Raw genomic sequence first — 44481 nt, forward strand, 5'->3', positions numbered from 1 at the left:
TTATAAAAAATGTCATTTTTTAACATTGCCAATTCCTTGCAAAGTTTCCATTATATAGCTCAGTTTTGACACATAGCTTCCGCATTGATTCAAACAGTTCATAATAAGAATGTGGAAATATATGCCATAATACGCAAACTTTGCTGACATCTTGCAAGGTAAAATTGCAAACTTATAATTGGAGCAAGCTGAATGAGCTCGACCATTTTGGTTATTCATGGACCGAATTTAAATTTGTTAGGAAAGCGAGAACCTGAAGTTTACGGATATCTCACCCTAGAAGACATTAACAAGAAGCTCATCGCTCAAGCTCAAAATTCATCTCTTTCGTTAGACACTTTCCAAAGTAACTGGGAAGGTGCAATTGTAGATCGAATTCATCAAGCCCAGCAAGACGGCGTACAGTTCATCATTATTAATCCTGCAGCATTGACACATACTTCTGTTGCAGTACGCGATGCCCTTCTTGGTGTCGCAATCCCTTTTATTGAGGTTCATTTATCGAATGTGCATGCTCGTGAAGCATTTAGACATCATTCATATCTGTCCGATAAAGCCGTTGGCGTAATTTGCGGTTTAGGTGCTCAAGGCTATACCGCAGCACTGGATTATGCCATCGAAAAAATTCAACTTTCTACGCAATCATAATTAGGAATACTGTCTCATGGATATCCGTAAAATCAAGAAACTCATCGACCTGATGATTGAATCTGACTTACAAGCGATAGAAGTTAAAGAGGGTGATCAATCCATCGCCTTAACTCGTCGCAATCCTGTGGTTGCGGCAGGCGTTCCAACCATGACTACTGCTCCAGCAGCGGCACCTGTTGCAAAAACTCCACGTGGTGCTGTAGAAACTTCACCAATGGTTGGTGTGTTCTATGCTGCACAAAGCCCTGGCGAACCACCATTTGTTAAAGTGGGTCAAACCATCTCTGCGGGCGACACTTTAGGCATCATTGAAGCCATGAAAATCATGAACCCGATTGAAGCAACTCAAAGCGGTGTGGTTGAAGAAATTCTGGTTAAAAATGGTGAAGTCATTCAATTTGGTCAACCACTTTTCCGCTATCGCGCGTAAAACCACGGGGATTTATAAATGTTGCAAAAGGTGTTAATTGCAAACCGTGGTGAAATTGCTTTACGCATTACCCGCGCTTGCAAAACTTTAGGAATTAAAACGGTTGGTATTTATTCCGATGCCGATAAAGACCTCATGCACCTTCGCTTTGTGGATGAAGCAGTGTGTATTGGTCCGGGTGCAAGTAGTGAAAGCTATTTGAATATTCCAGCAATTATTACTGCTGCTGAAATCACTGGTGCAGATGCCATCCATCCTGGTTATGGCTTCTTGTCTGAAAATGCCGAATTTGCGGAAATTGTCGAAAATTCAGGTTTTATTTTCATTGGTCCACGTCCAGAACATATTCGCTTAATGGGGAACAAAGTTTCTGCAATTACTGCGATGCGTAAAGCTGGTGTTCCTACTGTTCCAGGTTCTGCTCATGCAGTGACCACCAACAATGCATTGGCTGAAGCGAAAGAAATTGGCTTCCCACTGATTGTCAAAGCCGCTTCAGGTGGTGGTGGTCGTGGTATGCGTATTGTGGAACGTGTAGATACTTTGCTTGAATCTGTTCAGGCAGCACAACGTGATGCAGAAATGTGGTTCGGTGATGACACCGTCTACATGGAACGTTTCTTACAAAAGCCACGTCATGTTGAAGTACAGATTTTGGCTGATGGTAATGGTCATGCCATTCACCTTTTTGATCGTGACTGTTCTTTACAACGTCGCCATCAAAAAGTGCTTGAAGAAGCACCAGCACCAAACTTACCTGAACAAGCACGCGCTGATATTTTAGAAGCCTGTGTCAATGCATGTAAACTTATGCAGTACCGTGGCGCAGGTACATTCGAGTTCTTGTTTGAAGATGATGAATTCTTCTTCATTGAAATGAATACTCGTGTTCAGGTTGAGCATCCAGTGACAGAAATGGTAACGGGTATCGACATTATTGAACAACAACTGCGTATTGCGGGTGGGCTTGGTCTAGAGATTGAACAAGCTGACGTTGAATGTCATGGACATGCGATGGAATGCCGTATTAATGCGGAAGATCCAAGCAACTTCATGCCATCTCCGGGGAAAATTGAGCATTATTATGCTCCAGGTGGTGCCGGTATTCGTTTGGATTCGCATATCTACCCAGGCTATAGCATTCCACCTTACTATGATTCAATGATTGCTAAACTCATTGCGCATGGTAAAGATCGTAAAACTTGTATTGCGCGTATGAAACAAGCATTAGAAGAAATGATCTTAACTGGAGTTAAGACCAATATTCCTTTGCATAAAGATCTGATTTTACAAGATGAAAACTTCTGCGCTCAAGCCATGGATATTCATTATCTTGAAAAGCATTTGCTTCAGAAATTAGAAGGTCAGCAAAAAGAAGCTTCTTAATACGGGCTTCTTAAATGTAAAAACCGCTCTTAATGAGCGGTTTTTTTATAGCTGAATTTTATAGCTTAGTTTTTAGCTATTAAGGTAAAACACGGCGTAATGTCGCAAAACATTGTTCTGCTTTTTCATTACTGCAAAAATTAATGGTCGATGGATTTTTCCATTGTACAAAATACTGAGAAATCTCGCCGGTTTGATCTTCCTGAAGACCCGAGCAATCTTTTTCATTATTGTCATACTTTACCTGCAAAACCAGTGCAGGCAACAAAGTACGTTCCTCTTGGGATGGCTGATAGTCATAAATGCCTGATGACCACTCTTGCCCACTTTTTATAATGACATTGTTATTACTTTTAAAATTATAATATTCAATACATTTTTTATTATTGGCAACTTGCATTCCCCATAGACCAACAATTTCGGGACGAGTCGCGACACGAATAGTATTTGAACTTTCTGTTTCAGTTGCAGCAGCTTCTGTTGCCACAACTGCTTTATTGTCATTTGCCATCGTTACAGATGAGCATAATATAAGTAAAATTGTTAGATATGCGTTTTTCATACAGAAGTTCAAGGCTAAAAATCTCTCTCTATAACTTAGCATATTTTTATGAAAAACCAGTATTTATCACCATATTACAACAATATATTCACTCATTTTCATCTAAAAAATAGCAAGATAGTGACTTGAAAGTATTCAATTATTCATTATGAAATTGAATAACAATGATCTACTTCATATGACCTCTAACAACATCATATCTTTTAACTGATGATCAAAATACTCCTATATTATTTTTAGGTATAGAAAAGTAAATTTTTAACGCTTAGGCTATATTTCTAGAGCAACAAAGACCAGATATTTCTAAACCCTAATTGAATTATCCAAATCATCTTCTATGTAGCAACAAACTAATGCTTTTCTGATTATCAAAGTTGATCAAGCACGTTATCAATCAAAAACTTCTAGGTAAATCAGGTCAGTATTGCTTCTTCATATAAAATCCATTACAACAACTACAGTTCATATCAACAATAAAACAAGGACCTTAATGAATCTTTCTGAATATCTACAATATGATGGGCTTGGATTGGCCGAATTAGTTGCAAACAAAGAAGTTTCATCTTCAGAATTACTGAATTTAGCATTAGAGCGTGCAACCCATACCAATCCCAAATTAAATGCCATTATTATTCCAATGCATGATTATGCACAGAAACGCACTCAACAAGAATTAACCGGTCCTTTTGCGGGTGTGCCTTTTTTAGTGAAAGACTTATTTCAAGAATATGCCGGCTATCCCACTTCATATGGCTGTAAAGGCTTAAAACGCATCAATCATATTTCTGAACATAATTCTGAAATTGTGAATCGTTGGGAAAATGCCGGCATTGTCACCTTTGGACGTACCAACACCCCAGAATTCGGAATTAAAGGAATTACCGAGCCTGATGCCTGGGGAACCTGTCACAATCCATGGAATTTAAAACACAATAGTGGCGGATCTTCAGGTGGTTCCGCATCTGCGGTTGCAGCAGGAATTGTTCCGATTGCTGGCGCTGGAGATGGTGGTGGTTCTATTCGTATTCCTGCATCGTACTGTGGCTTATTTGGTTTAAAACCGAGCCGTGGACGTACACCCTGGGGTCCACAAATGAGTGAAGCCATGCATGGTGCAGCCATTCAACATATCCTCGCAAAAACCGTACGCGATAGCGCAGCAATGCTGGATGCAACACACGGCGCTGAACATAGTTCATTGTTTAAAATTGAACATCCAAAAAGTAGCTATTTAGATGCTATGCAACATCCGCCTAAGAAATTAAAAATTGCTTTTAGTACCCATTCACCTATTGGCACCCATGTTTCCAAAGATGCAATTGCTGCGGTTCAACATACGGCTAAATTACTGGAATCTTTAGGTCATACTGTGGTGGAAGATACACCACCGATTGACGGCATGGCTCTAGCCAAAGATTTTATTACCACCTGGTTCAGTCAGTTTTCTTATATCCTTGACCAAATTAAACAACAATATCAGGCAAAAAATAGCGATTTTGAACTGGATTCACTCGCACTTGCTGCATTCGGCGGACAAACCACTGCACTTGAATATATTCACAACCTGAATAACTGGGGTGTCTATGCGACAAAAATGAATCATTTTTTTGATCGCTATGACTTATATTTAACCCCTGCAACTGCCACTGTCGCACCTAAAAATGGTGAAATCAAAATACCCACCTGGCAAAAACCAATTCTGAAAAGCCTATTAAAACTCCGCAAAGCCCATTTACTGGCTCAAGGAAAATTGGTCGATCAAATTGTGAAAGAAAATTTAAAATGGGTTCCCTTTACCCAGTTGGCCAATATTACCGGTCTTCCAGCGATGTCTGTTCCACTCTATTGGAATCAAGATAATTTGCCTTTAGGTTCACAGTTTATTGCACCTTTTGCCCGTGAAGACTTGTTACTGCAACTGGCGGCTCAACTTGAAGAAGCACAACCCTGGTTTAACCGATACAGTGAAATCCAACTGTAAAATAGATTCTCCATAATATTTATTGAGCTTTAGGTCTAGGCTTGTTGGATCTGTTTCGGTAGCCATCGAACAAACAGCAAGCCAACTAGAGTTGAAAGCCCTGCAATAATAAAAACCATCTCGCCAGAAATTAGTTGCCAATATCTACCTGCTAAAATACTGCCTATAGCCACACCCAAACCCCACATGGTGCTATACATCGCTTGCCCACGACCTTGCTGACCTATTGAAAAATTCTGAAAAATAATGCGCATGGCAATCATATGAAATAAGCCAAAACTAAAGGCATGAATGGTTTGTGCTAAAAACTGCGCAATAAATGAATTGGGTAATAGGCCAACAACAATCCATCTTGCTCCGGTCAGAACCAAACACAGGCTAACCAGACTACGCCAAGAAAATCGAGTTAAGAACATATTGGCAAAAGCGAACATGATAATTTCAGCAATCACACCAACCGACCATAAAAAACCGATTTCAGTGGTACTAAAACCCACTTGATGCAAGTAGTTACTGTAAAAGCTATAAAATGGTGCATGGGAAAATAACAACACAAATTCAATGGCAAAAAATGCAGCCACGACAGGTCGTTTTAATATCGGTAAGAGTGGTTCTAATTGCTGCTGTGAGCGCGGTGCAGAACTCGGTTCTTTAATACTAAAGGACCAAATAAAAGCCAGAAATGCAATACACAGCAACATGACAGGTAACATTGAAATCGGAACAATTTCCAATAAAGCGCCGATACCAAAAACACCAATAATAAAGCCGATCGAACCCCACTTTCTCACTTTGCCATACAGTTGCGTTCGTTTTTCACCTAACCAGAATAAAGTCACCCCTTCAAATTGCGCTAAAATTGCATTTTGAAAGAAACTAAAAACAAGCATGAGTAAGGCGACAGATTGGAAAGTATTTGGAATCAGGAAAATCATGAACCAAATACAAGCCTCCATCCAGGTTGCGATTCGTACCAACAGCATTCTTTTACCCGACTTATCGGCAATCCATCCCCAAATAAACGGTGCAAAAAAGCGTGTCACAATCGCAATAGAAGATAAAAGCCCAATCTCTTGATAGTTAAAACCCTGATCTTCAAGATAAAGGCTCCAAAAAGGCATGAAAGTTCCTACTATTGAATAGTAGAAAAAGTAGAATCCTGCCAGTTTATGTTGGATGGATAATGAGAGCATAGATATATAAACAGATGTATTTTCAGTAAGTTAAAAAATCACGAGTGGTATTGGGTTATAGCTAAAAGACTAAGGAGTAGTTCAACTTTATAAAAATTTTTCAAAATTCAATTATTTCAAAATTTGTATACTACCTAAAAATCTCTCTTTTTCAGCAATCTATGATACATCCTGAGCATAAATTATGCCTGTTAAGTTTCTCTTACTTGATTTAAAATTGTAGAGACAATTCGTTAGTTTGTAGGAGGATAAACTTATGCCTACAGGTAATAAATCAACTTATACAGAAAACCAGAAGCGACAGGCAAAACATATTTTCGAGAGTGAAAGAGAACGTGGTCTTTCTGAAGAAGATGCAGAACGTATTGCTTGGGCTACAGTCAATAAGCAAGATGGTGGTGGCAAGAAAAAAAGACCTCACCATTAATAAAGTAAATGAGTTTTTGCTTTATGCCAAAGCCCTTTAATTAGGGCTTTGTTGTGTTTGCCTCATATGTTATGTGGGTTATTTACCGCTTAGCAGCGTGAACTAAAATAGAATAAACACTGTAAAACATCATTTTAATTTTTTATTAAACAAATTTTACTTGCAGACCACAATTTAACACTATTCCTATTCCCCTCCTCATCTACAATCTCAGTTTTACCTTAGATGAGATGCAAAAGCTGATGGCGCTCTATTGCATAAAAAAAGATGGTAATTTTTTAACTTATCGCGATCAATTTAATGACTCGCATACTTGCGAGATATCAGAGTTGCATTTTGCTATGTTTAGCCAATGGCACTGGACGACTGAGGAAGATCGGTCAAAATTTTTTACCAGTCAAACAGAAGCTGAACTTTTTATTGCAGAGCGTCATGAAGAGTTTTTTAAGGATGCAGAGGTCACTTTATTCAAGTAATGACTACTTCACTAACGAATAAGTGACTATTACCTTGGATATAATAAAACTTACTTAGAAAGCTTCTTTTATTTTTCAAAATACTTCTTGCAGCCTTCAAAAAATTCCTCATTAAAATTCATCGCTGGATCGTCTTTATCATCATCACATTGGTCTACAGACTTGAGCGTGTCTTGTGCATAACGATAACCATTGTATTGCTCTGTACCCTCTTTAAAACCACCAAATTTTTCTGGTTTCATTGAATACTGGAAATATAAAAAAGCTGCAATGCCTATAATTGCTAAAACAGCGCTTATGATTTTGAATTGTTTTAAGTTCATTTTATTTATTTTTTACCCTTGGATGAAATGATGACAAATAAAAATAATCAAACAGTTTATCTACGAAAACTTTGAAGCAATGAAACCCTGAATACTTGGATTCAAGGCGAGTAAAGTAAGTTTTATTTCTGTTGCTTTTGTGGCTGTTCAGGTTGCTCATTGGGCTGCTTTTGCGGATTGGATTCCTGAATGTGTTGATCCGGTTGATCCGGCTGTGGCTGATTCGATTGTTTCTGTTGATCAGGCTGCTGATTATGTTGACTTTGCTGCATTGGTTGTTGATTAGCCATTTCTATTTGCATCCTATAGTTTTGAATATGTTGTACTCATGACGACTTTTTTAATCTACTCCTTAATTCTTTTTATCCAACATTACATCTGTTTCAATTTCCTTCAATGTAAGTTTCATTAATATAAATAATTGATTTACCTTAAATATATTTCTATCTAAATTCACATAATTTACCAAAAATGTTAGAAATATTATTTTCATTAACAAGCCACTTTTATGCTCAATTACCTCACAGTAGCTTTGATTCAAGCCCACTCATCTAATCCTGATACAAATTCATATCTCTCCTGATTAAGCGGTTCTTTTAGTTTCTTAAAAACTACGACTTGAATCCTGATATTTTGAAAACTCATCACCATAGAACTGCAAATCTTTTTAGCTCGTGTGTTGCATTCACAACTCTCTAGAATATGAAAATAAAAACCCCACCAATATCTAGTATTTAGCAGGGTTTATAGACTGTCGTACATTCACTAACTAGAGAAAAAACGATTTAATCAGCTTTACCACATTTTCGGCATTCGTGAGTGTATCCATGCTTATGATCCCAATTGAATTCATAAACATGAAAGCAGAATAATTTACGAAGGGAATTAAGCATACCGTTGTCTCCACGAAATTATAGGGGCCGCACCCTCTATAATGACTTTACAATTATTTGGCCAAAATATACCTCAGAATGAGGTCATATAAATTTCAACTAATTTCTGTCCCTTATTTTCCAGATATAATGAATCAAACTCATTGGCAAAAAATTCCTTATATGAATTAATCAAATCAAAGCGGTTAAATCTAAAAATCTGACTCGATGCTACAGTGCAAAATTCGTATCGCTCCATACTTCTGATTTACATAGGTGCAATGTCATTAAATCCCTTGCAATGACTGACTTTAATAGGAATGGTTCTAGATTTGTAAGATTCATTATTTTTGTTGATTATTTTTGATTTAATGAGGATGAATAAAAATAAAGAGACCGCTCATGTGTGCAAATTTTGAAGCAATCAAAAGAAATAGAGCATTCCTTCTGGATCTTCCGGAGCCACGATTTGAATTTCCTGACGATATTTTCCCTTTATACGACGCACCAATTTTAATGCATGGCGCGGATCAACCTGAATGGGATCTCGCCAAATTTGGTCTTATTCCTTTTTGGGCTAAAGAATTAAAATTCGGTCGTCATACCTATAACGCAAGAACTGAAAGCGTTGCTGAAAAGCCGAGTTTTCGACACGCATGGCATAAAAACCAATTCACCTTAGTCCCCGTGGAAACGATTTTTGAACCCAAATATATAGATGGAAAGCCCCATTGGTATGGAATTTCTCGTGAAGATGGACTGCCTTTCACCATTGCAGCGATCTATGAAGATGCGGTAATCAATAATAAACATGTCAGATCAATGAGCTTGTTAACCATCAATGCAGATCATCATCCATTTATGAAACAATTCCATAAGCCTTATGATGAAAAGCGTTCCATTATTGTGATACCTGAAGACAAAAGAATGGACTGGCTAAATTGCAACGCTAATGAAGCAAATCAATTCTTTTTTGAAATGAAAGATGAATATGTGACAAAGCCTAAACAGAGTACAGAAAAATGAAAATAGTAGAATATTTTTTGATGTACAAAATACTGAAAAGTATGTCATTTTAGTTATATAAAGCATACTGTTCATTCAATGAATTAGACTTCATTGCCATAAAATCCCTCATCTATAAAATTTCACAGTCAACCCATAACATCAGCAATTATCTTTTTAAAATAAGTATTTTATTTTCAATAAGTTAACAAATTAAAAAGATATATCTACTCATAGTTCAACGAGCTAAAATTTAAAATTTTTGGTTCAGGAAATTATACTCATCCACTAAAGTAAACTTACTTAACATTTTGTTCCCTTTTGCATACATATAGCGATAAAGATCTGAGAATGCCTTAAATTAGATAGTGCAAGATTACCGCTATTATAGGAGAGCTATGAAATGGCGACTATCAATGTAAATGACATTACCAAACATGCAGATGTAATTGCATCATGTGGGACAAAAGTGGGAACAGTTGACCATCTTGACGGTTCGGATAAAATCAAGTTAACAAGAAATGAAGAAGGTAGTCATCACCTTATTCCACTTTCCTGGGTGAGTGAGATTAAAGATAATCAAGTTCTTCTCAATGTAGACTCTGAAGAAGTAAAAAATAAGTGGGTCGCTGTTTAAATTAAAGCTAATCATTCACAGAATAAGCCCTTTATTTGAAAGGGCTTATTTTTTAGTTTTCGGTATTTTTTCAATTTTGATAAACAAAAATACCCGCCAATACTATTGATTAAAGTACTGCTTACAGCCTTGCAGAAAATCAGGATTAAAATTCATTGCTGGATCATCTTTTTCATCATCACACTGAGCTACCGACTTCAGTTGATTATCTTTGGCATAGCGATAACCATTGTATTGTTCAGTCCCTTCTTTAAAGCCACCCAGCTCTTCAGCTTGCAAAAAATACTGAAATGCGAAAAATGCAGAGATACCGAGAATGGCTAGAACAGAGCTAAGTATTCTTAATTGTTTTGCTATCATTTTACTTGTCATATTCACTTTTATAAGAAATACAAATATATATGATTACATTACAATTTTCTTTAATATTTTATAATCATTAAATTTATTTAGTAGTATTTTATCGTTTATTAACCAAAAAATTAATTCTTTTAAATTCAAACATATAGTTATATTTTTTATAAAAAATCAGTACTAATTCTTGTTATTATTCAGTTTTTATTAATTAATTTATATCGAAATTTTCCACACTCATATTGGTTGAAATTATCTAAATTAAGACAGATTAAATGTCTATTTAAAATGATCTTTACATACCCATACTTCTCCATCTATCCGAACACGATCAGGTCCAATTAATTCTAATTTCTTACCATAATAATTGGTAAGATTTATAAAATTTCCATTCTTGTCATAATTAGCCCAAACACCTCTCTGAATATCAGGACTGTCTAATTTATAAAATGTGACCAATTTCTGTGGATATGTTGTTGTCATGTTCATCTTACATAACCCTTTAATCTGTTAGATCAGGAAGATCTTCTTCTATAAAAAAAATCTCCCCGGTGGAATTTAAAATCCATTGATAAGTCCCCATAATTCTCGTTAATTTTTCTTGAGATGAGTTATATACATTCATTAAATTATACTCATCATCATATTCGCCCATATAAACAAGCTTGGGTGAAATTTTAAAATCCTCATTCATTTTATATACTTTCACGGGCTTAATATGCATACGTTACTCCTCTTATTCTGTTTAAAGGGGCCTGAACCCCTTTAAACATAACATTGGCATAATGAGCAGTTTTTTATTTTTCTTTCTGTGATGGCTTTTCAGGCGATCTTTTCTCATTATTCCTATGGTCATGCTCTGGTAGGTGGTGGGGTTGTTTTATGGGTTGATTTCGTTGATTAGACTCTGTTTGATTTTGTTGAGATTTCGATTTAGACATAATAGTATTCCTGCTGGCCATTCCACTTAATGACAATATCAGTCCAATTATTAATCACAATATCAGCATATACCGAAGTTAACTTAATAAAAATAGCAATGATGTATCAAAATATAATAACTCGAATAAAATTATACTTATAAAACCAACTATTATTATTAAACAATCCATTAGATAATAAATTAATATAAAAATTAATGAATCTTCAATTAAAAATAATTTTAACATTATTAAAAAATAAATTATTTTAAAAAATATAAAACCACACAATCAAACAAATTCTATATATTCAACATGTTATTTATAAATAAAAAATTGTTCATTAACTTAAAAAAACATGAATAAGGAAAAGAAATGTCTCCAAAATTCCAACAGTTTCAAATTTTGAATTAAATTGTTATCTCGGTACTTGGTATGAAATAGCTTGCTTGCCCATGAAGCATCAGCCAGAAGATAGCACTGACATCTCTGCTGTTTATAGCTTAAATGAAAACCAAGCATTAGATGAATCAATAAGTGAAACCACTGTTGTAGATGGTCCAAATAGTAAAGTTGAAGTAAGTTTCCTACCTGAAAATTTACACTGAATTCCTTTTAACAAAAGTGATTATTGGGTTTAAAAAATTGACATGCATTACAACACTTTATTGATCAGTAAACCTGACTTAAAAGTACTGATGGCTACTCAATAGTGAGTGTGAGCTTAGATGAAGCAACCAAACAACAATATTTAAATTATGCAGAAATCTTAAGCTATGATTTATCTGCATTAATTCACACTATTCATACGAGGCATAAAACTGCTTAAAGTGGTTTTATTAAACTAAGTTGATAAAATTCAGATCAATAAAAAAGCACCCGAAGGTGCTTTTTTATACAACATATTTCTGACTAATTAAACATTTGCCCAAAAGCATAAATCACCAGCATCAGCATCAGAGCAGATGAGGAAGTTAATAATAATTCTAGTGTGCTCATCATATACCACTCCCCTATATAAAGTGGATTACTTTTTATACCCTTATAATACTCACCAATAAATGACAAAAAGTGACAAAAAATACTCATAAACATACAAAATTGTAAAAATTGATTTCTTTAAATTTTTCTAAGAAAATATTTTTTCTCGAATAAAAAAATATGAATAGAATCCTAAATCCTTGAATCTGTAAGGCACGTCACATATTCCGTATACAAAAAAATATTTATAATCATTAAATAGTCAGTTGAAAGAGAATTTTTATTGATACAAAACAGTAACTGTAAATGGATAATCAGATAGCAAAAAACCGCCATCAAGGCGGTTTTTAATTTAGATCAGTGATTATTTATATGTTTAATTCACACGTGAGGTGAATCGGAACATCTCATTAACACCTGTATAGAAGCTACGACCATCTAGATTCAAATCGATTTCAACACCAGACTGAAGTAAAACTCTCTTTCCAACTTCAACCCATTTAAACCCATCGCGAGTACTTTGCATTTTTTTTGAAGGAACCAGCGATACAACAATTTCACTACCGTTTACAGATTTTGCTACTAAATTTTCAATTATATTCAACATTTACACCAATTTTTTTCAACACATACAGAAACGCCACCATTGGCATTTCAAAATAACAACCTTAACTTTGATAACGCAGATTAAATAAGACTTATATCAATTTTAAAAAAAGAACACTTTCATGTCATTTTTATTGTTGAATCGAGTATAACAGAAATACTGATTCAAACATTAATTATTTATCAGTCAGACCAATGGCAATTGCATCAAAATATTTCAAAGAGCCTATTGATAAATCAATTGATACATTCTTAAATTTACTGATGTTGCGCAATTAAATAGTCTGCAATCAACCGCGCTGACCATGATTGCGTGTGATTTACACCCTCATAAAAACCACAATGGCTACCCTTTTTCGTGGTCACTACCATAATATTTGACATCTGTTGAATGGCCTCTTTATAAGGGTCAAAATTCCGAATATGGCAAACCGGATCATCCTCTGCATTTAAAATCATCAGTGGAATAGTGACATTTTCAAATACCAAGATCGGGTTAGTTGCCTGATTATAGTCTTCAAAACTGCTATAGCCTGCCAGTTCAAAACAGCAATATTGAAATTCGAGCAGACTTTTTGTCGCCAGCACTTCTGACAAAGATGTAGTTTTTTCCCACGTTGTCGTATAAGGATAAATAAAAGACTTAAATAGTTTTTTGGTCATAACCTTGCTGTAAAAAGGATGAACATTTTTAAAGCCATGTTCAGTGTCATAGCCTGGGCAAAGTGCAAAAGCGGCTTTAAATGGAGTTTGCTCTCCTTCTTCTCCCAAATAACGCACCAACAATCCTGTACCTGCCGATGAACCAACGGCATATAAAGGAGAATCTGGAAATTTTGTCTGAATATGCTGAATTTGTTCACGCAAATCATCGGTTGAGCCGAATATAGAAATCTTCGGTATCGGCATGGGTAAATTGGCATGACCACGGCGCAAACACAACGCTACACGCCAGCCTGTATGTCGATGCAAGTCACGTACTAGTTCTGACATACTTTCAGGTGTGCCAGTTAGGGTATGCATTAATATAATGGTCGGGGTATCTTCAGGAAGATCAAGCCCATACCACGCTATACCCGTGACACCACCATCCGGCATCTGCAACTGTTCAATAGCATCATATTTAAGCTGAATCGTTTTCTTTTTAATCAGGTCAAAATACATCAAGTGCAAATGTGTATTTGACAACCACGGCGTCGGGCGATATTTCTGCTTCAGTTGAGGCAAAACATTGAGCATCTGCCGTGCTTCACCTTCTGGATGAAAATACAGTGTAGGGAATTCTGCACCTGTAATCTGATCAACGATTTCTTGTGCCAACAGACTGATTTTTTTGACTAAAAATTTCATATTCGCTCCACCTTAAAATGATGCAACTCAAAATACTTAGTACATGTCATTCCATTAACAGTTTATATCTTTACTATACTCCTTATGCTTTTGGCATAAAAGCAGCCATACGCTGTCCCATCTGTACTGCCAATGCTTCCAGACCACTCTTTGGACGTAGCATCACTTCAAAATCAATAATTTGACCTTGTTCATTAAACTGAATCATGTCTATGCCTTTAAGTTTTTTTTCACCGACATTGGCTGAAAACTCCAGCACCACGTTCAATCCATCTTCTGAATAAAATTCACGGTGATAAGTAAAGTTTTCAAAGATCTGAATGACATTGGTCAAAATAAAAAACACCACTTGCTTACCCGGATAAAAGTTATATGCCACCGGTGAACGAAACACCACATCTTCAGCAAGCAGGTCATTCAAGATAGACATATCACCTGTTTGTAGCATTTCATGCCAACGGGTAATAGATTTTTTTGTCGTTTCAATGGTCATTTTTAATTCCTCTATTTATATTCATTCTTGAATTTTATTTATTCCCTCACCCCAACCCTCTCCCTTGGGGAGAGGGAGTATTTATTCCCAATTTAAAACCAAAGGAAATTCCCTCTCCTTGTAGGAGATGAGAATCCTCAAAATATATTTTGAGTTCGCAAGGGAGAGGACTTAATCACTTTAAATCACTGCTGCCAAGTCCGCACCTTGACGAATTGCGCGTTTCGCATCCAGTTCACCGGCTTCTTTGGCACCACCAATCAAATGCACATTCTTACCATCTGCTTTCAGTTGATCAAACATGGCGGTAAAGGGTTCCTGACCCGCACAAATCACCACATTATCGACTTCTAGTACTGTGGGCTGACCATTCACTACAATATGCAAGCCTTGATCATCAATCTTTTCATAGCTTGCACCGGCCACCATTTTCACATTACGGTGTTTTAAACCGGTACGGTGGATCCAGCCGGTGGTTTTACCCAAGCCTGCACCCACTGATTTTGCTTTACGTTGCAATAGGTAAATTTCACGCTTTGACTGTTCTAGTACTGGTGCTTTTAAACCACCGACATTTTCATAAGTGGTATCAATGCCCCATTCATTATAGAATTTTTTAGGATTCAGGCTTGCACTATCCCCTTCATGGCTTAGATATTCAGCCGTATCGAAACCGATACCACCCGCGCCAATAATCGCAACGCGTTGACCCACTGGTTTACGTTCTTTTAATACTTCGAGATAGGTCAGTACTTTGGGATGATCAATACCTTCAATCTCTAAATGACGTGGAGTCACACCTGTTGCTACTACGATGTCATCAAAGTTTGATTCGCTCAGTTCTGCATAAGTCGCCTGATGATTTAGACGTAACTGAATATTAGGAAGTAATTCAATTCTGCGTTTGAAGTAACGTAAGGTCTCATAAAATTCTTCTTTACCCGGAATAGTTTTGGCAATATTGAACTGGCCACCAATTTGATTGGCTGCTTCAAAAATAGTGACCTGATGTCCACGTTCTGCAGCATAGGTGGCAAAGCTTAAACCTGCTGGACCGGCACCAATCACCGCAATATTTTTTGCAACGGCTGTTTCTTTAAAGATCAGTTCTGTTTCATAACAAGCTCGCGGATTGACTAGGCAAGTTGCAATTTTCATTGAGAAAATATGATCTAAACACGCCTGATTACAACCGATACAGGTATTGATTTCATCACTACGGCCTTGTTCTGCTTTTTGCACAAAGAATGCATCGGCAAGCATTGGGCGCGCCATGGAAATCATATCGGCATGACCGGAAGCTAAAACATGCTCTGCCATTTCCGGCGTATTAATACGGTTTGAAGTAATGAGCGGAACCTTGACCAAACCTTTGAGTTTTTCTGTCACCCAGGTAAATGCAGCTCGCGGCACTTTGGTGGCAATGGTCGGAATACGTGCTTCATGCCAACCGATACCGGTATTGATAATGGTAGCACCGGCTTTTTCAATTTCTTTCGCCAGTTGCACCACTTCTTCAAAGGTTGAACCGCCTTGAACTAAATCTAGCATCGATAAACGGTAAATGATGATAAAGTTTTCACCGACTTCTTTGCGGGTACGTCTTACAATTTCAATCGGGAAACGAATACGGTTTTCATAGCTACCGCCCCATTCATCATCACGATGATTAGTCCGTGCAGCAATAAACTCATTAATCAAATAACCTTCCGAACCCATGATTTCTACACCATCGTATCCTGCAAACTGTGCCCACTTGGCACAATGGGCAAAGTCATCAATGGTTTGTTGTACTTCAGCACTGGTTAATGCATGCGGTTTGGTTGGATTAATCGGTGCTTGAATGGCAGATGGCGCAACCAGATCAGCCTGATAAGAATAACGGCCGGTATGTAAAATCTGCATGGCAATTTTACCACCAGCATCATGCACTGCTTTAGTAATCACTTGATGCTTTTCAGCTTCTTCACGGCTGTCTAATTTAGCACCACCGGCAAACGTCAAGCCTGCATCATTCGGTGAAATCCCCCCAGTCACAATCAGCCCCACACCGCCTTGAGCACGTTCAGCATAAAATGCGGCCATACGATCGTAGCCACCAGGTGCTTCTTCCAGACCCACGTGCATAGATCCCATCAAGACACGGTTTTTGAGGGTGGTAAAGCCTAAATCTAAAGGTGCTAATAAATGAGGGTAATTAGACATATGATCTCCTTGGCATGCTATCTGAGCTAGCGAATACGGTGCTTAATGCAACTTGTTGCACAATTTATATTCCAGATTTGATTTTTATGCAACATGTTGCATAATGATCTGGTAAATTTTTACTGACTGAGTCGTTTATGTCTTTAGCCCATGTTTTATTGACCAGCTTAATTGAAAAACCAAGTACGGGGATTGATTTAGCACGTCGCTTTGACCGTTCCATGGGCTTCTTCTGGAACGCAACACATCAGCAGATTTACCGTGAACTGAGCGGGATGCAACAAAAAAACTGGATCTCCACCATTGAAGAGCATAATGCGACCAGTCGTAAAAAAACCTATCAAGTTGAACAATTGGGTCGTACTGAATTAGCAAACTGGATGGTCAAACAAAGTCCTCCCGCACAATTACGTGAAGAGTTGATGGTTCGGCTACGTGCAGAAGCTCAACTGGGCGGCAACACCGTACTACCTGAACTGGAACGGCATCTGATTTTACACAAAGAAAATCTAAAAACTTACCAAACAATTTTTGCAAAAGATTTTGCCAATAGGCAAGATCAAGACCGAACCCAATTTATTCATAAAATGATTCTACAACTTGGGATTGATTTGGAAATGGGCTGGATTTCGTGGCTGGAAACTATGATTCCCCAATTAAAAGCATTCGATGAACAATAATAAACCAAGGAAATAACCATGTCACATTACCGCATGCCTGATGGTGAACAGCTTTTTGTTCGCGAATTTGGACAAGGCCATCCTGTTTTAGTCCTGTCAGGTTTGGGTATGCAAAGTTGGCAATGGCTTCCTTTCTTATATCCCCAAGCCAAGAACAATAAATTCATTATTCCAGATTGGCGCGGTTTTGGCGGCTCACAGCGTTGCAGCATTCCTGAACTGGATGCCATTTCCAGTCACTGGCGTGATGTAGACAGCTTGATTGAACAATTTCAGTTAGATCAATTCTCGGTGATTGCTTATTCCATGGGTGCAACAACGGCCATGCATGGCATGCATTACAGTAATTTAAATACAAAATTAACCCGTTATCTGCATATTGATCAAACACCCAAAATTTCGGTCGATGAGACTTGGCAGTACGGTTTATTTAGCCAGCAACAACCTCAATTTAAACGACTCTTGGCAGAGATCTCGCAACTGCTTGCAGCAAAACCTCATGCACTTCAGTTGTCTGATCTAGATTCAGCATCTCGACAACATTTATTAGAACTTTGGCTGGAGTTTCTTCTACTTCAAGCGAGTAATAAGGTTACTCCTTTACTGTTCAAAACGGCATTAAAACAGCCTAAATTACAGTCCCTTGTTTTACCGATGCAGCGTCTGGATTATTTGGCTTGGTATGTGAATAATTATTTACATCATAACGAAGACTATCGTGATGCCATTGCACAGCTTGCTTGCCCCAGTACTTTTTTCATTGGTGCACAATCCAAGCTATATCCTGCAGCAGGACAAAAAATGATTGCCAATAGCGTAAAAAACTCAAAACAAATTATCTTTGAAAAGTCTGGGCATACGCCGTTAATCAGTGAACCGATCAAATTCGTTCGCGAAATTGCTCAATTTCTAAAACAAGGCAATTAAATAATAAATAGAGTCATTCAATATCGATCACTATTAAAAAATCCGACGATCATATTTGATGGCCTCCAGATCATAAACTTGATACACACTATCCAATAATGAACGGATATAGTCACTGTTATCAGCATTTCTAATAATCAAAAAGACCGGGCTGACGGCGTCATCATCCAATATAGGAATATAATTCAGATGCTTAAACTGCATGGTTTTGGCGCTCTCTGGAACAATACACAGACCTTCGCCTGCAGCCACCAAACCTAAAGCCAGTTGAATATCCTCGACCACAGTTAAATTCTTAGGCTCTAAACCATACTCTGAAAAGAGACCTTTCATCTGGGTCGAAAAACTCGGCTTGGGTTGATTGGGATACAACAACACATGTTCCTCAACAATTTCCTCGAGTTTAACCCCCTGTTTTTTTGCGGCAAGAGGATGGCTAGAATGCACAGCGACCATCAATGGTTCTTCACGCAATAAAATTCGCTTGATTGCAGGATCAGAAATTCGGACCCGACCAAAACTGGCATCAATCCGACCCTCTTTAAGCGCGTCTATTTGCTCCATCGCATTCATTTGAACCAGTTTGATTTTCAAATAAGGTTGTTGCTGGCGAAATAAATAAACCACTCGGGGCAATAATCCATACAACAATGAACCACCAAAGCCGATGGTGATGGTTTTTTTGATAATGCCTTCACGCATGGTGATCGACTTCATCTGGTCCGCACTGGATAACAGCTTGACCGCTTGCTGATAAAAAAAATGTCCCACAGCTGTGGGCTTTAATGGACGGCTTCCGCGCTCAAACAGCAAAGCACCCAGCTCAGTTTCAAGATTTTGAATTTGACGACTTAAAGGAGGCTGGGCAATAAACAGTTTTTCAGCAGCCTTGGTAAAGCTCTGCTCCTCAACCACTGCAACAAAATAGCGTAAATGTCTTAATTCCATGACATTTTTCCTTTATTCAAATCTATATATTGATAAGAAGTCATAATAAAAATGGAGAAATCCAACCTTTTTAACTCAAAGCAGCCACAGATCAAATTAAAGAAAAGCCTTCTAGATAGATATTCCACTTTAGCCTTGCTATCTCAATGAGATAGGCAATTAAAATCTGAAAAATTAAACAAATTTAAAATTGACAAACTGAAACGATAAACCTTTAATCTTGAATATTGTTGCATAAATGGAATTCTTAAATGCTATCTGATCTTGATGATTTTTATTGCTTTGCATTGGTGGTCGAACATGGCGGCTTTAGCGCAGCAGAACGGGCAACCGACATTCCCAAATCAAAATTAAGTCGTCGCGTTTATAATCTGGAAGAGCATTTGGGGGTTCGGTTAATTCAACGCAGTTCGCGCCATTTTGCAGTCACTGATATTGGCATGAACATTTATCGCCACGCACAAGTCATGATGAATGCTGCCCAAGCTGCACATGACTTGGTTGATCATCTGAGTATCCAGCCACGTGGCGTGATTAAAGTCAGTCTACCCGTCTCCATCGCGCAAAATGAAATTGCAAAAATTCTGCCTCAATTCCTCAAGACCTATCCTGAAATCAAAATCCAGCTCATTGTGAGTAATCGCCGTGTCGATGTCATCAATGAAGGTATTGATATCGCATTACGTGTTCGTTCAAATTTAGATGACGATCCGAGTCTGGTGATACGCAAATTTGAAAACATCGAACAGCACTTATTTGCCAGTCAGGCTTATCTAAATGAATTTGGTGAGTTAAAACAACCAGAAGATTTAAGCCAGCATCAAATCCTGAGTATGGGAGATGAACATTTAGATCAGCATATTGTGGTACACGATGAACACAATCAGCAGAAAAAAATCAAGGTGAACCCGATGGTGATGGGTTCTGATTTAATGATGCTGGCACAACTCGCAAGACAAAATTGCGGGATTGCCTTATTACCTGACACCATTGTCCAAGACTACGTGCAAAGCGGTGAACTGGTTCGTGTGCTCCCCAACTGGAAAGCACCACATGGTATTTTCCATGCCGTTTATCCATCACGCCGTGGGCTACTGCCTGCTGTGCGTGTCTTTATCGATTATTTAGTAGAACAGCTCGGCAAACATTAATTTTTGTGATCATTAATGTATGAAAAGAAGATGGCTAAATATTTAAAGCAACCTGCCTACACATTTCAGCCATCGCCCGATAAAATAAAAAAAGATTCTTATAAAAAGTATGAAACATCACTTGATGTAATGAAAAATTTTAGACAAAAAAAAGCTTACCCGAGGTGGGTAAGCCTATAAACTTTGAAAAAGAAACTACAGCTAGAGTCTATATGTATATAATACGAAATAAATACAGCTAAATCTAATATTTAAAAAATCTAACAAAAAAATCTCAAAAACTATTTTTTTAATTAAAACAGATATTTAAATTTGTAACTAATCGTTTTTAAAACTTTATTAGTACACAAAATAAACTGCTTTTAACCAAAAGATAAAACATTCTATTTCATTTAAATCTTATTGGTTAAATTTCAGGATACGAACCTGTACCTTCAGGCCAAGGTGATAACAGCTCAAAACCGGTGTCAGTCACAACCACCATATGTTCCCATTGCGCAGTCAAAGAGCGATCTGCTGTAACCACTGTCCAGCCATCTTTAAGTTCTTTCACACGCGGTTTACCAGCATTGACCATCGGTTCAATGGTAAAGACCATACCTTTTTTAAGTTGAAGCCCCTGACCCGGTTGACCATAATGCAAAACATTCGGTTGTTCGTGATAAACCTGACCAATCCCGTGACCGCAATATTCACGCACAATGCTATAACCTTCACGATGTGCAACCGACTGAATGGCAAAACCGATATCACCCAGCGTTGCACCCGGTTTCACTGCATGAATACCCGCAACCATCGCTTCGTAAGTGGTTTCAACTAATTTTTTAGCTTCAGGCTTCACCGTACCCACGTAATACATACGACTGGTATCACCAAAATAACCATCTTTAATAATCGCAACGTCAATATTGATAATGTCACCATCTTGCAAAATGGTGTTTGGCGATGGAATGCCGTGACAAACCACTTCATTGGGTGAAATACAGGTGGTTTTGGTATAACCATAATAGCCCACATTGGCTGGAATCACTTTTAAAGTGTTTACAATGAAATCATTACAAATGTCATCCAGATATTCTGTGCTCACGCCTGGCTTGACATACTTCCCTATCATTTCTAAAACCTGAGCAGCCAAACGCCCGGAAATACGCAGTTTCTCGAGATCTTGCTCAGTTTTAATGGTAATAGTGGAAGCTTTCATCGCATCATCCTCATAAATAAGGCTTATGATTATAGACCTTTTACTATTTTTTTGTTTAATTACAGTGCATAAAGAAAAATGAGTGGTGCTTTTTAGGGTTTTAATGATTGATTTACATACACTTAAACCGTCATTACAAAAAATTTAAACAGTTGGTAAATATTTAAAAAAGAAGACTATTTTTCCTTATTTTCTATTTTTCATTCAATAATCAATAATATAAATCAACCGGAATTTAGCCAGTTGTTCATATATTTGTATATGCATATAAATAAAAATCATAACCTGCAGAAAATAGAGTACCAAAATGCTTTTCTATCCTCTAAAATTGCCTCTTTTGGTCAATCCATCTCCCCTCTATGACAAGTCTCCGTACAAGAGATATTATTGCCTTAGGTTTTATGACCTTTGCACTTTTCATTGGTGCAGGCAATATTATCTTTCCTCCGATTGTCGCTCAACAAGCGGGTGAACATGTATGGTTAGCTGCTTTAGGTTTTCTAATCACTGCAGTTGGTCTGCCTGTTATCACCATTATGGCGTTATCGCGTGTAGAAGGATCCATCCAAAATTTAAGTTCACCTTTAGGTAAAATCGCCAGTCTGGTTTTAACTATCGTGTGTTACTTAGCTGTTGGTCCTTTATTTGCAACTCCACGTACAGCAACGGTTTCTTATGAAATCGGTTTTTCTTCTTATTTTGGTACATCAAGTAGCAGCCTGCTCATTTACAGTGCAATTTATTTTGCCGTTGTGACAGCGGTGTCTTTGTACCCAAATAAACTGCTCGATACTGTAGGTCACTTCCTTGCACCCTTAAAGATCATTTCTTTAGCTGTGTTAGGTATCGCCGCGTTTGCAATTCCTGCCGGATTCATTCCACCTGCAATTGATAACTATGTGACTGCTCCTGTTTCTGAAGGTTTCGTTAATGGTTACTTAACCATGGATACTTTAGGCGCTTTGGTCTTTGGTATTGTTATTATTCACGCGATTCATTCACGTGGCGTAACTGACAAAAAACTGGTGACTAAATATGCAGTGATCGCAAGTTTGATTTCGGGTGTAGGTTTAACGCTAGTTTACATAAGTCTGTTTAAATTAGGTTTAGGCAGTCACGAAGTTGCTCCAAATGCGGCAAATGGTGCAGTGATCCTGCATGCATATGTGCAACATGCGTTTGGTGATGTTGGCTCTCTGTTCTTAACCGGAATGATTTTCCTTGCCTGTATGGTGACCGCGATTGGTTTAACCTGTGCATGCGCGGAATACTTCTCTGAACTGACTAAAGTGCCTTATAAAATCTTGGTTTTTATTTTGGTTGGCTTCTCGTTCATCATTTCAAACTTAGGTTTAACTAAACTTATTGCAGTGTCTGTACCTGTGTTAAGTGCAATTTATCCACCAGCCATTGTCGTCATTCTACTGAGCTTCTTCTGGAAGTTTTTCAATAGACCTGCTTACGTTGTTGCGCCAGTAACCGCGATTTCATTTTTATTTGGCATATTGGATGGACTTAAAGTTGCAGGTTTTAACTTGCCTGAAATCGTTCAACATTTACCTTTAAATGCACAAAATTTAGCATGGCTTATTCCATCTACCATTGTGCTGATTATTGCTATTGTGATCGACAAAGTTAAAAAATAACTGAAAACTGAGGTCATTAAAATCAAGTTTTACCCAAACATGATTTTAAGCGTGATCAATAAAACATCCTGTTTTACCCAAATAGAGTTTTATTGTTTACATCTCTGATTGACACAGTTTTCTGTATATACCCCATTCTAAAAACGATTAGCGATTCATCGCTATTTCCCGCAGTATCTCTCCCTTCAATATGCCGTATTGCATGCTACTGGCATCAATATTGCTTTCTTATATATCTATCTACTATTGTTGAATAAAGCTTATTTATTGAAAAGTGATACGATAAAATTTGGTCGCTTTATGCATAAAAAAATACCCAATGTGTACATTTTGAATAAAATCCGTATATGAATTTATGCACTAACATGGTTTTATTACAAAATAATGACAATAGCTATTGAAATGCCGCTAAATAACAAGTACAACAATAGACACTAATCTGACTAAAACAATTAGGTTTAGGTCAAAAAACGACAGGAGGGGTGGAGATGTTATCATTACATTTCAATAAAGAAATCTTCATTAACGCTCTAAAAGCAAATAAGAACATGGTCACCTATATGAGTACGACTGTTGCTCTGCTCGTGACATTAATCATTCATGGTTTAATTCAAGGTAATTTGAAACCTGAATACTTTTTGTATGCTTTTATTGTTTCGATTGCCTTTTACATTTGGGCTGTAGTCGATCAAAAGTATCGTCAACAGAAACAAATTAATTCTACAGAATAAAAGATGGGTGACTCTCACCCATCTTAAAAAAAAGAAAAACCAAGAAAAATTATAAATATTATCCAGTTAACCTTTTTAATCAAAATCCATTCAAGCCCATTATTGCTCCAAGCAACAACCCTGCTGTCGCTCCCAGTTCGCCAATCACCAATAAAATCATTGCACTGCTAAGCATCCATTTTGGCAATTGCCAGCACCCCATTTGGTGTGGCTGTTTAAATTGATTAGTTGTATCTTTTAGCCAACCATGTAGTACATAACTTAAAATTGAAAAACTAAAAAAGAAAAGATTGATCAGCACAAAAATTAAGTTAAGTCCCTCAGCCCAGACTGAAAAATATGCCAATACCGCAATAATTAAACTGGCGGGTGCATACAACAAACTGCTTCTATGGGCAATATCGACATAATAATGTGCACGGGCCTGTTCAGAATGTCGTATTTGATAATATTTCCATACCCCAGTCAGCATACCCACCCAAAGAAAAACACCGCTAAATATGATTGCGAGTGAAACAGACTGATTTAAACTTCCAATATCCATTGATTTATATCCTTATTTTTAGAATGCTATTCTGACTTTAAAGTCATGATTTGTGCAAGTTTCTTTTTGGAACTTGGGTACAGTAGGAACAAGTTAAATTTAACCGCATGTTCTAAATATGAGTATTTTTGAAACATTGGAAATCAGCTGTAAAGATGGATATTCTCTCAGTGGACGTTTTTACCCAAAACAAGATTCAAGTAAAAATAATCACCCCGTTTTAATTTGCCCTGCCACTGGAATTACTCAACATTTCTACCAAGCTTTTGCAGAATGGCTAAGCACACAAGGTTACGATGTTTTAAGTTTTGACTTCCGTGGTATTGGTCGCTCTCTACACGGCCCTGTAAGTAAGTCTGAGGCCAATATTGTCAATTGGGGACAGCTGGATATTCCTGCGGCAATAGACACCTTGTTATGCAAGACACAAGCAGAGCAAGTCATTTTACTGGGTCATAGTGCAGGCGGTCAGCTTTTAGGGATTGTGCCAAATTATCAAAAAGTCGCTAAAGTTATTGCCGTTTCCGGCTCTACTGGACACGTGAAAGGCCTAAAAGGCAAAACTAAACTGCTTGCCCCTGTCATGTTCAATGTCATTTTCCCATTAGCCCGTATTACCAAAGGTTATGGTCCCACCCAAGCCATTGGTATGGGTGAAAACCTGCCTAAAGATGTGGCCAAACAATGGGCGCAATTTTGCAGCAAACCGGGTTATGTCATGAATGCGATGGGCAAAACCGTGTTTGAAGATTATCATGCTGAAATTGATTGTCCGATCACGGTGCTTTGGTCGTCAGACGATGAAATTGCAACGGCTGCAAACGTAAAAGATTTACTGCGTTTATACCCGAATGCAGATACCCAGATGATTGAACTTAAGCCTAAAAATTATGAGCATAAAGCTATTGGTCATATGCTGATGTTCAAAAAGTCGCATCAGAATTTATGGCCGGTGATTGCGCAGCAATTGGCTGTTTAGATCAGATTTAGATGGTTATTTAAAGGCTGCTGTGTTCTAATACTCTCAGTTTGAGATGAGCCTCTTACAGTATATGGGCTTGACCCATATACGACTAGCCCCTAACCATGGGGCTTTTTATTGTCTGAATGTTTTACAACAGAGATTTAAAATAGGCTGGCGACAATACCAACCCTTTTCTAGATACAATGATCTTAAATGAATGATTAACTAAAAAATGCGATGGTCATTTAAATCCCAAGCGCGTTAATAATAGTTTTTAAAGATATATTTACTCAATAAACAATTAGTTAGATTCGATGTCATACACCCAATTTCTGGCTTGTTGATCCGTCGTTGTTTCACAAACATAGTAATAATCATCCCACAAATCTGGATGAAAAATTTCAAGTTTTCGATAAGTCACTTTTTTTGACTTCTCAATACATTCAAAGCTTTCACCTTGATCTTTCACGGCTGATCCGTTAAGAAATCCACCAATACATAAAAACCGCGCCTGTTTAGCCATTTTGTTACATCAACTTTTTAAATCATTTTACAATGCGCTGATTAAACGATTTATTTGCTGGAGTGTAAAGGGTAATGAACGACATGCATAGTAACTGTCGATCAGACCAAGTGAATCTTAATCTGAAAGATCTAAATCAAATGCTTTTCCGATGAATTAATTTTAAAAATACCCAAAAGCCTATTTTTTAAGAATTTCATCTATAAAACCTATAAATTTTATATAGCAAATTTTGCAGACATTTTTCCAATATACTCTTCATAATTACCCAGCTGTTCATTCCAAAATTTATTATTACCTATATTGTTTATAAACTCGATACCATTAATTTGCACCTTTTCATCTTTTGCATCCAAATCACTCTCAATGATTCGATTCATAAAGGAGTGATCCAAAGTTAAACTAATAATTACTTCGTCTAGTGAAACTTTTAAATGCTCACCAAAATATAGATGATCAAATTCTAATGTAGTGTCGATAATCCAAGAATGAATTTTTAACTCTTCAGAATTTTCAAAGTATTCTCGAAGAAATTCTGATTTAACATACTCTACTTTCTTAGTAAGCTGATATGCCGCTTTATTCAAGGTAAAATTTCGATATTCATATATTTCTTTAATACTGCTTCTTATATACGACGATTTAATTTCCATAACCACAACATGATTTTCATAAATCGCTATTAAATCAATTTCGCCCGCATTTCCAGTTTTTGGAAAATATTGTGGAAAGACTTGAAAACCCGCTTTCTTAAATTTTTCTGCCAAGTTTAGCTCAATTTGATCAGTTTCATTTTTCAGCTCAAGTCTATTTTTATGTAGCTTTCTAACGTAGTTGATCATTGAAGTATTCAAATTTTGAAATGCTGTTAACCATGGAAATTCAAAAATCATCTCATCTATTTTATAAAAAGGTTTCTGAGAAAAGTTAGAATCATCATTATCATCATACAAATCACAGCTCCAAAAATTAAGAATCTGATTAATTTTCTTTATTTTCTGATTGTTACTGCCTTCAATAATCCAAGATGACATTCTTTTAGATTTATCTTTTTGCCATGCAAATGTCATAGGCATACGATTTTCACCAGTGACGAGACCATGCATCATTAGTTTGGTAAGTGCTTTCAAATGTGAATTTGATTCAAGTAAATAACCTTCAAATTTTTCTATATGATCTTTTAAATAGTGTGCTTGTGATAGGGCCATAGTTTTCATCACATCAAATAAATCCAAATCTACATTATTAATTTTTAGATCATTAATTCCATATATCTGTCTTAGTTGTTCTTTCACTGCAAATGCTTTTGATAATGCAATCGCATTAGCTTCTAAGTTTTTTCCTGTCGGTGAAATTCTATAAATATAATCTGACTCCAATAACTTTTGACTTCCTTTCATAAACCAATAACTAAGTAACAAAGAGTTCTTTTCATCCCAATAATCTTTTTTTTCTTTTTTATTAGAATGAATTAACTTTTTGTCTTTAAGTTCATAATTTACATTTGAGTTAAAACTAAAAGACTCAAATACATTTCTTTGATAGTTTTGGATTTCAATTTTTATAGCAACTAACTTTTTAAAGGTTTCATATTGAACTATTAATGCCTCTGTTAAGCCCTCAGATGTCAAGAATGGTATCATTTTAGACTTAAGTGCTAAACCTAACGATTTTTCTGTGATCACTTTCTTATTTTTTCGAGAAGTTTTTACGATATTATCAAATGCTTTCCACACACTTTCTGCTGAATTATTTTCATTCAAGTCGTATTGATAAGGTAATTGCTCAATACTCTCTCGATGTGGAATTAAATATTCATAAGCATATAAACTGCTAAATATCATCGCTGTCACTTGACCAATACTTAATTCTTTCTTGATTACTTCATATTCTTCTAATCTAGAAACATATTCTGATTGAAGCTTTTCAACAACCCTAAGAAAAGAAGAAATTTTGTGTATTGATAAATCAATATCTATTTCTTTGACAATATTCCAAGAATTATGCGCTGAATTTAGAATAATTCCCGAGTACCTAACTGCCAAAATAAAACTCTCAACATCAAGCTTTATGAAATCGATGCAAACTTCTTTTACTGTAATTGTATAACGAATATATTGGCTCAAAGCTAAAATGTAGTTTTCACTTTGAACTTCATCAACTGTAAGCAACTTAATAAAATTTGATTGCCAAAATATATCAAACTTATTTTTGAACAATCCTATCTTAGGTTGTGTACTTTTATATAAAAGGTCTTCAACAATTTTTTCTTTTGCGATTCCAGCACCAAATGTCAAAAATAAAGTTTCAAATTTTTCTTCGTAATAATTTTTCATAAAAAAATAAGGGCTGATTACTCAGCCCTTATCTTATACCGCTTATTGCTTAATTATCAAAGTAAATCATAGATTTACTCTTGCGCTAGGGAAAAGCCTTTCGGCTTTTCTTGATCCTAGCTCATTAAGACAATTGAGCAGCAGCAATTTTCTTCGTATCAACATTCGCAGCAGCGTCAGTATAGTCGCTCATTTTGTCGAAGCTTAAGTATTGATAGATGTCAGCTGACATGCTGTCAATTTGAGCTGCATATTGTTGGTATTCTTCTGGAGTTGGTAATTTACCAAGTACAGCAGCAACAGATGCAAGTTCAGCAGAAGCTAAGTAAACGTTAGCACCTTGACCTAGACGGTTCGGGAAGTTACGAGTAGAAGTCGATACACAAGTTGTGTTCGGAGCTACACGTGCTTGGTTACCCATACATAATGAACAACCTGGCATTTCAGTACGCGCGCCAGCTTTACCATAAATGTTATAGAAACCTTCTTCCATCAATTGACGTTCGTCCATACGCGTAGGTGGAGCAATCCACAAACGAGTTGAAAGTACGCCACCAGGAACTTTCTCAAGTAACTTACCAGTTGCGCGGAAGTGACCAATGTTCGTCATACATGAACCAACGAATACTTCGTCAATTTTCACGCCTTGAACGTCAGAAAGAAGTTTCGCATCATCTGGATCGTTCGGGCAGCAAAGAACAGGTTCTTTGATATCAGCAAGATCGATTTCGTACACTTTAGTGTATTCAGCATCAGCATCAGCTTTAAGAAGGCTTGGGTTAGCCAACCATTTTTCCATGTTCTCAACACGACGAGCCATAGTACGCGCATCGCCATAACCTTCAGAAATCATCCATTTCAACATTGTAATGTTTGATTTAAGGTATTCAGCAACTTTCTCTTCAGAAAGCGTGATTGAACAACCAGCAGCTGAACGTTCAGCAGAAGCATCAGAAAGTTCGAACGCTTGCTCAACAGTTAAGTCAGTTTCCATTTCTGTTAAGTCGATCTCAAGGATACGACCAGAGAAGATGTTTTTCTTACCTTTCTTCTCTACAGTTAAGTCACCCGCTTGGATCGCGTAGTAAGGAATAGCATGTACTAGGTCACGTAGAGTGATACCAGGCTGCATTTTACCTTTGAACTTAACAAGAACAGATTCAGGCATGTCTAATGGCATAACACCAGTAGCAGCAGCAAACGCTACAAGACCAGAACCTGCTGGGAATGAAATACCAATTGGGAAACGAGTATGTGAGTCACCACCAGTACCAACAGTATCCGGAAGAAGCATACGGTTTAACCAAGAATGAATAATACCGTCACCTGGGCGTAAAGACACACCACCACGGTTCATGATGAAATCAGGAAGCGAGTGTTGCATTTGAACGTCAATTGGTTTTGGATACGCAGCTGTATGACAGAAAGATTGCATAACAAGGTCAGCAGAGAAACCTAGGCAAGCCAAGTCTTTCAATTCGTCACGAGTCATAGGACCTGTAGTATCTTGCGAACCTACAGTTGTCATGCGTGGTTCACAATAAGTACCTGGAAGTACGCCTTGACCTTCAGGAAGACCACAAGCACGACCAACCATTTTCTGTGCTTGAGTAAAACCTTTGCCAGTTGCAGCAGGTTGAACAGGAACACGGAACAAAGTAGATACAGGCAGACCCAAAGCTTCACGTGCTTTAGTGGTTAAGCCACGACCAACGATTAAGTTGATACGGCCACCGGCACGAACTTCGTCAAGAAGAACAGGCGTTTTAAGGTCAGATTCAGCAATTTGAACGCCATCTTTAGACGCAGTAACTTTTGCAGCAGCATGATCAATTTTAAGAACGATTTCATCGCCCATGTTCATGTTAGCAACATCGATCTCGATCGGTAACGCACCAGCATCTTCCATAGTGTTGAAGAAAATTGGAGCGATTTTAGAACCTAGGCAGTAACCACCGTCTTTTTTGTTCGGGATGTGCGGGATGTCATCACCAAAGAACCAAAGTACAGAGTTAGTTGCAGATTTACGAGATGAACCAGTACCAACAACGTCACCGACGTAAGCAACTTGGTTGCCTTTCGCGATAAGCGCTTTAATTTGGTTTAATGGACCAACTTCACCTGGTTTTTCAGGGTTGATACCATCACGTTCGTTTTTCAACATCGCATTCGCGTGTAATGGGATGTCTGGACGGCTCCAAGCGTCTTGAGCTGGAGACAAGTCATCTGTATTTGTTTCGCCAGTTACTTTGAAAACTGTCAATTTAATTTCAGATGGAACGTCTGGACGTGTAGTGAACCATTCAGCATCAGCCCAAGACTGCATAACTGCTTGAGCGTTTGCGTTACCCGCTTTCGCTTTATCTGCAACGTCATGGAACGCATCAAATACAAGAAGGGTTTTTTTCAACGCTTCAGCAGCAAGTGCAGAAAGTTCAGCGTCGTCAAGCAATGCAACTAAAGGCGCAACGTTATAACCACCAAGCATAGTACCTAGCAAGTAAACCGCACGTTCTTTAGAAATGAGTGGAGAAGTTGCTTCACCTTTTGCCAAAGCAGCCAAGAAAGCAGCTTTAACATAAGCAGCTTGGTCAACACCTGCAGGAACACGGTTTTCTAGCAAATCAACTAAAAATGCCTCTTCACCAGCTGGGGGATTTTTTAATAGTTCAACCAAGTCAGCTGTTTGAGCATCGTCAAGTGGCTTCGGTGGGACTCCGAGTGCGGCACGTTCTTCAACGTGTTGGCGGTAAGCTTCTAGCACGGTGTTATTCCTCTTTTTTAAAAAATTACCTGTGAATTCCAGCTTCTATAAAGCTTCACAAATAATATGGACTGCAAAATTTTACTAAAATTCCAGTTAAAAGTTAATGCAAGTAGAGTGTTTCTTTATGATGTCCGTTATTTAGTATCTAAATGATGCCCATATTGATCACTCAATAATCAAATCCACCCCAATGTACACCCTTAATGATGATAATAATTAACTTTTGACTGAAACTCATACATAAAAAAGGCAACCTAATGTTGCCCTTTTTTTAAAAAGAAAAACATTCAACCTTAGTGGACTGTCGTTGCGTTCATATATTCACGTAAATCATCGCGACAACCTTCAAATTTAACCTGAATTTCATCCTCATGAAGCATAGCATGCTCTGCGCTGGCAAATGAAATATGAACCTGATAAAGCTTCGTTTCTTGATCAATCATATGCCGAAGATAGACTTTATCGCCCAAACTGAGTACGTAGTGACTTCCACCCATCACCACAACACCCTGTTCATCCTCTAAGAGCAAGTCTGCATTATGTAGATAACCCACAACGTCCATATAGCGCTCCTTGGTTTTTTTGTAGTTATTTTCATTATTCACTATTTATATAAGCTTTTCTATATTTATGATTTACTCAAATGTCACAATTTATGCTGACTATGCTTAGGCTATTTTAGAGGTTTAAATAACGATAAATATAAAAAAACCGTTCTTTAGAACGGTTTGTAGTCAGGCATTTTATCGTGCGGAGTCGCGATACATTTTTCTGTGATTTTTTGCTTGAATTGATCACGGCTTGCTTGTGGATCTACAGTAATTTCAGCTAATGGAAACGCATAAACTTGTTCAATAATATCCAAGATGAATGTTTTTGTGGTTTCATCTTCAATTTTACTGGCATGTTCTAATGCAGCTGCTTTATCAATTGCATTTTGACGGTCATACATAATCGTATTTGCAGCATTTCCCACACTTGTACAATAGCCTTTCCACTGCTCTTCAGCAGTTAATGGTTTTTTTTCAGCACAACCCACCAAAGCAACCAACACCATTAAAGTGAATAACTTATTCATGAACCTTCTCCTATTGCCTCTATCATAATCAAAGTTAAGGAAAATACGAAATAATGCATCCTTTATATAGGGAAAAACCCGAGTTTGGACTTAAATAAAAGGCATAAAAAAAGCCTAATCTGTGTAGATTAGGCTATAAACTCTTTTATTCTTTCGTTGGTAGCGGGAGCTGGATTTGAACCAACGACCTTCGGGTTATGAGCCCGACGAGCTACCAGACTGCTCCATCCCGCATCAACGAGTTAGCTTTATACGCCCTAAAGCATAACAAAGCAAACTTTATTCAGTTTTAATTGAAAAATAACGCATTTAGGCATTCATTGCCCTGTTTAAGTCCTAAACTCACAATCATGAGCCCCATGAAAATATAATAAGAGGATTAATTAAAGTCATCACGTCAGTATTTTTTAATGCGTAAGATGACCAATCTGAAAAAATTTAAGTCATTTTTTCAGATGAAGTTCAAATAAAGTGGTTTAAAGCTATGAAATAGAATCCAACCATGACTTTAGCTCGATAAAAAGATCACAGAATCAAAAGATAAATTATTGATTTACTAAAAATAATTATTTACTTACAAATACACGGCATAAAAAGCATCAATAGATAAATATTAACTTGCACATTCTTAAATATACCTGTATTCTTTATCTCAACTAGAAAAATAGTTTTGTTCTGGTAAATCTTTTTGTATTTCGCAGTTTTAGTCATAATCCTTCGTTTTTCAGATTTAAAGTTCCATTCATATTTTCAAGTTAACACCCGGTTTTTTATTAAACCAAAAATATTAAAGTTTATAGGATTGTATTATGTCTAATACTGTTAAAGGTACTGTTAAGTGGTTCAACGAAACTAAAGGTTTCGGTTTTATTCAACAAGAAAACGGTCCTGACGTTTTTGCTCATTTCAGCGAAATCGCTAACTCTGGTTTCAAAACTTTGGCTGAAGGCCAACAAGTTGAATTCAGCATCACTCAAGGTCAAAAAGGCCCGAATGCTGTAAACATCGTAGCACTATAATTCTAAAATTATTCTTACATCAGTAAGATAGTTTAAGATTAAAAAGCGAGAGTTCACTCTCGCTTTTGCACATCTGGGCTTTATAAAAAGACTTTTTCTACCAATAAATAAAACCTGATTATCACTCTACCCTTTTAGATTTATCATTCTTTTAGCGTATGCCTTTACACATGAATTTTGTATAAACATTTAATTCGTAAATATTATGCTTAATCGTTCCAATAATAAATATTCTTAATCCCACCTCAAATCATTTAAGCTAATGACCAACTCCTTCAATTTTATTGCATGGGGATTATGATGGGTCGTATCTGCCATCTAATTTTGTTCATATTTTCTTTGTTTATTAGCTTGATCGGTTCGTAGCAGGAATTTATTTAGGTGACACTTTTGTTTTAGGCGTTGGAATTCTACTGATTCTTGCTTCTACTCTTATTTTCTTGGAATATAAAAAATTAGATAATGATCCATTCTTATAATTCATACTCCTTAGATAAAATGAGAAGTTGATCATCAACCTCGATGAACAACTTCCCAGACATCTTAAAACAAATAAAAATAAATTAAAAATTCAGATATTTCATAAACCTAGAATTTCCAATTATAGAACAAATCGACAGCCCGCTCCAATGATTGGCTCGCTTCCAAATACAAACGTTTATTCATTTGATAACGTAAAGTTAATTTATTGACGGGTGTAAACACACCTACACCGTAACGAATAAACAGATCAGGGGTAATATAACCCGTCACACTGACTTGGGTATCATCACCTGTTCCTTGGGCATCTAACGCCAAGCCACTTAAGCCAAAGGTACGTCCAATCTGATTGGTTAAAGCACGTGTGCCACCCAAGCCCATACTGATACCGGCAGCGGCAATGGTATTATTTACATCGGACTTAAAGCCTTCTGTTTGACTAATACCGCTGGTACCTTCATTAATACGGCCAGTGAGTATTGCATTTAACGCTTCCTGTTCAGACAAACCGGCATCGTTATAGACCTGAATATTTGGACTGGTTGCAGTTCCGGTAACCCGAACACCTACCGTACTACCTTGCACACTCTTATTGGCATCAATGTCTAAAGTTGGATTATATAAAGGACCATTGAAACGAGCAATTGCACGGTTCAAATCCAGACTTTGCCCATAGGCTTCAATTTTCACACGTTGGCTGACACCAATTGCACCATTGGCACGCATTGCTGTTTCAAGTCCACGTTGTGATAAATATAAACGTCCAATCATTGGAATACGGCTATCAAAACCCTGGAAAATCACTTGATTGCCTAGATTTACCATGACATCTGCACGAATATCCCATGGTCGGGCCGCTCTCAATATGGCGAGCTGATCTTGCCCTTCATGCACAATACGTACATCCGTTGATACATTGATCACGGGTGCCGAAGCTTCAGGCATAGAAATTAAGGCACGCGGTACTTCAACCTTACCACTTAAGGTTAGTTTTTTCTTGAATGGCAAAACATCCAAGCTTAAATCTGGTGTAACCACAGCTGTAATTAACGGCGCTTGGCGAATCAGCAGGTTTTCGCCTTTTAAATGCAATTGAATACGTGGATCATTTTTCCAGTCTACATTACCTGTTAATGCACCTACGCCTTGACCACTATTAAATGCCCCGTTAATACTGGCATGATCTTGTCGGATAGATGAATAAACCTGGATATTGCTCAAGTTTACTGGCAATGAAATCATGCTAATGGCACCATCTTTCAGGCGCATTTCACCATTAAATAAAGGCTCAGTCAGTGTTCCTGTTATTTTCCCTGCAAAAGACAAGGTTCCAGCGAGTGACCGAATATCTTGAATAAAGGGTTTAAAAACTTTAAGTTGCACCTGATCAAAGGCAACTTCACCGCGCATGGGTTTGCTGTCTTTATAAGGATCAATAATGACATTGGCATAACCGGTACCAATGTCAGGGGTTTTTACATCTAAACGAACTTGTAAACCTTCGGCTACACTTTTCGCAATTAAGCCAATTTCGTTATACCTTAATGTAGAACCCACATCTTGCGGATCTTCAGCTGCCAAGCCAATAACACCACTGCGCGATACCAGTCTTGCATCAATTTTCGGTTTAGCGCCTTGTGCCCATGCAGCTTTTGCATAGCCATTGACTTTACCGGTAATTGCCAAACCTTCAGGCATAAATGCAGCGAAGTCATTTAAATCGACATTTTGGGTAATAAAGGACACATTACCTTTGGTTTTACTGACACGAATCGGTTGATCGAAACACAATTGGCTTTGCTGACTCGACCAGCAATGTGCACCGACAAATAATTCAGATTTTGCAGAGCTGTAAATGACTGATGCATCTTGACGTTGCACTAATCGGGCACGTAAAGAGTCAAAATCACCTTTCTGGATTTGCCCCAGCCAATCATTCTGTGCATTAAAGCCACCCGCCAATTGCACATAAAATTTCGAAATTCTGTTTTCTGCCTGAACTTTCAATATGTGGGCCTTACGAGTACCTGCCAGTGAAATTTCACCTTGCTGAATCTCACGCGCACCACTACGCAAACTCTCCATTTTCGCAGTCATCAGCGTTGGAGTGAGTTCCGAAGTCGGCAACTCACCTTGTATCCGTAATTTTTTAACACTGAATAAATTATTAAAACCAAAGTTATCGACCGCCAGATTTGCAGTGGCTTGCAAGCGTGGTTGTGATTGCACATTTAAATAGCCATAAGCACGCCCCTTGAGTCCAGCATAAATTTCATACAAGGCAGGTGCATTAATTTTTAATCTTAAATTTTGCGCATTGCCAGTCGCTTGAATCTGGTTTTTTGCATAGGACAAATACAAATTATTCGCTTCAAACTGTTTAGGTAAGAAACCTTTTTGATTTGAATCAATGACCATCGCCAAATTTCCTGTTCCGCGAACAGGTTTATTATTAATGATACCGGCCAAATTCAATTTTTCGATATTAATGCGTTTTAGGGTATCTGACCAAACCCCTTCAGTTTTCACATTACCAGAGAGTTCACCACGTACAGATGACACAAAATAATGTGGTTTAAATCGAACCAAGGATGCATTTACATTCCAGCCAATACCATTTTTAAGATTAACCAAACCACTGGCAAAAATTTTCCCTGCAATCCCTGAATGCTGTAACTCAGCAATTTTAATCAATTCAGGTGTACCTGAAACCTTAAACTTGAGCAAACCTTCACTGGCCTGAATATTGCTTGCATTCAGTGCACCATCATAATTCACAGCAAAACTTTTAAATGCTCCACCTGATTTTTGATCGTTGAATAAAATGGCTGCGGTGCTACGTCCAGTTAAGCGAACGGTTTCATTGTTATTTTGTTGTGCCAGACGACCGGTCAAGTTAATGGCATTTAAATGAATAATTTGCTGATTTGGTTTTGCAAAACCATTGGCTTTAACTTGACCATTTAACAGATTAACCGGTGCAGCATCGACCACTGTTTGCGGATTAAAATCTTTGGCATTAACAATGGCATTCCATTTTAATTGACGTTTTTCAGTCGGCAACTCGACTTTTGCAGTTCCGTTTAAGCTGCCTTTGCCTGCCACGTAACTAAAACTCGGCACATTTAAATTATTATTTTTAAGATTGAGCTGTGCTTTATATAGGCCTTCAGGCAACACCCCCTTATCATGTTTAGACACAGCAGTTGCAACATGGATATCCTGTTTACCTTCTACCAATGCCAGTTGAACATCACCCGATTTACTGCTTAACCAACCTATATAGGGTACGGCGCGGTCAATATTTTTCCAGGCAATATCCAGTAGTATCGGATTTGGCTTTTTACCTTTTTGCTCATCTTGATCGAGTTTGAAATTCCATGTTTCATAACGGTCAAAATCAACCAATCCTGTCAAATGCAGACCTTTTTCGAGACGACCTTTAGAAGCAATTTTGCCATCCATACTTGGCGGTAGAAAGTCTTTTACCACTTGTGGAATCAGTTTGTCTTTAGGATTAATTTTATCCAGACGACCCGCCATATCCCAAGTGACATGGTCTTTCCAGCTTACCACGCCTGCGACATTCACGGCGCCACTCATCAGCTGGCCATTTAAATTACTAATATCCAGCTGATGGACCAAATCGGTATGCATGCTACCGTTATATTGCCCTTGCGGAATATTTTTGCCACTTAAATCCGTTGCAACATCGATATTTAAGCGTTCAATATCACCATTAAATTTAGCCACACCATTTTTAGTAAACAGCTTTTGTTCAGTGATTAATGGCCAGTGATATTGCTTAAACTGCAATTCACCAAACATCGGCACATGTTTGCGCACCGGATGTAGCACCACCCAACCGGTTAACAGATCAGGTGTATTGGTTGCCACACCTGCTTGAATGGTATCTAGAGAACCTTTAGCCACCACTTTAATATCATGAATATTCAGGCTTTTATTCAATGACGGTATATTTAAATCACCAACGGCATTTAAAGGATATTTACCTTCAAACTTCATATCGCCAGTTGCATTTTTGACTGACAGATAGCCCATGTCCATTCGGGAATCTTCAAACTTAAGTTCTGTTCCTGACCAAAGTGCATTATTTAAGTGAATATCATTAAATTTGACGCTGGCAGATGAGGTTTTGATTAGCAGATGATCTACATCAGCCGTATCTAAGCGCAAAACAAAAGGCAAACGGATTTCATTGAATTTAAACGGTTCATCACTCGGTGGATTCTTGGTGATAATTTGCAGATTACGTACATCGGCACGATTCAAATGAATTTCTTTTTTTAAGATAGCCCGCCAACCCAAAGTCACATCGGCACGATCAATTTTAACGTCTACCGGTTTTAAGCTAACCAGGATATTTTTGAGAATAATGCCGTGTAAAAGATTACCGCTTTCATATTCATAATGAATAATTTTTTGGCTTTGTAAAACACGGTCCAGTAAGAATTTACTGCCTTTGTCGGTGGTAAACATCACAGCGAAGGAAGCAATAAGCAGAACCAACACAATGAGCAGTGTGAATAGCACACTCCTCAAAATACGACGTTTTTTTGGTCGAGGGGTTTCTGTCTCTGGTTGCTGTTCTACTTCAGCCATAATGCTCTCTAAAACCTAAAATTTATAATTGTGAACCAATAAAGAAATGGATACGGATCGGATGATCATCATCAGAAATACCTGAAGCCACATCGACACGAATTGGACCAATTGGCGATGCCCAACGAAGCCCTAAACCGACACTATATGCGGTGGGTGTATTAAAATCTTTGTCGTACGCATTCCCTACATCACTAAATACGGCTGCGCGCCAGCCTTCTTTAAATTGATAGTTATATTCTAAGGAACCTACTGCTAAAGCTTGCCCGCCAATTTTAAATCCATTTTCTTCAGGCGATAAACTTTTATAGTCAAAACCACGAACAGTTTGGTCACCGCCGGTAAAATAACGCAAGTTATAAGGAACTTTAGTAAAATCTTCTGTAAAGATATAACCTAAATCACCACGCCCCACAAACTGATGGTTATCATTTTCACCTAATGAATAAATAAAACGCCAACCCGCATTCACAATAGCCATATCGGCATCGGACAATAAGGTTTCACTGCCAAGTTCCACTTTATAGGTTTGTCTAAAGCCTTTGCCTGGGTTGACCCGCTTATCACTGGTGGTACGAGCAACCTCATAACCAAATAATAAGGATTGTTGCTGCTCATTTGGATTCGCTAAAAATGCATCCGGAATTTCTTCAGAATCTAGCACACCATCTTGTGTAATACGATCTAAACGATAACGCAAACCGAAAGTATGTTGCCAACTTCCGCGTGGTCTTTTAATAATTCTATCCACACCCGCGACAGCAGATTCAATCATCAATCCATTGCCTTGTGCAACGTCATCACGTTCTTCACGCTCATAACCGCCCACCAGACTGATATAGTCATTCAGTGGATGCTTATAGGGAATATTATAACGACCATCAATCGACTGACGAATTTGGGATAACTCTACGTTGGCATCAAATGAATGCCCACGGCGGTTTACAATAGCACGGCGATACTGACCACGGACACGTGCACCGGTATCGCTGCCATAACCGGCACCGACTTCGGCACTATTTAAACGGTCGGCATTTAAAGTCACTATTACCGGAATTTTCTTTTCTTCACGTGCTTGAGCTTTCAAGCGCTCTTCTTCAGATTGTTTGATTTCCTGTTCTACACGCATTTGACGCAGATTTTGATCGCCTTCTGTATCTGCTTTACCTGCGAATTGTGACTCATCCACAACCGATTGAGTGACTTCCTTTGAAGAAGCGACTTGCTTTTTGTCCTGAACACTCGCTTCATTTTCTGATATTTTTTGCTGATCTACCAATGCCTGAATATCTGGTGGAAGTTCTAACGGCTTTTCAATTGGATCGGGTCGTACAGCATCCACTAAAGTGTAATTAAAATAACGTGAGTTGGTTAAGTTGTTGGCTAAACCGTTGACACGCCAAAAAGCATAATCTGCACCATCTTCCCATGACACCATACTTTGCAATACATCCAAGTCCATTGGTAAAGGTTTCGATGGATCACTCATCCGAAATTCCACAGGTCCTAATTTGTAGCGATCACCTGTTTCATAACGTAAATTTATATCTGCAGTATTTTGCGGTTGAGCAACTTTTACATCATGTAAACGCCAAAATCCATCAAAGTAACCATTGTTATTCGCTGCATCATTAATTCGTGTTTTGGTTTGTTCATATAAACCATGGTTGAAAATATCACCGACGTCTTGATCGGGTAACACACTGATGACCTGGAACTGTGCCTGTTTTTCACCTGCGCCACTAAACTCAACATTCTGTTCTTTAATTTGTACCGGTTCATTCGGTGTTACTCTGACGCGAACACGGTTTTCACTGAGTTTTTCAAATTTAAAGCTAGCATTATAGAAACCCACTGCCTGCGCTGCCTGATTAGACATTGTTCTTAATTGTGGCAGCGCCGAAGGAAAATCACTAAAGGATTCCTGGGTAAAACTGGAAAGCTTCCCTTTAAGATTGGTTTGGAGATTTTCCAGTGCTTGAGCATAAGCTTTGTTTGAAACATCACTGCTGTTTTGAGCTGAGGTGAATACGACATCCGCACTAATACGCGCAACTTTCGCAGTATTCAATTGACGTGGTGGTCGTATTTTATAGAGCCACCGTTTAAAGAAATTTGGTTCTTCAACTTCGTCCGCTGGCTTAATTTCAGGTAAGGTTCTACCCGCCTCATTGGCTTCAACCACAATTTTGCTATCGTCTTGAATGCTCGACATCAATTGATCGACATTCACCGGCGCCTGATTAATTTCAACCAGTTCTTGCTGCGTTGCGTCAGAAACTACAACTTCTGTAACTTGTCCTGCACGGTAGAGTTGTGCTTGATTTTTCGCATTTTCAGCCTCACGAAAAATTTCGTCTGCCATTGTTTGGCTGACTGGCTCAATAGGCAGTTCTTCTAAGTCATCAAATTCAATGGGCTTAAATTCTTCAAAAGTTTGTCCTGCCTGTTCTTGTTGTTGCAGCATTTGCAAACTATCAGGTTGAGCTTGTTTTTCTTGAAAATTTTCAATTTTTTCTATTTCTTCGGCACTGCCCATACCTTGTTTAACAGCTTCACTCTTGAGTTGTTGTTCAAATTCTGTTTGAGTGACCGTTGTATCAGGCTGTGCAACTTGTGCAAAACCTTGTTGTGCCAGTAATGTTAAAAAGAGACTTAAACAAAATCGTTTATGTTGATCATCCCACGCTATGAAGGAATTGACACTTAGTGTAAGAGTCGACTTTTTAAAATTCAGTTTTGAAAGCATAAAGAACTCTAAACTAATATAATATTTGTAATGGAAATGCCCAATAACCGCTTGCTAACAAACTCAAATCTATTGGAATTTTCACTAAAGTATAGGTTTAAAACATAATACATGATTTTTTATAGTGTTTTACCAAATGCTCACATTTCTTAATAAAACTTAATGAAGCCCATAAACCATGGAAAAAAATGAACATCTTTTAGGCACACGTCGGTTTTTACCGATGTTTGTCACTCAATTTTTCGGTGCACTGAATGACAATGTCTATAAACAATCGTTGTTACTGGTCATTACTTATGGTTGGATCAATCAACAAAGTGCCAGTGTAAGTACACTGAATAATCTTGCGGCCTTATTGTTTATTTTACCCTATTTTATTTTCTCTGCGACAGCCGGACAGATTGCAGATAAATATGAACGCTCACAACTGGTACGAGGCATTAAAATACTCGAAATTGTGATTATGTTAATTGGCTCTGCTGGCTTTTTACTGGGTCATTTATGGCTATTATTGTTGGCTTTATTTTTAATGGGTGTGCATTCGACCTTCTTTGGGCCAATTAAATACGCCATTTTACCTGAAATTTTAAAGCCAAATGAGCTTATGTCCGGAAATGCCTTGTTTCAGTCCGGTACATCCATTGCCATTTTGATTGGTATGATTTTAGGTGGTGCAGTCATTTCTGCTTCAGACGGCAATCTGTTCTGGATTAGCCTGACTGTGGTCACCATTGCTGTTCTAGGATACATCTCTAGTCGCTTTGTGTTAAAGCAAAATGTAACGTCACCCGACATTAAAATTGACTGGAACTTTTTTAGAACAAGTTTTCAGACTTTAAGATATGCCAAAAGCTTACCGATTGTTTTTCTAATTTTATTGGGTAATTCCTGGTACTGGTTTTATGGGGCAACCTATCTGACCCAGATTCCACAACTCACCCAACAAAACCTGCATGCCTCAGAAAATGTAGTCAGTCTACTTTTAACCTTCTTCTCTGTCGGAATTGGCGTAGGTTCATTATTGTGCCGCAGGATTGGCGGTATAGAAGTTAATTTAAAGATGGTACCAATTGGTGCAATCGGTTTAACTGTTTTTGCATTTTATCTGGCAGCCAGTCTATCTTTTGTTCCTGAACGCACTGGTGAAATGTTGGGTTTAAAAGATGTCTTTACCCAAGGCTGGAGCTATTACCATGTCATGCTTGCCGTGACATTGCTCGGGATTAGTGGCGGTTTTTATATCGTACCTTTATACGCCATGATGCAGGCCTTTTCTCCTCGCTCACATCGTGCGCGTGTGGTGGCTGCAAACAACATCTTAAATGCCGTATTCATGGTATCCTCTGCTATATTTTCCATTATCATCTTAAGTATATTCAAGATTGATATTAAAATACTTTTCAGTATTACAGCTATTCTAAGCGCCTTTTTCACTACATGGCTTTTGTTTAAACTCAAGCCGATGCTTGCAGCACAACAACAAGCTTTAGAGGATTAATTTTATGCGTCAATATACCGGTATCGACAAATTTATTCATTCGTTTGACCAGGCGCTTCGCAGTTTGGTTCCGGGAACGACCGCTGCACATCGTGAAAATCCGGGCCGTGCTGTTGAAACTAAACTCGGTGTCAGTGAAGCGCGGCATGTTGCCGGTTTAATGCGGGTGAATCATAGCGGTGAGGTTTGTGCGCAAGCGCTTTATCATGGGCAGGCACTGACTGCAAAACTACCCAATGTACGCCGTGAAATGGAACAGGCCGCGATTGAAGAACAAGATCATTTGGCTTGGTGTGAAGACCGTTTAAAAGAACTGGATAGCCATACCAGTTTGTTAAATCCAGTATGGTACGGTTTGTCATTTGGTATGGGTGCGATTGCAGGAATTGCCGGTGATAAATACAGCCTAGGTTTCGTGGCCGAAACTGAACGTCAAGTTAGTCTGCATTTACAAGACCATATCAAACAGTTGCCTGAACAAGATGAGCGTTCGCGTAAAATTCTTGTGCAAATGAATGAAGATGAATTGCATCATAGAGATACCGCATTGAATGCTGGCGGTGTGGATTTACCTGCCCCTGTACGTATTACCATGACGGCAATTTCCAAGTTGATGACTAAGACCAGTTACTATATTTAACTGGTTTTTACATGATTCAATGCCCGCATTATTGCGGGCTTTTTATGCGATTTTTTTACTCAGCACTTTAAAATGCAGTTTTAAATTATTTTTTTTGGCGGCAATAAACAAAGATACTGTAAGCAATACGTAATATTAAAATACAGGCAATGACACTGCCGACAATATAAAAATCTTGATGATAAGGTAAAATTTTCTGCCAGAACACATGCAACCAATGGCTTAGCTGCAAGCCAACACTCACAATCACAAATGCCCAAATAAAACAGGCGACAATATTCGCTAGCATATATTTCAACAAAGGATAGCCTTTAATCCCAATTGAAATGGGTAAAATCGTACGCAAGCCCCAGGCAAACCGCATCAAAAAAATAGTCAAAACAGGATAATGTTCAATAAATTGGCTTGATTGCTCAAACTTTTGCGCAAGTCTCGGCTTTTTTTGAATAAAGTCGATGCCATAGTGCCTGCCGATCTGATAATAAAGTTGATCCCCTAAAAACCCACCCAGCATGGCAACAATAATTAATAACCAGAAATTGAAGACATGCTGATGTACAGCATAGGCTCCCAGCATGAGAACAGTTTCACCTTCAAAGAAGCTGCCAATCAAAATGGCAAAATAACCATAGTGTTGGATGAGATCAGTCCAGTTCATCATTTTTTAATATGTCTGATAACAGTTTTACTATATTCGACATATCACTATTCACTGCCAAGACAAATCTGGTTGCTTTTTTAAGCATTTATATTTCATCAGTAAAATAAAATGATTTCTCTGCCTATTTGAAACTCTAGTCGCTGAACGCATAAAAATTCTTTCAGACAAGGGTCTGATTCAAATTAGTAACAGTCGACAGAGTCAGCTATTATGCAGATGAATGTTTTTATGTGCCTAAAAATACTCAATTTAAAATCATCACTGATAACATAATCGATTATGTTTATTATCTGGAAGATTGTTAAGATTGTCTAGAACCTGCATTACACAACAATTGATCAAGCATAAAAAAGCCCAACATCCTAATCTGCACCCCGAAAGTTGGACACTCTTAGTCTAATTTGAAGGGTGCTTTTTAATGGCTAAATATTCTCAAGAATTTAAATTAAAAGTTGTGGAGCAT

At 37.7% G+C, this 44481-nt stretch carries 39 protein-coding genes and 1 tRNA gene; 18 read left to right on the forward strand and 22 right to left on the reverse strand.

The window, feature by feature from the left end; translation table 11 throughout:
* Positions 1–192: 192 nt before the first annotated feature.
* The 3 genes from aroQ to accC are packed head-to-tail and all read left to right on the forward strand — an operon-like array spanning position 193 to position 2467.
* Positions 193–648, forward strand: coding sequence for a type II 3-dehydroquinate dehydratase (aroQ, locus tag HLH14_RS15625; RefSeq protein WP_171533453.1), 456 nt, complete (start codon positions 193–195; stop codon positions 646–648).
* A 16-nt stretch (positions 649–664) separates the two neighbouring features.
* Positions 665–1081: an acetyl-CoA carboxylase biotin carboxyl carrier protein gene (locus HLH14_RS15630; protein ID WP_067724287.1), complete on the forward strand. Its 417-nt coding sequence runs from the start codon at positions 665–667 to the stop codon at positions 1079–1081.
* Positions 1082–1099: 18 nt separating this feature from the next.
* Complete coding sequence (gene accC / locus HLH14_RS15635; RefSeq protein ID WP_067724288.1) at positions 1100–2467, forward strand: acetyl-CoA carboxylase biotin carboxylase subunit; 1368 nt, start codon at positions 1100–1102, stop codon at positions 2465–2467.
* Between the two features lie 79 nt (positions 2468–2546).
* On the opposite strand, the gene HLH14_RS15640 is transcribed toward accC, so the two are convergent.
* On the reverse strand, positions 2547–3029 hold the full coding sequence (locus HLH14_RS15640; protein ID WP_067724289.1) for a hypothetical protein: 483 nt from the start codon (positions 3027–3029) through the stop codon (positions 2547–2549).
* A gap of 490 nt (positions 3030–3519) precedes the next feature.
* Here HLH14_RS15640 and HLH14_RS15645 point away from each other — a divergent pair, with 490 nt between their 5' ends.
* Entirely contained in the window at positions 3520–5010 is a 1491-nt protein-coding gene (locus HLH14_RS15645; RefSeq protein WP_171533454.1) for an amidase, read from the forward strand.
* 35 nt (positions 5011–5045) lie between these two features.
* Here the strand turns inward: HLH14_RS15645 and HLH14_RS15650 are convergent, their stop codons facing one another.
* Positions 5046–6203 carry an MFS transporter gene (locus HLH14_RS15650; RefSeq protein WP_171533455.1) on the reverse strand — a complete coding sequence of 386 codons (1158 nt, stop codon included), beginning with the start codon at positions 6201–6203 and terminating at the stop codon, positions 5046–5048.
* Between the two features lie 256 nt (positions 6204–6459).
* On the opposite strand from HLH14_RS15650, the gene HLH14_RS15655 reads away from it, so the two are divergent.
* Complete coding sequence (locus HLH14_RS15655) at positions 6460–6630, forward strand: hypothetical protein (RefSeq protein ID WP_171533456.1); 171 nt, start codon at positions 6460–6462, stop codon at positions 6628–6630.
* A gap of 230 nt (positions 6631–6860) precedes the next feature.
* Positions 6861–7106, forward strand: coding sequence for a hypothetical protein (locus HLH14_RS15660; RefSeq protein WP_171533457.1), 246 nt, complete (start codon positions 6861–6863; stop codon positions 7104–7106).
* Between the two features lie 68 nt (positions 7107–7174).
* Here HLH14_RS15660 and HLH14_RS15665 read toward each other — a convergent pair whose 3' ends face one another.
* Both HLH14_RS15665 and HLH14_RS15670 read right to left on the reverse strand, forming a co-directional pair.
* The gene (locus HLH14_RS15665) at positions 7175–7429 is read right to left on the reverse strand and encodes a hypothetical protein (protein WP_067724293.1); all 255 of its coding nucleotides are present in this window, start codon (positions 7427–7429) and stop codon (positions 7175–7177) included.
* A 122-nt stretch (positions 7430–7551) separates the two neighbouring features.
* Positions 7552–7719, reverse strand: a complete 168-nt coding sequence (locus HLH14_RS15670) for a hypothetical protein (protein ID WP_165493754.1) — start codon at positions 7717–7719, stop codon at positions 7552–7554.
* A gap of 984 nt (positions 7720–8703) precedes the next feature.
* Here HLH14_RS15670 and HLH14_RS15675 point away from each other — a divergent pair.
* Positions 8704–9327, forward strand: a complete 624-nt coding sequence (locus HLH14_RS15675; RefSeq protein WP_171533458.1) for an SOS response-associated peptidase family protein — start codon at positions 8704–8706, stop codon at positions 9325–9327.
* Positions 9328–9709: 382 nt separating this feature from the next.
* Positions 9710–9943: a DUF2171 domain-containing protein gene (locus HLH14_RS15680; protein WP_067724295.1), complete on the forward strand. Its 234-nt coding sequence runs from the start codon at positions 9710–9712 to the stop codon at positions 9941–9943.
* A gap of 102 nt (positions 9944–10045) precedes the next feature.
* Here the strand turns inward: HLH14_RS15680 and HLH14_RS15685 are convergent, their stop codons facing one another.
* A complete protein-coding gene (locus tag HLH14_RS15685) occupies positions 10046–10303 on the reverse strand; it encodes a hypothetical protein (protein ID WP_171533459.1) in 258 nt (85 codons plus the stop codon).
* Positions 10304–10799: 496 nt separating this feature from the next.
* Positions 10800–11021 carry a hypothetical protein gene (locus HLH14_RS15690; protein ID WP_067726269.1) on the reverse strand — a complete coding sequence of 74 codons (222 nt, stop codon included), beginning with the start codon at positions 11019–11021 and terminating at the stop codon, positions 10800–10802.
* A 651-nt stretch (positions 11022–11672) separates the two neighbouring features.
* On the opposite strand from HLH14_RS15690, the gene HLH14_RS16115 reads away from it, so the two are divergent.
* Positions 11673–11825, forward strand: coding sequence for a hypothetical protein (locus HLH14_RS16115; protein WP_235940534.1), 153 nt, complete (start codon positions 11673–11675; stop codon positions 11823–11825).
* Positions 11826–12574: 749 nt separating this feature from the next.
* On the opposite strand, the gene HLH14_RS15700 is transcribed toward HLH14_RS16115, so the two are convergent.
* The 4 genes from HLH14_RS15700 to HLH14_RS15715 all read right to left on the reverse strand — a co-directional run bounded on the left by HLH14_RS15700 (position 12575) and on the right by HLH14_RS15715 (position 16852).
* Positions 12575–12805 (reverse strand): hypothetical protein, encoded by a 231-nt coding sequence (locus HLH14_RS15700; RefSeq protein WP_067726267.1) that lies wholly within the window; start codon positions 12803–12805, stop codon positions 12575–12577.
* Between the two features lie 257 nt (positions 12806–13062).
* Positions 13063–14154 (reverse strand): YheT family hydrolase, encoded by a 1092-nt coding sequence (locus HLH14_RS15705; protein ID WP_171533460.1) that lies wholly within the window; start codon positions 14152–14154, stop codon positions 13063–13065.
* Positions 14155–14236: 82 nt separating this feature from the next.
* Positions 14237–14647 (reverse strand): nuclear transport factor 2 family protein, encoded by a 411-nt coding sequence (locus HLH14_RS15710; RefSeq protein WP_171533461.1) that lies wholly within the window; start codon positions 14645–14647, stop codon positions 14237–14239.
* A 180-nt stretch (positions 14648–14827) separates the two neighbouring features.
* Positions 14828–16852, reverse strand: a complete 2025-nt coding sequence (locus HLH14_RS15715) for an NADPH-dependent 2,4-dienoyl-CoA reductase (protein WP_171533462.1) — start codon at positions 16850–16852, stop codon at positions 14828–14830.
* 137 nt (positions 16853–16989) lie between these two features.
* Here HLH14_RS15715 and HLH14_RS15720 point away from each other — a divergent pair, with 137 nt between their 5' ends.
* Together HLH14_RS15720 and HLH14_RS15725 are read left to right on the forward strand one after the other, a co-directional pair.
* Positions 16990–17532 carry a PadR family transcriptional regulator gene (locus HLH14_RS15720; RefSeq protein WP_171533463.1) on the forward strand — a complete coding sequence of 181 codons (543 nt, stop codon included), beginning with the start codon at positions 16990–16992 and terminating at the stop codon, positions 17530–17532.
* 18 nt (positions 17533–17550) lie between these two features.
* On the forward strand, positions 17551–18459 hold the full coding sequence (locus tag HLH14_RS15725) for an alpha/beta fold hydrolase (protein ID WP_171533464.1): 909 nt from the start codon (positions 17551–17553) through the stop codon (positions 18457–18459).
* Between the two features lie 33 nt (positions 18460–18492).
* Here the strand turns inward: HLH14_RS15725 and HLH14_RS15730 are convergent, their stop codons facing one another.
* On the reverse strand, positions 18493–19407 hold the full coding sequence (locus tag HLH14_RS15730) for a LysR family transcriptional regulator (protein ID WP_171533465.1): 915 nt from the start codon (positions 19405–19407) through the stop codon (positions 18493–18495).
* 251 nt (positions 19408–19658) lie between these two features.
* On the opposite strand from HLH14_RS15730, the gene HLH14_RS15735 reads away from it, so the two are divergent.
* Complete coding sequence (locus tag HLH14_RS15735) at positions 19659–20558, forward strand: LysR family transcriptional regulator (protein ID WP_171533466.1); 900 nt, start codon at positions 19659–19661, stop codon at positions 20556–20558.
* Between the two features lie 406 nt (positions 20559–20964).
* Here the strand turns inward: HLH14_RS15735 and map are convergent, their stop codons facing one another.
* Positions 20965–21759: a type I methionyl aminopeptidase gene (map, locus tag HLH14_RS15740; protein ID WP_171533467.1), complete on the reverse strand. Its 795-nt coding sequence runs from the start codon at positions 21757–21759 to the stop codon at positions 20965–20967.
* Positions 21760–22118: 359 nt separating this feature from the next.
* On the opposite strand from map, the gene brnQ reads away from it, so the two are divergent.
* Together brnQ and HLH14_RS15750 are read left to right on the forward strand one after the other, a co-directional pair.
* Complete coding sequence (gene brnQ, locus HLH14_RS15745) at positions 22119–23405, forward strand: branched-chain amino acid transport system II carrier protein (RefSeq protein WP_171533468.1); 1287 nt, start codon at positions 22119–22121, stop codon at positions 23403–23405.
* A 488-nt stretch (positions 23406–23893) separates the two neighbouring features.
* Positions 23894–24136, forward strand: coding sequence for a hypothetical protein (locus HLH14_RS15750; RefSeq protein WP_067726250.1), 243 nt, complete (start codon positions 23894–23896; stop codon positions 24134–24136).
* A gap of 79 nt (positions 24137–24215) precedes the next feature.
* On the opposite strand, the gene HLH14_RS15755 is transcribed toward HLH14_RS15750, so the two are convergent.
* Positions 24216–24680, reverse strand: a complete 465-nt coding sequence (locus HLH14_RS15755; RefSeq protein WP_171533469.1) for a hypothetical protein — start codon at positions 24678–24680, stop codon at positions 24216–24218.
* Between the two features lie 118 nt (positions 24681–24798).
* On the opposite strand from HLH14_RS15755, the gene HLH14_RS15760 reads away from it, so the two are divergent.
* Positions 24799–25659: an alpha/beta hydrolase family protein gene (locus HLH14_RS15760; RefSeq protein ID WP_171533470.1), complete on the forward strand. Its 861-nt coding sequence runs from the start codon at positions 24799–24801 to the stop codon at positions 25657–25659.
* Between the two features lie 286 nt (positions 25660–25945).
* Here HLH14_RS15760 and HLH14_RS15765 read toward each other — a convergent pair whose 3' ends face one another.
* The 6 genes from HLH14_RS15765 to HLH14_RS15790 form a co-directional block, all read right to left on the reverse strand.
* A complete protein-coding gene (locus HLH14_RS15765) occupies positions 25946–26167 on the reverse strand; it encodes a hypothetical protein (RefSeq protein WP_171533471.1) in 222 nt (73 codons plus the stop codon).
* Between the two features lie 218 nt (positions 26168–26385).
* Positions 26386–28503 carry a hypothetical protein gene (locus HLH14_RS15770; RefSeq protein WP_067726243.1) on the reverse strand — a complete coding sequence of 706 codons (2118 nt, stop codon included), beginning with the start codon at positions 28501–28503 and terminating at the stop codon, positions 26386–26388.
* A 124-nt stretch (positions 28504–28627) separates the two neighbouring features.
* A complete protein-coding gene (locus HLH14_RS15775; RefSeq protein ID WP_131271423.1) occupies positions 28628–31267 on the reverse strand; it encodes a bifunctional aconitate hydratase 2/2-methylisocitrate dehydratase in 2640 nt (879 codons plus the stop codon).
* Positions 31268–31563: 296 nt separating this feature from the next.
* Positions 31564–31833, reverse strand: a complete 270-nt coding sequence (locus HLH14_RS15780) for a hypothetical protein (protein ID WP_067726239.1) — start codon at positions 31831–31833, stop codon at positions 31564–31566.
* 155 nt (positions 31834–31988) lie between these two features.
* Positions 31989–32348, reverse strand: a complete 360-nt coding sequence (locus HLH14_RS15785) for a hypothetical protein (RefSeq protein ID WP_171533472.1) — start codon at positions 32346–32348, stop codon at positions 31989–31991.
* 157 nt (positions 32349–32505) lie between these two features.
* Positions 32506–32582: transfer RNA gene (locus HLH14_RS15790), tRNA-Met, on the reverse strand.
* Between the two features lie 575 nt (positions 32583–33157).
* On the opposite strand from HLH14_RS15790, the gene HLH14_RS15795 reads away from it, so the two are divergent.
* Positions 33158–33367, forward strand: a complete 210-nt coding sequence (locus HLH14_RS15795) for a cold-shock protein (RefSeq protein ID WP_053577989.1) — start codon at positions 33158–33160, stop codon at positions 33365–33367.
* Positions 33368–33955: 588 nt separating this feature from the next.
* Here HLH14_RS15795 and HLH14_RS15800 read toward each other — a convergent pair.
* Together HLH14_RS15800 and HLH14_RS15805 are read right to left on the reverse strand one after the other, a co-directional pair.
* Positions 33956–38470 (reverse strand): translocation/assembly module TamB domain-containing protein, encoded by a 4515-nt coding sequence (locus HLH14_RS15800; RefSeq protein ID WP_171533473.1) that lies wholly within the window; start codon positions 38468–38470, stop codon positions 33956–33958.
* A gap of 22 nt (positions 38471–38492) precedes the next feature.
* Complete coding sequence (locus HLH14_RS15805; protein ID WP_171533474.1) at positions 38493–41219, reverse strand: autotransporter assembly complex protein TamA; 2727 nt, start codon at positions 41217–41219, stop codon at positions 38493–38495.
* A gap of 178 nt (positions 41220–41397) precedes the next feature.
* On the opposite strand from HLH14_RS15805, the gene HLH14_RS15810 reads away from it, so the two are divergent.
* Together HLH14_RS15810 and coq7 are read left to right on the forward strand one after the other, a co-directional pair.
* On the forward strand, positions 41398–42717 hold the full coding sequence (locus HLH14_RS15810) for an MFS transporter (protein WP_171533475.1): 1320 nt from the start codon (positions 41398–41400) through the stop codon (positions 42715–42717).
* A 4-nt stretch (positions 42718–42721) separates the two neighbouring features.
* Entirely contained in the window at positions 42722–43357 is a 636-nt protein-coding gene (gene coq7, locus HLH14_RS15815; protein ID WP_171533476.1) for a 2-polyprenyl-3-methyl-6-methoxy-1,4-benzoquinone monooxygenase, read from the forward strand.
* Between the two features lie 85 nt (positions 43358–43442).
* Here coq7 and HLH14_RS15820 read toward each other — a convergent pair whose 3' ends face one another.
* On the reverse strand, positions 43443–44018 hold the full coding sequence (locus tag HLH14_RS15820; protein ID WP_081406255.1) for a DedA family protein: 576 nt from the start codon (positions 44016–44018) through the stop codon (positions 43443–43445).
* Positions 44019–44481: the final 463 nt, after the last annotated feature.

It is taken from the genome of Acinetobacter terrae, from assembly GCF_013004375.1.
GTDB classification, from domain to species: domain Bacteria; phylum Pseudomonadota; class Gammaproteobacteria; order Pseudomonadales; family Moraxellaceae; genus Acinetobacter; species Acinetobacter terrae.

Bases quoted from the DNA above. Each gene is read 5' to 3' on its own strand.
- HLH14_RS15755 (WP_171533469.1), bottom strand. From the start codon at position 24,680: ATGGATATTGGAAGTTTAAATCAGTCTGTTTCACTCGCAATCATATTT.
- aroQ (WP_171533453.1), top strand. From the start codon at position 193: ATGAGCTCGACCATTTTGGTTATTCATGGACCGAATTTAAATTTGTTA.
- HLH14_RS15805 (WP_171533474.1), bottom strand. From the start codon at position 41,219: ATGCTTTCAAAACTGAATTTTAAAAAGTCGACTCTTACACTAAGTGTC.
- HLH14_RS15705 (WP_171533460.1), bottom strand. From the start codon at position 14,154: ATGAAATTTTTAGTCAAAAAAATCAGTCTGTTGGCACAAGAAATCGTT.
- HLH14_RS15735 (WP_171533466.1), top strand. From the start codon at position 19,659: ATGCTATCTGATCTTGATGATTTTTATTGCTTTGCATTGGTGGTCGAA.
- HLH14_RS15640 (WP_067724289.1), bottom strand. From the start codon at position 3,029: ATGAAAAACGCATATCTAACAATTTTACTTATATTATGCTCATCTGTA.
- HLH14_RS15750 (WP_067726250.1), top strand. From the start codon at position 23,894: ATGTTATCATTACATTTCAATAAAGAAATCTTCATTAACGCTCTAAAA.
- HLH14_RS15770 (WP_067726243.1), bottom strand. From the start codon at position 28,503: ATGAAAAATTATTACGAAGAAAAATTTGAAACTTTATTTTTGACATTT.
- HLH14_RS15780 (WP_067726239.1), bottom strand. From the start codon at position 31,833: ATGGACGTTGTGGGTTATCTACATAATGCAGACTTGCTCTTAGAGGAT.
- brnQ (WP_171533468.1), top strand. From the start codon at position 22,119: ATGACAAGTCTCCGTACAAGAGATATTATTGCCTTAGGTTTTATGACC.
- HLH14_RS15715 (WP_171533462.1), bottom strand. From the start codon at position 16,852: ATGTCTAATTACCCTCATTTATTAGCACCTTTAGATTTAGGCTTTACC.
- HLH14_RS15785 (WP_171533472.1), bottom strand. From the start codon at position 32,348: ATGAATAAGTTATTCACTTTAATGGTGTTGGTTGCTTTGGTGGGTTGT.
- HLH14_RS15665 (WP_067724293.1), bottom strand. From the start codon at position 7,429: ATGAACTTAAAACAATTCAAAATCATAAGCGCTGTTTTAGCAATTATA.
- HLH14_RS15760 (WP_171533470.1), top strand. From the start codon at position 24,799: ATGAGTATTTTTGAAACATTGGAAATCAGCTGTAAAGATGGATATTCT.
- HLH14_RS15630 (WP_067724287.1), top strand. From the start codon at position 665: ATGGATATCCGTAAAATCAAGAAACTCATCGACCTGATGATTGAATCT.
- HLH14_RS15725 (WP_171533464.1), top strand. From the start codon at position 17,551: ATGTCACATTACCGCATGCCTGATGGTGAACAGCTTTTTGTTCGCGAA.
- HLH14_RS15730 (WP_171533465.1), bottom strand. From the start codon at position 19,407: ATGGAATTAAGACATTTACGCTATTTTGTTGCAGTGGTTGAGGAGCAG.
- HLH14_RS15650 (WP_171533455.1), bottom strand. From the start codon at position 6,203: ATGCTCTCATTATCCATCCAACATAAACTGGCAGGATTCTACTTTTTC.
- HLH14_RS15675 (WP_171533458.1), top strand. From the start codon at position 8,704: ATGTGTGCAAATTTTGAAGCAATCAAAAGAAATAGAGCATTCCTTCTG.
- HLH14_RS15720 (WP_171533463.1), top strand. From the start codon at position 16,990: ATGTCTTTAGCCCATGTTTTATTGACCAGCTTAATTGAAAAACCAAGT.
- HLH14_RS15685 (WP_171533459.1), bottom strand. From the start codon at position 10,303: ATGATAGCAAAACAATTAAGAATACTTAGCTCTGTTCTAGCCATTCTC.
- HLH14_RS15800 (WP_171533473.1), bottom strand. From the start codon at position 38,470: ATGGCTGAAGTAGAACAGCAACCAGAGACAGAAACCCCTCGACCAAAA.
- HLH14_RS15700 (WP_067726267.1), bottom strand. From the start codon at position 12,805: ATGTTGAATATAATTGAAAATTTAGTAGCAAAATCTGTAAACGGTAGT.
- HLH14_RS15655 (WP_171533456.1), top strand. From the start codon at position 6,460: ATGCCTACAGGTAATAAATCAACTTATACAGAAAACCAGAAGCGACAG.
- HLH14_RS15765 (WP_171533471.1), bottom strand. From the start codon at position 26,167: ATGGCTAAACAGGCGCGGTTTTTATGTATTGGTGGATTTCTTAACGGA.
- HLH14_RS15710 (WP_171533461.1), bottom strand. From the start codon at position 14,647: ATGACCATTGAAACGACAAAAAAATCTATTACCCGTTGGCATGAAATG.
- HLH14_RS15690 (WP_067726269.1), bottom strand. From the start codon at position 11,021: ATGCATATTAAGCCCGTGAAAGTATATAAAATGAATGAGGATTTTAAA.
- HLH14_RS15645 (WP_171533454.1), top strand. From the start codon at position 3,520: ATGAATCTTTCTGAATATCTACAATATGATGGGCTTGGATTGGCCGAA.
- HLH14_RS15670 (WP_165493754.1), bottom strand. From the start codon at position 7,719: ATGGCTAATCAACAACCAATGCAGCAAAGTCAACATAATCAGCAGCCT.
- coq7 (WP_171533476.1), top strand. From the start codon at position 42,722: ATGCGTCAATATACCGGTATCGACAAATTTATTCATTCGTTTGACCAG.
- HLH14_RS16115 (WP_235940534.1), top strand. From the start codon at position 11,673: ATGAAGCATCAGCCAGAAGATAGCACTGACATCTCTGCTGTTTATAGC.
- HLH14_RS15820 (WP_081406255.1), bottom strand. From the start codon at position 44,018: ATGATGAACTGGACTGATCTCATCCAACACTATGGTTATTTTGCCATT.
- map (WP_171533467.1), bottom strand. From the start codon at position 21,759: ATGAAAGCTTCCACTATTACCATTAAAACTGAGCAAGATCTCGAGAAA.
- HLH14_RS15660 (WP_171533457.1), top strand. From the start codon at position 6,861: ATGCAAAAGCTGATGGCGCTCTATTGCATAAAAAAAGATGGTAATTTT.
- accC (WP_067724288.1), top strand. From the start codon at position 1,100: ATGTTGCAAAAGGTGTTAATTGCAAACCGTGGTGAAATTGCTTTACGC.
- HLH14_RS15680 (WP_067724295.1), top strand. From the start codon at position 9,710: ATGGCGACTATCAATGTAAATGACATTACCAAACATGCAGATGTAATT.
- HLH14_RS15795 (WP_053577989.1), top strand. From the start codon at position 33,158: ATGTCTAATACTGTTAAAGGTACTGTTAAGTGGTTCAACGAAACTAAA.
- HLH14_RS15810 (WP_171533475.1), top strand. From the start codon at position 41,398: ATGGAAAAAAATGAACATCTTTTAGGCACACGTCGGTTTTTACCGATG.